45 protein-coding genes (2 of these 45 only partly in view) are annotated in these 57,671 nt (G+C 53.6%); 31 read left to right on the top strand and 14 right to left on the bottom strand.

Translation table 11 applies throughout. The annotated features are described in order from the left end of the window. The 6 genes from ACR0BD_RS07040 to ACR0BD_RS07065 all read left to right on the top strand — a co-directional run. Positions 1 to 701, top strand: the 3' portion of a protein-coding gene (locus ACR0BD_RS07040) for an ABC transporter ATP-binding protein (RefSeq protein WP_480829639.1). The gene continues 106 nt to the left of window position 1, outside the view; only the last 701 of its 807 coding nucleotides appear in the window; the start codon falls outside the window, past its left edge; its stop codon occupies positions 699 to 701. Then, entirely contained in the window at positions 698 to 1,645 is a 948-nt protein-coding gene (locus tag ACR0BD_RS07045) for an ABC transporter substrate-binding protein (protein ID WP_480829641.1), read from the top strand. Before ACR0BD_RS07040 ends, ACR0BD_RS07045 begins: the two co-directional genes overlap by 4 nt. Positions 1,646 to 1,667: 22 nt before the next feature. Then, complete coding sequence (locus tag ACR0BD_RS07050; protein WP_480829867.1) at positions 1,668 to 2,660, top strand: FecCD family ABC transporter permease; 993 nt, start codon at positions 1,668 to 1,670, stop codon at positions 2,658 to 2,660. Positions 2,661 to 2,731: 71 nt separating this feature from the next. Further along, entirely contained in the window at positions 2,732 to 6,265 is a 3,534-nt protein-coding gene (locus ACR0BD_RS07055; protein ID WP_480829642.1) for an adenylate/guanylate cyclase domain-containing protein, read from the top strand. 11 nt (positions 6,266 to 6,276) lie between these two features. Further along, on the top strand, positions 6,277 to 6,552 hold the full coding sequence (locus ACR0BD_RS07060) for a DUF4242 domain-containing protein (RefSeq protein WP_480707171.1): 276 nt from the start codon (positions 6,277 to 6,279) through the stop codon (positions 6,550 to 6,552). A gap of 109 nt (positions 6,553 to 6,661) precedes the next feature. Next, a complete protein-coding gene (locus ACR0BD_RS07065) occupies positions 6,662 to 8,077 on the top strand; it encodes an FAD-binding oxidoreductase (RefSeq protein WP_480829643.1) in 1,416 nt (471 codons plus the stop codon). A 9-nt stretch (positions 8,078 to 8,086) separates the two neighbouring features. Here the strand turns inward: ACR0BD_RS07065 and ACR0BD_RS07070 are convergent, their stop codons facing one another. Further along, positions 8,087 to 8,818 carry a response regulator transcription factor gene (locus ACR0BD_RS07070; protein ID WP_480829644.1) on the bottom strand — a complete coding sequence of 244 codons (732 nt, stop codon included), beginning with the start codon at positions 8,816 to 8,818 and terminating at the stop codon, positions 8,087 to 8,089. Beyond that, positions 8,815 to 10,005, bottom strand: a complete 1,191-nt coding sequence (locus tag ACR0BD_RS07075; RefSeq protein ID WP_480829645.1) for a GAF domain-containing sensor histidine kinase — start codon at positions 10,003 to 10,005, stop codon at positions 8,815 to 8,817. The genes ACR0BD_RS07070 and ACR0BD_RS07075 overlap by 4 nt, the downstream gene beginning before the upstream one ends. Before the next feature lie 224 nt (positions 10,006 to 10,229). On the opposite strand from ACR0BD_RS07075, the gene ACR0BD_RS07080 reads away from it, so the two are divergent. The 8 genes from ACR0BD_RS07080 (at position 10,230) to ACR0BD_RS07115 (ending at position 19,752) form a co-directional block, all read left to right on the top strand. Beyond that, entirely contained in the window at positions 10,230 to 11,243 is a 1,014-nt protein-coding gene (locus ACR0BD_RS07080) for a substrate-binding domain-containing protein (protein WP_480696886.1), read from the top strand. Positions 11,244 to 11,247: 4 nt separating this feature from the next. Next, positions 11,248 to 12,720: a sugar ABC transporter ATP-binding protein gene (locus ACR0BD_RS07085; protein WP_480829646.1), complete on the top strand. Its 1,473-nt coding sequence runs from the start codon at positions 11,248 to 11,250 to the stop codon at positions 12,718 to 12,720. After that, positions 12,717 to 13,643 (top strand): ABC transporter permease, encoded by a 927-nt coding sequence (locus tag ACR0BD_RS07090; protein WP_480696889.1) that lies wholly within the window; start codon positions 12,717 to 12,719, stop codon positions 13,641 to 13,643. The genes ACR0BD_RS07085 and ACR0BD_RS07090 overlap by 4 nt, the downstream gene beginning before the upstream one ends. Continuing rightward, entirely contained in the window at positions 13,640 to 14,617 is a 978-nt protein-coding gene (locus ACR0BD_RS07095; protein WP_480829648.1) for an ABC transporter permease, read from the top strand. The genes ACR0BD_RS07090 and ACR0BD_RS07095 overlap by 4 nt, the downstream gene beginning before the upstream one ends. Beyond that, entirely contained in the window at positions 14,614 to 15,525 is a 912-nt protein-coding gene (locus ACR0BD_RS07100; RefSeq protein ID WP_480829649.1) for an SMP-30/gluconolactonase/LRE family protein, read from the top strand. Before ACR0BD_RS07095 ends, ACR0BD_RS07100 begins: the two co-directional genes overlap by 4 nt. Before the next feature lie 156 nt (positions 15,526 to 15,681). Further along, complete coding sequence (locus ACR0BD_RS07105; protein WP_480829650.1) at positions 15,682 to 16,551, top strand: LysR substrate-binding domain-containing protein; 870 nt, start codon at positions 15,682 to 15,684, stop codon at positions 16,549 to 16,551. 130 nt (positions 16,552 to 16,681) lie between these two features. After that, complete coding sequence (locus ACR0BD_RS07110) at positions 16,682 to 18,448, top strand: type I secretion system permease/ATPase (RefSeq protein WP_480829651.1); 1,767 nt, start codon at positions 16,682 to 16,684, stop codon at positions 18,446 to 18,448. Then, positions 18,448 to 19,752, top strand: a complete 1,305-nt coding sequence (locus ACR0BD_RS07115; RefSeq protein WP_480829652.1) for an HlyD family type I secretion periplasmic adaptor subunit — start codon at positions 18,448 to 18,450, stop codon at positions 19,750 to 19,752. The genes ACR0BD_RS07110 and ACR0BD_RS07115 overlap by 1 nt, the downstream gene beginning before the upstream one ends. Positions 19,753 to 19,765: 13 nt before the next feature. On the opposite strand, the gene ACR0BD_RS07120 is transcribed toward ACR0BD_RS07115, so the two are convergent. Beyond that, positions 19,766 to 21,817, bottom strand: coding sequence for a beta-propeller fold lactonase family protein (locus ACR0BD_RS07120; protein WP_480829653.1), 2,052 nt, complete (start codon positions 21,815 to 21,817; stop codon positions 19,766 to 19,768). Positions 21,818 to 22,249: 432 nt separating this feature from the next. Between ACR0BD_RS07120 and ACR0BD_RS07125 the strand changes: the two genes are divergently transcribed. Next, positions 22,250 to 25,858, top strand: a complete 3,609-nt coding sequence (locus ACR0BD_RS07125) for an Ig-like domain-containing protein (protein ID WP_480829654.1) — start codon at positions 22,250 to 22,252, stop codon at positions 25,856 to 25,858. A gap of 447 nt (positions 25,859 to 26,305) precedes the next feature. On the opposite strand, the gene ACR0BD_RS07130 is transcribed toward ACR0BD_RS07125, so the two are convergent. Further along, complete coding sequence (locus tag ACR0BD_RS07130; protein ID WP_480829655.1) at positions 26,306 to 26,554, bottom strand: hypothetical protein; 249 nt, start codon at positions 26,552 to 26,554, stop codon at positions 26,306 to 26,308. Positions 26,555 to 26,616: 62 nt separating this feature from the next. On the opposite strand from ACR0BD_RS07130, the gene ACR0BD_RS07135 reads away from it, so the two are divergent. The 3 genes from ACR0BD_RS07135 to ACR0BD_RS07145 are packed head-to-tail and all read left to right on the top strand — an operon-like array spanning position 26,617 to position 31,395. Beyond that, a complete protein-coding gene (locus tag ACR0BD_RS07135) occupies positions 26,617 to 27,957 on the top strand; it encodes a TolC family protein (RefSeq protein WP_480829656.1) in 1,341 nt (446 codons plus the stop codon). Next, entirely contained in the window at positions 27,954 to 30,101 is a 2,148-nt protein-coding gene (locus ACR0BD_RS07140) for a type I secretion system permease/ATPase (RefSeq protein WP_480829657.1), read from the top strand. The genes ACR0BD_RS07135 and ACR0BD_RS07140 overlap by 4 nt, the downstream gene beginning before the upstream one ends. Further along, positions 30,085 to 31,395 carry an HlyD family type I secretion periplasmic adaptor subunit gene (locus ACR0BD_RS07145; RefSeq protein ID WP_480829659.1) on the top strand — a complete coding sequence of 437 codons (1,311 nt, stop codon included), beginning with the start codon at positions 30,085 to 30,087 and terminating at the stop codon, positions 31,393 to 31,395. The genes ACR0BD_RS07140 and ACR0BD_RS07145 overlap by 17 nt, the downstream gene beginning before the upstream one ends. 69 nt (positions 31,396 to 31,464) lie before the next feature. Here ACR0BD_RS07145 and ACR0BD_RS07150 read toward each other — a convergent pair whose 3' ends face one another. The 3 genes from ACR0BD_RS07150 to ACR0BD_RS07160 form a co-directional block, all read right to left on the bottom strand. After that, complete coding sequence (locus ACR0BD_RS07150) at positions 31,465 to 32,166, bottom strand: response regulator transcription factor (RefSeq protein ID WP_480829661.1); 702 nt, start codon at positions 32,164 to 32,166, stop codon at positions 31,465 to 31,467. Continuing rightward, positions 32,166 to 34,061, bottom strand: coding sequence for a PAS-domain containing protein (locus ACR0BD_RS07155; RefSeq protein ID WP_480829663.1), 1,896 nt, complete (start codon positions 34,059 to 34,061; stop codon positions 32,166 to 32,168). The genes ACR0BD_RS07150 and ACR0BD_RS07155 overlap by 1 nt, the downstream gene beginning before the upstream one ends. Before the next feature lie 85 nt (positions 34,062 to 34,146). After that, positions 34,147 to 35,679: a sulfatase-like hydrolase/transferase gene (locus tag ACR0BD_RS07160; RefSeq protein WP_480829665.1), complete on the bottom strand. Its 1,533-nt coding sequence runs from the start codon at positions 35,677 to 35,679 to the stop codon at positions 34,147 to 34,149. A 241-nt stretch (positions 35,680 to 35,920) separates the two neighbouring features. Here ACR0BD_RS07160 and ACR0BD_RS07165 point away from each other — a divergent pair, with 241 nt between their 5' ends. Genes ACR0BD_RS07165 through ACR0BD_RS07180 form a run of 4 tightly spaced genes read left to right on the top strand, consistent with a single transcriptional unit; the run spans position 35,921 to position 39,826 of the window. Beyond that, positions 35,921 to 37,045, top strand: a complete 1,125-nt coding sequence (locus tag ACR0BD_RS07165) for an MlaE family lipid ABC transporter permease subunit (protein WP_480829666.1) — start codon at positions 35,921 to 35,923, stop codon at positions 37,043 to 37,045. A gap of 1 nt (position 37,046) precedes the next feature. After that, positions 37,047 to 37,862 (top strand): ABC transporter ATP-binding protein, encoded by an 816-nt coding sequence (locus ACR0BD_RS07170; RefSeq protein WP_480829668.1) that lies wholly within the window; start codon positions 37,047 to 37,049, stop codon positions 37,860 to 37,862. Positions 37,863 to 37,868: 6 nt separating this feature from the next. After that, complete coding sequence (locus ACR0BD_RS07175; RefSeq protein WP_480829669.1) at positions 37,869 to 39,185, top strand: MlaD family protein; 1,317 nt, start codon at positions 37,869 to 37,871, stop codon at positions 39,183 to 39,185. Next, on the top strand, positions 39,182 to 39,826 hold the full coding sequence (locus tag ACR0BD_RS07180) for an ABC-type transport auxiliary lipoprotein family protein (RefSeq protein WP_480696919.1): 645 nt from the start codon (positions 39,182 to 39,184) through the stop codon (positions 39,824 to 39,826). Before ACR0BD_RS07175 ends, ACR0BD_RS07180 begins: the two co-directional genes overlap by 4 nt. A 36-nt stretch (positions 39,827 to 39,862) precedes the next feature. On the opposite strand, the gene ACR0BD_RS07185 is transcribed toward ACR0BD_RS07180, so the two are convergent. The 3 genes from ACR0BD_RS07185 to ACR0BD_RS07195 all read right to left on the bottom strand — a co-directional run bounded on the left by ACR0BD_RS07185 (position 39,863) and on the right by ACR0BD_RS07195 (position 43,970). Next, the gene (locus tag ACR0BD_RS07185; protein WP_480829868.1) at positions 39,863 to 41,758 is read right to left on the bottom strand and encodes a vWA domain-containing protein; all 1,896 of its coding nucleotides are present in this window, start codon (positions 41,756 to 41,758) and stop codon (positions 39,863 to 39,865) included. A gap of 29 nt (positions 41,759 to 41,787) precedes the next feature. Continuing rightward, positions 41,788 to 42,327 (bottom strand): RNA polymerase sigma factor, encoded by a 540-nt coding sequence (locus ACR0BD_RS07190; RefSeq protein WP_480829869.1) that lies wholly within the window; start codon positions 42,325 to 42,327, stop codon positions 41,788 to 41,790. A 62-nt stretch (positions 42,328 to 42,389) separates the two neighbouring features. Further along, a complete protein-coding gene (locus ACR0BD_RS07195; RefSeq protein ID WP_480829671.1) occupies positions 42,390 to 43,970 on the bottom strand; it encodes an FMN-binding glutamate synthase family protein in 1,581 nt (526 codons plus the stop codon). Positions 43,971 to 44,201: 231 nt separating this feature from the next. Between ACR0BD_RS07195 and ACR0BD_RS07200 the strand changes: the two genes are divergently transcribed. Together ACR0BD_RS07200 and ACR0BD_RS07205 are read left to right on the top strand one after the other, a co-directional pair. Beyond that, positions 44,202 to 44,570: a fluoride efflux transporter FluC gene (locus tag ACR0BD_RS07200; protein WP_480829673.1), complete on the top strand. Its 369-nt coding sequence runs from the start codon at positions 44,202 to 44,204 to the stop codon at positions 44,568 to 44,570. Further along, positions 44,567 to 44,929, top strand: a complete 363-nt coding sequence (locus tag ACR0BD_RS07205) for a fluoride efflux transporter FluC (RefSeq protein ID WP_480829674.1) — start codon at positions 44,567 to 44,569, stop codon at positions 44,927 to 44,929. The genes ACR0BD_RS07200 and ACR0BD_RS07205 overlap by 4 nt, the downstream gene beginning before the upstream one ends. A 2-nt stretch (positions 44,930 to 44,931) precedes the next feature. On the opposite strand, the gene ACR0BD_RS07210 is transcribed toward ACR0BD_RS07205, so the two are convergent. Genes ACR0BD_RS07210 through ACR0BD_RS07225 form a run of 4 tightly spaced genes read right to left on the bottom strand, consistent with a single transcriptional unit; the run spans position 44,932 to position 48,929 of the window. Continuing rightward, the gene (locus ACR0BD_RS07210) at positions 44,932 to 45,258 is read right to left on the bottom strand and encodes a cytochrome o ubiquinol oxidase subunit IV (protein WP_480696927.1); all 327 of its coding nucleotides are present in this window, start codon (positions 45,256 to 45,258) and stop codon (positions 44,932 to 44,934) included. Beyond that, entirely contained in the window at positions 45,251 to 45,883 is a 633-nt protein-coding gene (locus ACR0BD_RS07215) for a cytochrome c oxidase subunit 3 (protein ID WP_480829676.1), read from the bottom strand. The genes ACR0BD_RS07210 and ACR0BD_RS07215 overlap by 8 nt, the downstream gene beginning before the upstream one ends. Beyond that, positions 45,880 to 47,970: a cbb3-type cytochrome c oxidase subunit I gene (locus ACR0BD_RS07220; RefSeq protein ID WP_480829678.1), complete on the bottom strand. Its 2,091-nt coding sequence runs from the start codon at positions 47,968 to 47,970 to the stop codon at positions 45,880 to 45,882. The genes ACR0BD_RS07215 and ACR0BD_RS07220 overlap by 4 nt, the downstream gene beginning before the upstream one ends. Further along, entirely contained in the window at positions 47,967 to 48,929 is a 963-nt protein-coding gene (locus ACR0BD_RS07225; RefSeq protein WP_480829679.1) for a cytochrome ubiquinol oxidase subunit II family protein, read from the bottom strand. Before ACR0BD_RS07225 ends, ACR0BD_RS07220 begins: the two co-directional genes overlap by 4 nt. A gap of 181 nt (positions 48,930 to 49,110) precedes the next feature. Between ACR0BD_RS07225 and ACR0BD_RS07230 the strand changes: the two genes are divergently transcribed. From ACR0BD_RS07230 to ACR0BD_RS07260, 7 genes are all read left to right on the top strand, one after another. Next, positions 49,111 to 50,343, top strand: a complete 1,233-nt coding sequence (locus ACR0BD_RS07230; RefSeq protein WP_480829681.1) for a lytic murein transglycosylase — start codon at positions 49,111 to 49,113, stop codon at positions 50,341 to 50,343. Between the two features lie 402 nt (positions 50,344 to 50,745). After that, the gene (locus ACR0BD_RS07235) at positions 50,746 to 52,374 is read left to right on the top strand and encodes a peptide ABC transporter substrate-binding protein (RefSeq protein ID WP_480829683.1); all 1,629 of its coding nucleotides are present in this window, start codon (positions 50,746 to 50,748) and stop codon (positions 52,372 to 52,374) included. A 66-nt stretch (positions 52,375 to 52,440) separates the two neighbouring features. Further along, on the top strand, positions 52,441 to 53,364 hold the full coding sequence (gene oppB / locus ACR0BD_RS07240) for an oligopeptide ABC transporter permease OppB (RefSeq protein WP_480696939.1): 924 nt from the start codon (positions 52,441 to 52,443) through the stop codon (positions 53,362 to 53,364). 10 nt (positions 53,365 to 53,374) lie between these two features. Next, a complete protein-coding gene (locus ACR0BD_RS07245; RefSeq protein WP_480829684.1) occupies positions 53,375 to 54,304 on the top strand; it encodes an ABC transporter permease subunit in 930 nt (309 codons plus the stop codon). 1 nt (position 54,305) lies between these two features. Continuing rightward, on the top strand, positions 54,306 to 56,111 hold the full coding sequence (locus tag ACR0BD_RS07250) for an ABC transporter ATP-binding protein (RefSeq protein WP_480829685.1): 1,806 nt from the start codon (positions 54,306 to 54,308) through the stop codon (positions 56,109 to 56,111). Between the two features lie 300 nt (positions 56,112 to 56,411). Beyond that, positions 56,412 to 57,305 (top strand): UTP--glucose-1-phosphate uridylyltransferase GalU, encoded by an 894-nt coding sequence (gene galU / locus ACR0BD_RS07255; RefSeq protein WP_480829686.1) that lies wholly within the window; start codon positions 56,412 to 56,414, stop codon positions 57,303 to 57,305. Positions 57,306 to 57,532: 227 nt separating this feature from the next. Next, positions 57,533 to 57,671: the 5' portion of a DUF2793 domain-containing protein gene (locus ACR0BD_RS07260; protein ID WP_480829687.1), read on the top strand. It continues 938 nt past the right edge of the window; only the first 139 of its 1,077 coding nucleotides appear in the window; its start codon is at positions 57,533 to 57,535; its stop codon lies off the right edge, out of view.

The following is a 57,671-nucleotide window of genomic DNA, read 5'->3' on the forward strand; positions in this document are numbered from 1 at the left end:
TTGCAATTGCGGGGCCGAATGGCGCGGGCAAAACCACACTTTTGAACCTGCTATGTGGCGCAGAGACGCTGGTTCACGGCGATATAGAAATCAAAGGGCGTAGTCTTCGCGCATTGTCGGCGGTCGAACGGGCAAGGATGATCGCAGTTGTCAGTCAGCAAGAGCTGCCCGACGGCCGCTTGTTCCTTAAAGACTATGTTGCTTTGGGCCAGATACCGATCCAGGCAGACCGCTCTGTCGATCAGCACGCACGGGATTTAGACCGCATTCTCGATCGTACTGGTCTGACCGCGTTGGCGAACAAGCGTATGGCCGTTTTGTCCGGTGGTGAACGCCAACGGGCGCATATTGCGCGTGCGCTGGCACAAAGACCGTCGCTTTTGTTTCTGGACGAGCCGACAAACCATCTGGATCCGGACGCCAAGGGTCGAATGCTTTCCTTGATTGCAGATCTTGGAATCACCGTGGTGATGATCGTTCATGATCTGGTCATGATCCCTGAGTTCGCCACCCATGTGGCATTGATGAAATCTGCGAGGCTGTCCGGGTTTGGTGCAGTGGCCGACGTTCTGACAGCTGAGCGGGTACGTGACACCTTTGGCGTTGAGTACCTGCGCTTTCACCACGAAGGGCGCGAGATCCCGGCGCTCGATATCCGAAAATCCTCTGTTTCAAATTCTAACCGGAGTTCCCCTGAATGAAACTAGTTGTGTCTATGGCTTTGATTGCAGCCATGACAGGCGGTGTTGCAGCGCATGAAATCACCGTCGACAATTGCGGTGAACCGCTTGTGTTCGAAACACAACCCGAACGTCTGGTTGTTCATGATATGAACATGACCGACATGGCTTTTGCCTTGGGTCTGCAAGACAAAATCGTAGGTCTTACAGGTATCACCGGTTGGTATAAGACAAGCCCCGAGTTCGATACCCTGCGAGGTGACATTCCCGAACTTGCTCCGAAATATCCCACCATCGAAAATCTGGTTGCGGCAGAGCCAGACCTGTTTTTTGCCGGATGGTACTATGGCATGCGACCTGGTGGCGAGGTGACGCCGGATACTTTGGCACCGTTCGGGATCAAGACAATGATCCTTACGGAAAGCTGTGTCCACATCAACAAAGACCGTCCGGTGGCCAGCATGGACCTTTTGTTCGACGATGTATTGCGCCTGGGGCAAGTGATGCATGTCGAAGAAAAAGCCGAAACCTTGGTTCGAGATTGGAGAGATGAGCTTGCCAAAATCCAAGCACAAACGGCGGGTCTTACAAAACCTCGCGTCTTTCTTCTGGATGGTCCGGCAGACGCGCCATTTACCGCAGGTAAATTTGCAATACCGGATGCGATGATTGCGGCGGCGGGTGGAGAAAACGTAACCCATAACATGGACACCAGTTGGGGTCGCACGTCATGGGAGACTGTAGCCGCCGCCAACCCAGAATTCCTTGTATTGCTGGACTATCAAACAGGAAACGGTGCCGAAGACACGTTCAGGTTTCTTCAGGAACACCCCGTTATGTCCCTAACCGATGCCGTGAAAAACAAACGCTGGATCGGCTTGCGTTACGAGGAACTGACACCCGGACCCGCAAATATCGAGGCAATCTCGAAAATGGCGCGGGCCATGCATCCTGACCTGAATTAAGTTGGGGCACTTGGGTCTGACATTGCTTGGGGGGGCGGCCATTCTGGCGGCCCTCTTGTTGGTTTCAACAGTCTACGGAACGACCCACATACCTGTGTCGGAGACTTTCGATGCCGTTCTGTTGGGAACCGGTCTGTCAGTTGGCGAAATGTCCCCCCGTCATCGCATCGTGTTCGATCTGCGCTTACCGCGGGCTCTTTTCGCGGCGGTTATTGGCGCAGGCCTCGGCGTCGTCGGCGTAGTGTTGCAGACCACCACGCGAAACGACCTAGCCGATCCGTTTTTGTTCGGGCTGTCTTCCGGTGCGGCGGCAGGGGCTGTGTTTGTCATCACCGTTACCGGCGATATTCTTGGGGTCTGGACTTTGCCTCTGGCCGCCTTTTGCGGAGGGTTGGTGGCCTCGGGCATCGTGCTGGCTTTGGTGCATGGCTTGCGCACCAGTGCACCCGAAAAACTGATATTGGCCGGGCTCGCGGTGTCATTTCTTTTTTCCGCAGTAACCAATTATTTGATTTTTGCCGGAGACAATCGCGCGGCGCATTCTGTGATTTTCTGGATGCTGGGTGGTCTCGGTCTGGCCAGATGGGAGATGTTTCCATTGGTCTGCGCCGGTTTGCTGCTGGTTCTGGCATACGCACTTTACCGAGGGCGTTGGCTGGACGCTTTGCTCACCGGTGATCTGACGGCAACGACGTTGGGTGTTCCGGTTCAGGGGTTGAGGTTCAAAATGTTCTTCGTTGCGGCACTGGCGACGGCTGCATTCGTGTCAGTAGCGGGCGTTATCGGGTTTGTAGGCCTGATGGTGCCGCACATTGCTCGCGGCATCGCCGGCCCGTTGCACCACCATCTGATTCCAACAGCGGCAGTTGTTGGGGCGGTCCTGTTGACCGGGTCCGACATACTCAGCCGCCTCATACTTGCCCCGCAGGAATTACCTGTGGGTATCGTAACGACTTCTTTGGGTTCGGTATTCGTTTTCATTCTGCTTTTGCGCACAGCCAAGCAAAAACGATGACGCGCTCATGTCCCATGTGGGCACAATTCGCTCCGCTTGATCAAAAACGGATTCGACCGCATGATCTCAGAATGAGTTTTGAGGTCGGCCCTTGGCTGAAAGAACTTGGACTGGACCAGTATACTGACGCGTTTTTGGAGAATGACGTCGACGGTCGTGCTTTGCCGCTTCTGACAAATGATGACCTCAAGGAAATCGGTGTCTCTCTCGGGCATCGGAAAATTCTTCTGGCCGCTATCGAAAGCATGAAACAGCTGCCTGAAAGCACAGCTAGTACACCTCAAGTCTCACCCCAGCCTCCCACTCCCGCCACAGCCGAGCGAAGGCATCTGACTGTATTCTTCGCTGACCTTGTTGGTTCGACCGAACTGACAAACCGGCTCGACCCTGAAGACATGCGCCTGTTGTTACAGAACTATCAGGATGCTGTGGCGGGTGCCGTATCCAGATACGGTGGATATGTCGCCAAGTATCTGGGTGATGGGCTTTTGGTTTTTTTCGGCTGGCCCAGAGCGTTTGAAGACCACGCAATCCGCGCCATCAAAGCCGGGTTGGACTCTGTTGCGCGTGTTCAGAACTTGAAGACACCAGACGGCCAACCGCTGGCCGCACGGATCGGGATAGCAAGCGGTGACGTTGTTGTTGGTGATACCATCGGCGAAAACACCCACGAAGAAGGCGCGATGACCGGGCCAATCCTGAATCTTGCAGCACGTTTGCAAGAAAAAGCCCTTCCGAACTCGGTCGTGGTGACACGGGAAGAAACCGAAGCAAGCCTGCACCGGATTTTCGAGTTTTCCTCTTTGGGCGCGACACAATTGAAGGGCTTCGACGAACCGCGTGAGCTGATGCAGGTGGTATCCGAACACCAAGCGGAAAGTCGGTTCAAGGCATCCTATAGCGAGGATACCAGTACCGAACTTGTGGGCCGCAGTTTTGAAAAGGGCATCTTACAACAAACATGGCAGCGTGCGCGAACAGGGCATGGCGAAGTCATCCTGCTGGCAGGCGAACCCGGTATCGGCAAATCTCGGCTGACAGAAGAGTTTCTGAACGATGAAACCATCTTGGACCACGCCGATATCATCCGGCTGAATTGCTCGCCCTACCTGACAAGCAGCCCATTCCACCCTGTGACCGAGCGCATCTCAAGCGATGCAGGCGTAGAGCCCGGGTTTGATGACAATCTGGTTCTAAGTCACGTGCGCGACATGTTGAGTTCTAGGCAGGGATTAGAACTGGATCAGGTCTTACCCGTTTTCGCAGCTTTGGTGGCACCGCGCAGCGATCCTGCTCGGGAAGTTCTGGAACTGTCGCCTAGGGAACAACGGGACCTTACTATCCAGACCTTGATCAACACTGTAAAAGCGCGCTCAAAGGTAAAACCCGTCATTTTATGCGTCGAAGACGCCCATTGGATCGACCCATCCACCAATGCGCTTTTGGAGCGGTTTCGAGCGATCTGCTCGGACTTACCGCTTATGATCCTGATCACGCATCGCCCCGGGTGGGATCTGAAACAAGATGACGGCGATCCCCATGTGCAAACCCTGCACCTACGGCGGTTCGACTACGCGCAGGTTGCCAATCTGATAAAGAACATATCTGGTCGCGATCCGGATGATCAGCTTGTCAAACTAATCGTCGAAAAAACGGATGGCGTACCGTTGTTTGTCGAAGAACTGACCAGCGCCTATCTGGACGCTGGCGAAGACGGAAACATCGCGGTGCCTTCGTCATTAAAAGGCGCGTTGATGGCCCGTTTGGATGCCGTATCACCACAGGCCAAACAAGTTGCACTCGCGGGGGCAGTCATCGGGCGGGAATTCTCGTCCGACGTCCTTTCCGATGCAATGAGCCAAAGCATTGAGTCTGTGAATCCAGGATTGAACGAACTCTGCAAATCCGGCCTGATTTTTGAAAGCGGCAACAGCAAAGGCAACTATGTTTTCCGTCACGCTTTGATAAGGGACACCGCCTACCAATCCATGCTGAGCTCTACCCGCCGACAACAGCACGCAAGTGTTGCGGCCGCGTTGACCCGCCTGCGCGCGGCTGAGATTGCCCGTCGCCCAGAGCTTGTCGCGCACCACCTCACTGAAGCACAAGACTGGACCGCAGCGTTTTCCAACTGGCAGGTGGCTACAGAGATGGCTCTTGCCCGGTCGGCCAGCCAGGAAGCAATGGTCAATGCAAACGAAACGCTGAACGCGGCCAAGAACCTTGGATCGCAGCAAAGCGTTGAGACAATCAAGGCAATGGTCCTTGTAGGGCGCAGCTACGACAGTTTGGGCGAATTGCCTCAGGGAATAGCAACACTCAAGAAAGCTTCGGACGCCGCACGATCGCTTGGCCATGCAGAGCTTTCCGCCGAAATCGCACATCACTTTGCCGACTCGTGCATGATGTCGAGCCAGCGCCACAATGAGGCTATCGAGCTTTGCCTTGATGCGCTTCGCGAACTGCCCGAAGACGACGAAAGGCGGCAATGCCAGTTGATGAGCCAGCTGGCACGCGCGTATCTGTTTGTTGGTCAACTCTCGGAAGGCGCACGATACGGGCATCAATCAATGGAACTTGCCGCTAGGTTGGGGGATCATAAATCACAGTTTTCCGTGATGATGATGCGTTTCGGCGCGCCGTTTGTGGCACGCCAGGACGAAGAGGCGCAAAACTGGCGCCAAAACCTGAAAGCCATGCACACAGTGGCGGAAAAGCTGGGAACTATTGACCAGGGTCGTGACCGTACGCTCAGCCTGTTTGTCGGGATGGAAATGGCCGATCGGGCGTTAGTGGATCGATCCTTGAAACTTTTGACCGAAGTTTCGCAGAAAGATAACCACCTTCAGCTCTATTGGGTTCAAATCCATGCCCGGGCGATGATTGCCATCATGGATGGCGACTGGGCACAGGCTGAGAAATTCGCGAACGAAGCCGTCAAAATAGGGCGCAAAACCCACGGGAAACACATCGAAGGCGTCTATGGCGTCCAGATGTTCACTATTCGGCGCGAACAGAACAGGTTGCACGAAGTCGCTCCGGTCATAAAGAAACTGATGTCGGATGATCCCGAAGACGCAAAGTGGAAACCCGGCTTTGGCCTTATTGCTGCTGAACTTGGTTATCTTGAACCCGCTGAGCGTATCTTGAACGAACTGGCTGAAAACGGCTTCACCTTGCCGGCAGATGCAATGTATTCGACTACCCTGTCCTATCTGGCCGATATCTGCGATGCCGTGGGACGTAAGGATCATGCAGAAACGCTGTTCGACATGCTTCTGCCCTACGAAGACCTAACCATCACTGCTGGCGCAACGACGGTTTGCACAGGTGCTGCCGCGCGCCGCCTTGGTAAGCTGGCCGCCCTTTTGGGAGATTGGGAAACAACTGAACATATGTTCACCAAAGCGATTGAGATAGACACACGCATGGCCAGCCCGCCCTGGATCGCGCATAGCAAAGCTGCGTTCGCCGCTTGTATGCGAAAATTCGGGCATAGGCAGAACATGGAAACGGCATTTCGCCTTGAGGCCGAAGCGTTGGCAACTGCGCAAAATTTAGGTATGGTTGCACTTATGTCTAAGCTTGAAGGTACAGTGAGTTAGTCCCTGAACACATGCCCTGGGGGGTGCATATGCCAAGGTATATTATTGAACGCCATTTCGCCGAACAACTAAGCATCAACGACGACGACAAAGCTAAAATTAAAGAAATAAACGACGAGGAAGGGATCGAATGGATCTTTTCGTTCCTCAGCGCGGACAAACGCAAAACCTATTGCTTGTACGAGGCACCTGACGAGGAAAGCCTGAGAAAGGCCGCCGAGCGCTTAAACATTCCGGCTGATGTAATCACACCTGTGGATCGAATTGATCCGGGCGTGTTTGCCTAAAGGCCTCGTAGTCGACGGGGCATTGCGCCCTTAATCATCGACGACCACCAATGAATTCTGGCTGAGGCAACCGGCAAGAAACCTTCCTTAAGAACGGAAGGTATTATACATGTTCGATTCAAGAACTCTGGATGGCAATTCGACGGAAGTTGATCAGGTTGCGCTGGACGCGCTCAGCGCGTCCCTCCGAGGGGCGGTCTACGGCCCGGGTTGCGAAGAGTACGACACGGCCCGCACGACATGGAACAGCATCGTGGATCGGCATCCCAGTTTTGTCATCCGCGCCTTGGGCGCCAGTGACGTGCAAAAGGCGGTGAATTTCGTCCGCAACGCTGGTCTGGTTTTATCCATACGGTCCGGCGGGCATCAGATCGCCGGTCACGCTGTGGCGGATGATGCAGTTATGCTGGACTTGTCCCACATGCGTTCAGTTCACGTCGACCCGGTCGCGAAAACAGCCCGCGTGGCCCCCGGCGCGGTACTAGGCGACGTGGACAGGGAAACCCAGGCACATGGGCTTGCGGTGCCACTCGGCATTAATTCCACGACAGGAACAGCTGGTTTGACCTTGGGCGGTGGCTTTGGCTGGATTACCCGCAAATTCGGAATGACCATCGACAATCTCATCTCGGCCGAGGTTGTCACGGCAGACGGTTCGATTGTCACTGCATCCGCATCGAACCACCCCGATCTATTCTGGGCGATACGTGGCGGTGGCGGCAATTTCGGGGTCGTAACGTCCTTCGAATTCCAGTTGCACCCGCTGGGCCCCGCAGTCCTTTCAGGGCTGGTCGTGCACCCGATCGAGGCTGCACCTGAACTGCTGGCCAAATACGCCAAAATCGCAGATACCGCACCTGACGAACTGACCGTTTGGAGCGTCATGCGAAAAGCCCCGCCCCTACCGTTTTTGCCCGAAGACTGGCATGGCCGCGAAGTTCTGATCTTTGCCGCCTGCTATACAGGTTCTATGGAAGACGGCGAAAAGGCGATGGCAGAGTTGAGAGGTCTAGGTGATCCGATCGCCGACGTTATCTCGCCCCACAATTTCGTCGACTGGCAGGCTGCATTTGATCCCCTGCTGACGCCTGGCGCGCGGAACTATTGGAAGAGCCATGATTTTAGGTCTCTGACTACAGAGGCAATTTCTGGCCTGCTGGACGCGATATCCAACCTTCCTGATCCGGCCTGCGAAGTTTTCATCGCACATGTTGGCGGCGCAATGGCGCGTGTACCAGCCGATTCAACGGCATATCCCGAAAGATCGGCACATTTCATTATGAATGTGCATACACGCTGGGAAGATCCCGCCAAGGATGACACCTGCATCGCGTGGGCACGAGGTTTGTACGATCGCATGACACCGCACGCCACTGGCAGCGCCTATGTGAACTTCATGCCCGCTGACGAAGCAGACTATATGGCTGGAGCATACGGTGCGAATGCTGCAAGACTGGCGGAGGTCAAAAGAACTTATGATCCGGATAACCTATTTCGGATAAACCACAATATTTTGCCAGCTTGAGCCTGCGCTTTACATCGTAAAAGAGGCTCGGGCCAACCAGGCACTTAGGTCTTTCTCGGCCGCAGCGATGGCTTCGTTGTTCAGGATTTGCGAAGTCATCGCCTTAGACACAGCGCGTACGCGTTTGTTAATCGCGATGTCGTCCGTATCGATGAGCAGATCGTTTACATCGAGCTTCTCATAGATCGAAAGCAATCGGTTTTGGATCGTCCGCAGCGCCAGTTTTCTGCGCGTGGCAATGGCTTTATCCGGAAGGCCAAGCGCCAGGTCAGTCAAAATGGCCAGTTCGACTTCTGTAAGTGCCTCACCAGAACGGCTTTGGTCCCGCTGAATCTGATGAATCTCACGGTCGACCATGATTTGCGCTTCCAGTAAGACAGCACGCAAGGCCAAATGCATCCGCGACGGGCTGGCCGTTTTCAGGACATACCCATAGGCAGCTTCTTTCGGTACGATCCGTGCGATCCCTCGTAAATACGCCTCATCCGAATAGTTTGACCAAAACAGAATACGCGTATCCGGTCGTTCCGACCAAATTGTTCGCGCGGCTTCAATGCCGTTCCGCTCTTTCATCCGAAGGTCCATTACAATCGCTTCGACCGCGTTTTGGCGCGCTTGCACTTCGCCGTCCCGGCCATTCGTCGCAAGGCTGACATCCGTGGCCTCAGGTAAGGCTTCTTGCACCAGTTCCTTGAGGTAATTGGCATGCATGGCGTCATCTTCAACCAACAGAACTTTCATGCGATTACCTCTTTGCTGGGGCATTCCGACGATGGCAGGCGCACGCTGATCTCGGTCCCGTTAGCATACTGAATGTCGAATTTTGCTGCGATCAGATGCGCACGTGTCCGCATATGTGTTAACCCGCCAGACGCTTTTGTCGGCTCCATCGCAGAGTTGGATGCGCCGTTGTCACGAATCCTAAGATGCAACCCATCCTGACACGCAATTTCGACCTCGATCGAGGATGCCTCGGCATGGCGCACGGCGTTGTTGATGGCCTCTTGCGCGATGCGAAACAGCGCAATCCGCTTGGTTTGTGGCAAATCGTCAATCAAACCGTCAGACTGGTCTCGGACATCAATCTCGATTTCCTGATTGGTTCCAACCGCACGCTCAAGATGGGTTCGCACGGCATGCTGAAATCCAAACAACTCCAGCAAGGACGGTATCGACGTATCAATAATTTCACGCAGACCCTGTATGCAATTTTGCATGTTCCCGCGAAGCGTCTCGATATCCTGCCGCGTTTTACAGCGTTCAAGTTCGCGGCTGATCCGGGTCATATCTGCCAGGGTTTGGTCATGAAGATCCATGCCAATGCGCTGCCGTTCCAGCTCTAGGGCGTCGGTCAAGCTGAGCGCGCCAAGGCGCAAACCTTCTTCGCGCGCCTGCAGTTCGGCACGCATGATCGCCTCGCGCTTGGTTTGTTCATTGGCACGTAGAGCGTAGAAGTATGGGGCTAGAATATCGGCAATGTTGCGAACTTGTTCGACGGCCTCTTCATCGTAGAAGTCCTTCTTTTGCGACGAACAATTCAAGGCACCGATCGTGCGCCCCAGAACTTTCATGGCGACGTTAACACGGCTGCGCATCTTATGCTTTATGATCGGCTCGCAGTCGGCTCCTTCGAATACATACCGGGGGTCTTCCAAGGCATTTCCGGTCAACAGACTATCACACTGACCACTCAGGATATCCCGAACCGGCGACACTTCTATGGGTGCCCGGGTGCGGCTCCAACTGGTGCGTAGCCCTACCTCATAGCTGGTGTTCCAGCCGCCTTTGTCATCGATCAGGCAAACATCCAGATGGTCGACCTGCAAAATGCGGTCGATCTCGGATTTGACCGAGCGCAGCGCGGATTTGATATCGAGCTTGCCAGCCAGATGGTTGGAAATCCGCAAGTAGTAGGCAAGATCAGCCATGAGTTCACTTTCAAAAAACCAGACCGCAGCAACTGGCGATCCAGAGTATAGAAGCCCACCGGCACCATGTCATGCGGATTGCCGCAGCAGTTTTGCGGGAACCCGCAAGCTTTGCGCGCATTCTACTCTTACGCTTTCAGCCCCTTCACGGAATCCTTTCGGCGTCGGCCCGCAACAGCGGGCGCGGTATTTGGGCGGCGTTTTGGCCGCCGAGGGAGGAAAGAATGACACTCAAGGCCATAATGCTCGGCGCGGCAGCCGGGATCACGGTATTTGCAGCGACCAACGCCGTGGCGGACACGTCCGACAAACGCATCGCACTGTCCAACAACTATGCTGGGAACTCTTGGCGGCAAGCCATGCTTGAAAGCTGGCAGAAAGTTGGGGAAGCCGCTGTCGCAGACGGTATGGTTGCCGCTGCGGACGCATTCACAACATCCGAAAACCAGGCCACTGAACAGGCCGCCCAAATCCAGAACATGATCCTGCAGGGTTACGACGCGATCGTGATCAACGCAGCGTCGCCAACAGCGATCAATGGCGCGGTCAAGGCTGCCTGTGACGCCGGAATTACTGTCGTTTCGTTTGATGGCATCGTGCAGGAACCCTGCGCATGGCGCATCGCAGTCGACTTTCAGCAAATGGGCCGCGAGCAGGTCAAATACCTTGCTGAACGCTACCCAGATGGTGGCAACCTGCTGGAAATCAGAGGATTGGCAGGCGTTTTCGTAGATGACGAAATCAGCGCCGGTATTCATGACGAAGTAAAGAACACGAACTTTGAAATCGTCGGTTCGGTTCACGGCGACTGGGCGCAGGACGTGGCGCAAAAAGCTGTCGCCGGTATCTTGCCGAGCCTGCCGGAAATTGTCGGTGTCGTGACGCAAGGCGGCGACGGTTATGGTGCTGCACAGGCTATCGGAGCGACCGACCGCTCAATGCCGACAATCGTGATGGGCAACCGGCAGGACGAACTGCAGTGGTGGGCCGATGAAAAGGCGGCAAACGGCTACGAAACAACCTCGCTGTCTATTGCCCCCGGTGTAAGCACCCTTGCATTCTGGGTTGCTCAGCAGGTTCTGGATGGCAATGAAGTCCCGAAGGATTTGACCGTTCCCTTCCTGACCATCACACAAGGCGAATTGGAAGAGTCTCTGAAAACCACGCCCAAAGGGTCCGTGGCCAACGTGGAATATACGTTGGAAGAGGCCAAAGGCGTTATCGCCTCGGCCAAGTAATCCAATGAACGACGCTCAAAAGATACCCGGCGCATCAGATGCGCCGGTTGTCACGCTGGACGCAGCCCATATGTCGTTTGGACCCGTTCAAGCGTTAAAGGCAGCGTCGCTCGAGATTGCAGCTGGCGAATGCGTCGGTTTGGTTGGGCACAACGGTGCGGGTAAATCAACGCTCGCCAATGTGATCAACGGACGCCTTTCGCCGACCCAGGGTGCCGTACGGTATCGCATCAGCGACCCGGCGCTTAAAAACAGTCAGAACGCTCAGGCGTCCGGCGTTCGCAGTGTTTTTCAGGAACTGTCCTTGTGTCCTAATCTGACAGTTCTTGAAAACCTGCGGATCCCCTATCGCAGCATGCCGCGCAAGGGTTGGCGCAAAGTTGCGCAACAAAAGATGGCCGCAGCACTGGATTTGGTCTTCCCGGGCCACGGCATTCGCCCGCGCGCAACGGTCGGTGACCTAAGTATTGCCGAGCGTCAAATGGTTGAGATCGCGATAGCCTTCGCAGATCGCGACCGTGAACCTAGCCTGGTCATACTGGATGAACCCACGTCTTCGCTGGATGCGGCGATCGCCCAGCAGCTTTTGGACCACATAAAACGGTACTGCGCGGCGGGTGGAGCCGTTTTGTTTATCTCGCACATGATGGGTGAAATCTTTGAGGTTTCGACCCGCATCGTCGTCATGAAGGATGGCCAGATCGTAGATGATCAACCGGCGCAAGCCTTCACACGCCAAAGCATCGTGGACGCCATGGGGCACGTGGCACCAGATGAAGACGCCCAAGGTTCCGCACGTTCTGAAAAAACTCTGGGCCCGGAAATCGTAAGCGCCGCCAATGGCCTGAACGCCAAACAGGGTGAGATTGTGGGCCTTGCCGGCCTTGCGGGCCACGGTCAGGCAGAAGCCCTTGCACAAATATTTTTCGACCATTCCTCGGTTTGGAAATCCGGCAAAAAGCCCGAGGTCGTCTTTGTTGCAGGCGATCGTGCACGCGATGGTGTCATGCCCTTGTGGTCGATCCTGAAAAACCTGTCCTTGACGACGTTGCCCGAATTCAGTCGCCGGTTCCTTGTGGAACGCGCAAATGAATCCCAGTTGGTCCAAGGCTGGAAAGAACGTATCGGGATTCGCACCGACAACCTGTTGAACCCCATCCTTTCCCTGTCCGGGGGCAACCAGCAAAAAGTCCTTTTTGCGCGCGCGCTTGCTTCGAGCGCACCGTTGGTTGTGATGGACGATCCGATGCGCGGCGTGGACATCGGAACAAAAAAAGAAGTCTATCAGATGATCCAGAATGAGGCCGCCAAAGGCCGCAGCTTCTTGTGGTATTCGACCGAAACTGACGAAATCCTCGAATGCGATCGGGTCTTCGTGTTCCGGGCCGGGGAGATTTCGGCCGAACTGACCGGCGACGACATTAGTGAAGAGAACATCCTTCACGCATCTTTCGAAATGCAGGACGCCGTGCAATGACCAGTGATCGCCTGCGCCTAGCCCTGCCCGTTTTGTCTCTTGTCGTTTTGCTTGGGGCAGTATTCTACCTGCAGCCACGCGCCATGAGCTATTTTGGCCTTAATCTGCTGTTTAACCTGGCTATTCCCGTTGCGCTGGCAACCATAGCGCAGATGATGATCATCATGGTCAATGATATTGACTTGTCCATCGGAACCTTTGTCAGCTTCTGCGCCTGCGTTACCGCGACCTTCGTGCATGACACGCCACTATTAGGGTACGCTATTCTGGCCGCCGCCATCATGGGCTATGCAATGCTGGGGGCTTTGATCCAGCTACGCGGACTGCCTGCAATCGTTGTCACCTTGGGAATGTCCTTTGTCTGGGGCGGCTTAGCCGTGTTGATCCTGCCCTCACCGGGTGGGGCGTCGCCTGAATGGCTGAAATCTCTGATGAGTCTGAAAACTCCTTTGGTGCCGATTGCCGTAGTCGCCCCCCTCGTCATCGCTTTGGTGGTACACTTGCTGATCAAGAGATCATGGGTCGGGGTTATCCTACAGGGTGTGGGCGGGAACGACCGCGCGCTGGAACGCGCCGGCTGGTCGCTGGTTAGGCTAAGGGCTTCGGCTTATGGGCTGGCTGGGCTTTTTGGCGTCCTCGCCGGGATGTCACTAGTCGGGCTCACTACTGCAGCCGACGCTAACATTGCCTTGCGATACACACTGCTATCCATCGCCGGTGTCATCTTGGGTGGCGGTGAGTTCGTGGGCGGCCGGATCTCTCCGTTCGGTGCGGTGGTTGGTGCGCTTACTTTGACACTCGCAGCAAGTTTCCTGTCCTTTCTCAGACTATCGCCAGACTGGCAAATTGGGGCGCAGGGCGCGATTTTGATACTGGTTCTTGCCGTACGCTTGGTATTCGTTCGCAAGGGGGCTCCGGCATGACTGACAATGCGTCCAACCCTGTCGAACAAAACAACATTGCGCGTGCGATACTGGGAAAACCCTGGATTTGGGCGTATCTTGCGGCGGGGATAACGCTGGCCGCGACGAGTTTGATCGCCGGTTCAGGGGCTGGTTCGCTGGTTTATGCGGCCCTGACCTTTGCTTCTTTCTCAGCAATCGTCGGGATCGGTCAAATGCTGGTCATTACGCTTGGGCCGGGCAACGTTGACCTGTCCATCCCGGCTTCGATGACCTTGTCCGCGACGCTTGCACTCAAGTTCATGAACACCGAAACATCTTTGATTGTGCCGGGGTTGCTTGTTGCGATTGGCGTGGGCATCGGTTGCGGCGTTTTGAACTTTGCGCTCATTCTGCTGCTGCGTATTCCGCCCATTATTGCCACGCTATCTGCATCTTTCCTGTACCAATCCCTCGCGATCTGGTCGAACAGAGGGCTACGCATCAAGCCACCCGAACCTCTTGCGGATTTTGCAACGGGAGGCGCCCTGGGCATTCCCAACGTAGCCGTGGTTGGCATCGCACTGGCTGTCCTTGCCTGGATCGTTCTGGAGCGCGCGATTGCAGGGCGGTGGATATCTGCCATTGGCCAAAACTTGCGCGCCGCACGCCTAAGCGGCGTACCCGTGAGCGCAGTCCGCTTTGGCGTCTACGTAAACTCTGCCGTCTGTGCAGCTTTGGCCGGCTTTTTACTGGCAAGCTTTTCGGGCGGTGCAAACCTGAACATGGGCACCGAATACATGCTGATGTCCATTGCTGTGGTCGTTATCGGAGGGTCGTCGATCGGTGGCGGGAATTCGAACGTGCCGGGGATCTGGGGCGCGGCCCTGTTCATGTTCTTAATCGTTTCAATGCTGAACTCTTACGGGCTTGGGGCCGGAATCCGCTTGATTGCAACCGGTATCGTCATCGTAGGCGTCGTCGCATTGGCCAGCCGCAAAGGATATGACGTATGACGCATACACATCCATATGACATCGTACGGCCAGAGTTTTGCGACCTGATCCACAAGAATGTCAGCTTGTCACGGCTGTCTTCCGGTCACATTTGGACCGAGGGCCCAGTTTGGTTTCCAGCGCATAACCTTCTTCTTTTTTCCGACATCCCAAACGAGCGTCTGTATCAATGGACCGAAAACGGCGGTGTCAGTGTTTATCGTCAGCGATCACATTATGCGAACGGCAATACACGCGACCCTGAAGGCCGTCTTGTAACATGCCAGCATGGAACACGATCTGTCGTGCGGACGGAACATGACGGACGCGCGACCACCATCGCCGAAAACCACGCTGAAAAAACCCTGAATTCGCCGAATGACGTTATTGTTCGCTCGGATGGTTCAATTTGGTTTACTGACCCGACATACGGCATTTTGTCCGATCTCGAAGGATACAAAGCAGAGCCGGAACAAGAGGGGAGTTTCGTCTACCGCGTCGACCCAACATCGTTTGAGATAAAGGCGGTCGCGAAAAATTTTGTGCAACCAAATGGATTGGCATTCACACGCGACGAAGCAAAGCTGTACATCGCAGAGTCCGGCAGCAGCCACGACCCATCGGTTCCTTCGGTTCTGCGCGTGTTTGATGTGCTTCCGACCGGAGACCTCAGCGACGGTAAGGATTTCTGCCAGATCGATAATGGATTGCCCGACGGGCTGCGAGTTGATCGCCATGACAATATATGGTGTTCAGCCGCCGATGGCGTGCACGTGTTCTCTTCAGACGGAGATTTGCTTGGCAAGATCCTGGTCCCAGAGACTGTCGCGAACCTGACATTCGGCGGGCCACGTGGGAATATCCTTTTTATTACGGCTTCAACTTCGGTTTATTCGATTTTCGTGAACTCCGCAGGCGCAATATCCTAAGTCCCGGGTTTTAAAGGTAGAACAACAGATGGCGTAGCTCTCTGAGCCTATCTTTTTGTCGATAGAAACACTTTCAAGCGTCGCATACTTCCCGTTGTGGAACAATTTTGGTATTTGTTTTTTCGATGCTTATTGAAAACTAAATACTCTGGATCAATGCTTAAATCCGAACTCAGGTCGTTTCATGCCGTCGCCACGTTTCGCGGATTTTCCGCTGCTGCAAAAGAACTGAACATCACGCAACCGACCCTTTCCACCCAGGTAAAGGACCTGGAGAACCGATATGGGGTTGAGCTGTTCAATCGGGTGGGCCGCGAAGTTCACCTGACCCATGCCGGCCATGAGCTGCTTGCGATCACGTCTCGCTTGCAACAAGCCGAGTTGGATGCCGAGACATTGCTGGAATCCTTCCGCGGTTTTCATGCCGGGCGCCTCAGTATTGCAGCCGTCGGACCTTTTCATGCAACGGACATGATTGTCGCTTTCAAATCCAAATACCCCGCGATTGATCTGCAGGTTTGGTTCGGCAACTCTCAAAGATGCTTTGACCGCGTCCTGTCCTATGACGCCGATGTTGCGATCCTGGCCGAAGTGCAATCTGACCCCCGAGTGACGACGCAGCTTTACAGCACGCACGAGGTCGTGGCCTTCGTAAACTCGGATCATCCTTTTTTCCACAAAGACGGAATCTCGATCTCTGATCTGCACAGACAAAAAGTCGTTCGCCGTGAGGCTGGGTCCACCACACGATCAGCCATCGAATCCGAGACGAAAAAACGCGGGGTCGAAATGGATACGATACTCGAACTTGGCAGTCGCGAGGCGATCTGGAAAGCCGTTGAACAAGGGATTGGCATCGGTTTCGTCGCGGATTTTGAGTTTGTGTCACATCCCAACCTGCGCGCAATTCCTATACGAGATGCGAAAATTGAAACACGTTACTACTTGGCACACCTGAATGATCGCACGGAGTCACGATTGGTGCGATCATTCTGTAAAACTGCGCTAGAGACCAGTAAGCCGTAAAAACACCAAATGATGTTGTTATTTTGCAGACCAAAGACGGTATTTTCCCGGCCGGAAGGAAACGCTCGTTTTTTCTCGGGACGTGACAGTTTAGGATCCCCCTTATTACATCACACCCAAGGTTTCATGCGTGCATAACAAACTCGAAGCATCTATTCAGCCGCGTGCAGAGCTAAAAAAGGCACGCAACCAAGGGTTAACCTTTCTGGCGCTGGCATTCTTATTCAGTATTTTTGTCAACCTCTTGATGCTGACTGGCCCGCTTTTCATGTTGCAAGTCTATGATCGCGTCTTGGGCTCACGGGCAGTCGAAACATTGACCGCGCTCTTCCTGCTTGTGGCGCTATTGTATGGCCTTATGGCTATGCTGGATTATGCACGGGGTCGGATTGTTGCAAGGTTCGGCGCTCGGTTTCAGTCTCAATTGGACCAGCGCGTTTTTAGGGCCACGATGCGGCAAGCTCTACACCCTCGAGCCCGGTCTGCACCGGCGATGGGTTTGAGAGATTTGGAGTCCATTCAAAACCTTTGTTCTTCACCGGTTTTACTTGCCTTGATGGACATGCCTTGGACCCCGGTTTTCCTAGCAGCTATTTTTTTATTCCACCCTCTACTCGGCTGGTTAGCCGTTTGTGGTGGAGCTCTTCTTATTCTAATCGCCTTGGTGAACCAGAGGCTGACACATGACAAAGTAGCCGCCGCTCAGTTGTCGTCATCCCGTGCCAACGCTTTCTCAGAGCAAGCGCGCCACGCGGCTGAGGTGATAGAATCGCAAGGTATGCAAGCGGATATCACCTCCCGTTGGCAAAGCCAGCGTTCGGACGCTTTGCAACAAACCATATCCGCAAGCGACTGGACCGGAAGCTTTTCATCGCTTACGAAGTCGCTTCGACTGTTTCTACAATCCGCGATGCTGGCGCTGGGGGCATTGTTGGTTCTGAGAAATGAGTTGACACCAGGTGCGATGATCGCGGCGTCAATCCTGTTGGGACGAGCACTAGCACCAGTCGAACAATCGATAGGGCAATGGCCGATGGTACAGCGTGCTCGAAACGCCTGGGTTTCGTTGAACAAGTTTCTGGACGCCAACCCGCCGGTCCAAACAAGAACAAAACTTCCTGTTCCCGAAGCCAGTTTGGTTGCCAAGGGTTTGACACTTGTTCCACCAGGTGGAAAAACGCCGACACTGCGCAATGTGTCTTTTTCCTTAGCTCCCGGTAAGGCGTTAGGGGTAATTGGTAAAAGTGGGTCAGGCAAATCCACCTTAGCACGGGCATTGCTGGGCTTGTGGGTGCCTGTCCAAGGCGAAATCCGCTTGGGCGGAGCAGCTTTGGACCAATACGATCCAAAAGAGTTAGGCCAACATGTAGGATACCTGCCACAGGACGTTACCCTGTTTAGTGGCTCAGTGGCAGAGAACATTGCTCGGATGTCTGAAAGTCCAGAAGCCGAAGCAGTTGTTGATGCGGCCAAGAAAGCGAATGCCCACGATTTAATCCTTTCGCTGCCTAAAGGCTATGACACGTATCTCGACGGTAACGACAGTCAGCTGTCAGGGGGGCAAAAGCAGCGGATTGCCTTGGCTCGTGCTTTGTACGGAAACCCCGTTCTACTGGTCCTTGATGAACCGAATTCTGCCTTGGACGCGGATGGGACCGAGGCATTGAATGCCGCTATTCGTGGGCTTAAGGCCGAAGGAAAATCTGTAATAATTATGACCCACCGCCCGCAAGCCATTTCCGAGTGTGAGGACCTCGTCGTCGTTGAAAGAGGACAAGTCATTAAGTCGGGACCGCGTGATGCTGTTCTAAAAGCTATGGTGCAAAACGCAGGTTCCATTAAACAAGAACTGCGTCCTGTAGATATTCACGCGGCCCAAACAAAGGCAAAGAGCTAATGCAGGGCGAGGCAAGACAACTCTGGCGCATCACTGTTCCAGCAACAGTCGGCTTTATTGCATTGGCGATTTTAGTCGGCGGGCTGGGCATCTGGGCTGTTCAGACGCGACTGGCCGGTGCAATCGTTTCGCAGGGTATCATCGAAGTTGAAAGCAACCGTCAGGTGGTCGAGCATCCGGATGGTGGAGTGGTTGGGGAACTTTATGTCCGCGACGGTGATGCCGTCGACAGCGGCGATCTTATGGTTCGCTTGGACGACACCTTTCTGACGTCCGAGAAAACCATTGTCGAGGCACAGCTGTTTGAACTGTTGGCAAGACGAACGCGACTGGAAGCCGAACGTGATGGAGTAAATGCCGAAGCTCTCCGCAGCAGATTGAACGAACTTCTGCTAAGTGAAGGTATCCCTTCTGATTTGATTGACGGCCAGCAACGCCTGTTCGAAGCACGTTTGGACACGCTCGATCAACAAACAGAGCAGTTGCGCAAGCAATTGGTTCAGATCGAAAGCGAAATCGGTGGAAACGACGCGCAGTTGGCAGCTCTGCGGCGGCAAATGGAGCTTATACAGCAGGAACTGGATGACCAGCAGTCACTTTTCCAACGCGGGCTAACACCTGCAAGTCGGGTTTTGGCATTGCAGAGGGAAGAAGCAAATCTGACTGGCGAAATCGGTAGGCTCGAAGCGTCCGTGGCCCGGTTGCGCGGACAGATATCTTCTACCGAAATAGCGATTGTCGAACTGACAGCTACACGACGGGAAGAAGCGATCGCGACGTTGCGCGACGTGCAGTCCCAAATTCTGGAGCTGGCGGAAAGACGGCTTTCGTTAACAGTACGGCTATCGCGGTTGGACATCCGGGCTCCGGTCGCAGGGACTGTATATGGAAGCCAGGTATTTGCGCTGCAATCCGTGGTGCAGCCGGCAGAACCGATGATGTATGTTGTGCCACAAGACACGCCATTGCTGGTGGCTGCACGCGTCGACGCAATCCACATCGACCAGTTGCATGTTGGACAACCTGTGCTGTTGCGTTTCACGGCATTTAACCAGCGTGAAACGCCTGAGATATCGGGCAAAGTAACCAACGTTTCAGCGGACACATTCACCGATGAAACGACAGGTCAGACATTTTACCGCGCGGAAGTGGCTCCGGACGAAGGCGAAGTTGAACGGCTCAACGGTCAGGAGCTTTTGCCCGGCATGCCGGTCGAGACGATGATCAAGACAGATGAACGTACGCCTTTGTCTTTTCTGCTCAAACCATTGTCTGACTATTTCAACCGGGCGTTTCGTGAGTGAAAAACGCTTTTGGTCAAACCTGTTCGAGGTTGCCCAAAAGTATGGACGTCATGTCCGTTGCGAAAACATTGTCGATCACAGTAAGTTCTGCGCCGACCTCGTAATTGACGTTTGATTTCGTGATGCCAGACAGATCAGCATCTGAATCCAGAAACACCCATTCAGGCTCGTGGGACGACGGCTGCCCAACTGCAGCACGTAACACGGCAAGGGCATCCAACGCGTTAACAGTTCCGTCCCGCGTTATGTCAGCCGCGATCAGATTCTCTGCAGATGCTGCGCCCCATGTCGGATCAAGACCGACCGAAATTCGCAATACCTGCAAGGCATCCAGTGCGGTGATTTCGGAACTGGCGGTCGAATAGGATTTGACGATTTCCAGTGTTCCGTCGAACGTCCCGGAAGGTAGCTCAAGATCGAACCGGCCGTCATCATCAGCTTGGACGCTGATCGTGCCACCACCATCCGGTGTAAAACGGATTTCAGCATCGCTAAGCGCAGCGTTCTCCGTTTCCGAATCTATGTTTACGTCGCCTTGAACCCCGTCCGAGCTGTTTGGCCGCAAACCTCCGAAGTTTCCAAAATCAACGGGGATGTGGTCAGGCCCTTCAAATCCCGCTCCAAAGATCTGCTCGATCGAAAGTGGCCCGCCTGAGGACGAGAATACCTCAATCTCTTCATTTAAGTATTGGATCAGAGCCCCCATAGATGTCGGGGTGAAATCAAGCTGCGAAGGTGTCCTCAGCAGCGGATAGTCAAACAAATCCAAACGATCTATCCCGGCCTGAAAATCGGTGATGGTCATGGGATCGCTTCCAAATTGAGCGACAAAAATGTCGGCCCCTGTTCCACCTGTCATCGTCGTAGAGCCAATACCCGAGATCAGGATATCATCGCCTGCCCCGCCAACGAGCGTGGTCTCTAGAATGCTACCACTCAGGATGTCATTCTGCGCCGTCCCGGAAACGGTACCAAAACCGGTCTGCACAGTACCGAGTTGGGACACATCCACCGTCAGTTGCGTCAAGCCTGCATCCTGCTGAGATGACGCAAAGATTTGCAACTCGTCACCAACATGCGCGACACTCAGCGTCTCCACATTCTGCAGACCAGTTTGCAATGTATCTTCAAAACTGTGCTGGTGCACCAACTGCCCGCCCGGCGTCATGGTGAACAATGAAACGCCATCATCCCCACCACCTGCGACGACAAAAACATGGCCATCCACCTCAATGATTTCCAGATCCTGGACACCACCGAAACGCGTGTGAAGTGAATCCAACACGTGGTCCGTCGGGCTTAAACTCCCGTCATTTCCGAGCTTCATCACGCTCAAAGAGCTGCTTTGAGCACCGGCTACGATGACCCAAGACTGACCGTAGGCCTGTACAACTTCAACAGCAGTTGGCACCGCGATACCCAAGGTCCCAAGGGTCTCTTGGTTATCAACCGGGTTCATGACGCCGGTATTACTGTCGACAGAATAGGTTTCGATTGAGTCCGACGTAGCATTGGCAGCGATGACGACCGGGCCGGATGCTGTTTGCAAAACCTGCATCGAGTCTGCGTGCCCTGCGTTCACCCCTACAAAACCCAGCGTCCCGTCGTTGTTGACGGTGTATGTCGTGATTTGATCTGAAGATCCGTTTGCGATCGCTAAGAAATCTCCGGCACCGGTCGACCATTGAACCACGGACGAAACGTCACCACCACCAGTAAGCGACCCGGTTTCAGTCAGCACACCGATTGTACCATCCGGGTTCAACTCATAGCCTATCAGACCCGTTGCAATATCAACGTCCAGAATCAGCTGATCCTCGTCAGCCAGAGAAACTGGAGTCGCTGTTCGACCGACCTGAAACGCAATAGTACCGCTAAAATATTCGGTATCCTGGACCTGCGGCACCGAACCCTCGTCCAGCTTCCAGACCACGATCCCGCCACCCGGTCCTGTCACGCTGTAGAGATACGTATCGCCGTTAAACGTTTTTAAAGCCGTATCGCCGATACCTGAATCAAGCGCTGCGCTGCTTGTTGCAACCACACTTTTGAACTGAAGCATCATAACCAATCATCCCACGCCGTTACCTGGCCCCATCAACAGGATGATCTGATGCCCAGGCCGAAACCAAAGCGGGATTGTGGTGAAAACGAGAAGTTCAGTTTGAGTTTAAATCAATTTTTGCCATCCGCTCGCATGAGTTTCGGACGGGTAAGACAAATGAACGGCAACCGACCCCCTCGGGCGGACACGAACACCACATGTGAGGGTATGATGACCAAAGAAACAAGATCCCAAGTAAATGACTCTGAAAGCAACAAGGCCTCTCAGTCACGGTTGCAAAAATGGATGGATGCTAAAATGCGTCGTTGGGCGGGTCGCGGGTTGGGTGGAGGTCTCGCATCAACTTTGCTTGCACTTCCGGCATTTGCACAAGCCACCATTGAAGAACTCTATGCGTTTCAGTTTGCCGACACCATAACTGGGGTTCGCTCCGTGAAACTTCTGGAGAACGGTGACGTTCTTTTGAAAATGACGGATGGTCGAAAAATAGTTGTGGAAGCAGAAAACGTTCAGGTTCTGGACAGCGGTGCGATCATGATTGCAGAAAGCGCAGTGGCTGAAATTGCCCAGTTCAGTCTTGCTGCCGAAGCGGGCGGCGCAGCGGCAGCAACCGGCGGCATTAGTGGCGCAGGGCTTGCACTTGGCGGTTTGGGGCTGGCTGGAGCTGCCGCCGCGGGAGGCGGCGGTGGCGGTGGAGGTGGTGACGAAGATACGACACCCACGCCCCCCCCTACTCCAACGTATCCGCACTTGAATCTTGCTGGCGCACAGGCCGACGCAATCAGTAGCGCTGCGCTGAAAATAGCGGCTCCTGCAGACACCGCCGCTGTCGAGGTTGTCATTGGCTCATTTACGGCTCCGGCAATCCTGAATGATGACGGAAGCTGGAGTTTGTCACTCACACAAGATCAAGCTGAGAACCTGCCTCAAGGCGTCACAGACATCACGGTGCGAAGCCTGGACTCGGAAGGCAATGAGTTGTCAGTCGATAGTGTAAAACTCGATGTCGATACGGTGCCACCAACAATATCCATCACTGGGTTTTCCAGTGGCGTTACACTGAACGCGGCCGAACAGGCCTCGAACCTCGCTATCACGGGTGCGACAAATGCAGAAAACGGACAAACTGTGACTGTCACCGTCGACGGTCAAACCTACAAGGGCAGCGCGGAAGGCGGAAAGTGGAAAATCGAGGTACCTGCTGCCGATGTCGCCCAATTAGCAGATTCGTCGACAATCGTGGTGACAGCCGACGTCTTGGATGAAGCTGGCAATCCTGCAACTCAGGCAAGTTCCAGTTTCCTGACGGATTTCACTGCGCCGACCGTCTCGATAGATCAGGTTGCTGGCGGTTCGATTGATCTGATTGACGTAATCGGCGACCTGACCGTGTCTGGGTCAACTTCCGCAAGTGACGGACAGAACGTTGCCCTGACATTCAACGACCAAACTTATACCGCGACCGTTTCAGGTGGGAGCTGGAGCGTTGACATACCAGTAGCTGACCTATCTGAACTATCGACAGGGATACCAGCGTCCTTCAGCGCCGTTGTAAATGATGCCGCAGGTAATGTGTCTCTTCCAGCGACGGCTTTCGTGCCAGTTGATCTTACTGGACCATCAATCAGCATTTCTCCAGTGTCGAGCGACGGCGTACTAAATGCTGCGGAAATTGGATCTGACCTGTTGATTTCCGGTTCTACAGGCAACGTGCCGGACGGGCAGCAGGTCACCGTCATGCTGGATGGCCAGTCTTATACCGGAATGGTGTCCGGTGACAGCTGGAGCGTGACTATACCATCCATGGATCTCGTCAACTTGGCGGACGGCGGATCGTTTACGATTACTGCTGATGTCTCTGACACTGACGGCCTTCCGGCACCTCAGGCAAGCGTCCCCGTCGAGAAAGACGTATCCGGCCCAAGCCTGAGCATTGATACCCTCTCCGCTGGTTCGGTATTGAATTCTGCAGAGGCCGCTGTAGACCTCGTAATTTCCGGTTCGACAGACGCCGAAGATGGCCAAATCGTCACTGTTGCCCTGAATGGCAGTAGCTATTCGGCCACGGTCTCGGGAGGGAATTGGAGCGCTACAGTCCCATCCGCCGACTTAGTCGCAATGCCCGACGGAGCAACAATAGCTATAACTGCTGATGTATCCGACGCTGCCGGAAACCCCGCACTTCAAGCAACTGATAGCTTCGCGACCGATTTTACAGCTCCGATGATTTCAATCGCCAGTGTTCTAGATGACGGCATTATGAATGCTGTGGAACAAGGCACAGACCTAACAATAACCGGAACGTCTGACGCTGTGGACGGAACGGTTATCGCGGTAGAAATCGTTCAACCCGATGGCACGGTGGACATTTCTGGAACAGCCACAGTCGCTAGCGGCAACTGGAGCTATACAGCCACAGTCGCAGAACTCGGCGGTTTACAAGACGGTATAGCCTACCAGGTCAGTGCCAGCGTCGAGGATGCCGCCGGAAATACCGCCAGCGACACTGAAAGCTTTTCCACTGATTTCACCGCCCCATCGATTACTATGAATGCGTTGCCCGTCGGCGCAACATTGGACATCACCGAAACCAGCAATGATCTGACTGTCTCGGGAACAACAAATGCCGGGGACGGACAGACTGTCACAGTTACTCTCAACGGTCAGACTTATACCGGGGTCATCTCAGGAGGAACCTGGTCAGCAACACTACCTGCAGCTGACTTGGCAGCGCTGCCCGACAGCAGCAATTTTGTGGTTTCCGCGACTGTAAACGATGGTGCTGGCAACGTGTCAACACCGGCCACGGCAAGTCTGGCAACCGATCTGCGACCTATTCTCAATATCGACCCAGTGGGCACCAATGGCGCTATCTCTTTGAGCGATGCACAAAATGATGGTCTGACCATTTCAGGCACGTCGGTCGGCCTCGCGTCCGGACAAGTTGTCAACGTAACTCTGAACAACGGATCTGTCGGCAGCACCACTGTTGCGCCCGACGGCAGTTGGTCATTGGCGGTAGGGTCTGCCGCGTTTTCCGGGATCAACGTCGGCGACAGCATGGATTTTCAAGTACAAGCCACAGTTGCCGCGGGACCGGATCCTCTACCTGCATCCGAGCAGAACACGGCCTACGAACCAGCGGCTTATACGATCGTGGAGGCTGGAAACAACGGCACGACCATAACGTTCGAAATCTATGCCGACCCCGACCGTGATATTTCCAGTGGGTTGGCCGTTACTGCTGAGTTAGGTTTCGATCCCACGGTCGTTACCTTCGACAACGGATCAGATGTCGAAAACAGCGCATTTGATCTGTTCCTGACCAACCCTGTGAACGGTTCTACAATCAGTTTCGGGGGTGCGGCCGCCGTCTTTACTGACCTTTCCCAACCGCTGGTCACCTTTACGATGACGGTTCAAGACGCCACTCAACCAGTTGAGCTGTCCATTACAACCCCCGATGGCGGTCCAACTATGTACGTCTTAGGCACCGGCGCAAACGATACGCTAGTCGCTTCGGATTTGGACACAGTGATCCGCGGTCAGGAAGGCAACGACTCGATAGATGTCTCCGATGCAGGGCGAGACGTGGTCGTCTTTGAAGCAGACCCTTCCACAAACGGTTTGGATACCATTACAGGATTCACACTAGGCCCTGCTGCAGATGTCTCGGACGCTTTGATGTTCAGCGGGTTGGACGTTAGTTCTCTCAGAGGCAACGGAACAGAAGTGGAAACCCTGGCAACGGGTGGCACCTTGGGAACGAACACGGGCGTTGTCGGGCTGACTACAGTACTTGATGATCTTTCTTCCGCAACAGTTGAAGCCGCGGTTGAGAGCTTCATCGGCACCCAAGCAGGAGATGAGATCTTCGTTTTGGCAACTGACGGCAATGACAGTGTATTGGTCAAGGTTGACTATTCCAACCCAACCACTGCCTCAATTGACACTATGGCCCACTTCGACGGGTTGGATGATCTAAGCGGTCTGACATCTGACAATATTCTGCACACCGACCCAACTGGCGCGACGGCCTGATCCTATTTGCCCTGCTGGCCTCAAATGCCGGCAGGGTTACTCAATTAAAACAGGCTGCCAGGGGAAATAAATTTCGTTCCAATAACTTATGTCAGTTGCAGAAACCGAAGTTGGTCGCGATTTACCAACTACTTTTTCGCGAACGAACAATTTGAATCCGAGATCGTCCATATCGAAGCCGTGCAGGTAGCAGCGGCGTTTCCGATTAAATTCCAAAAGATGGTTATCGCATTGTACCGAGAGCGTTGTTCTCTTTAACGCAAGAGGGCAAATCTGCCTTCGTCTCGCCAGGTGGGCGTTGGCTTTCGGGTTACGTGCTATTGGCTCTTAGCTGTCTCCAGTTTCAACTTGGCTATTACGCTCCACGCGCAGTAAGCAGAAAACTCCATTTGTTTGTAGACTAAGCTTCGGGACTGGTCGGGGATTGCCCGACAAAAGAAGCATTCCTCAGTGATAGCGACAATCTGTCCAGTGAGTTGGAAAAAGGTTCAAACTTTTCTCCCAACCCTTAGAGATTTTGCTGATGAGATGAATGTCATGCGCTAAAGCCTCTCGTTGACCATGGTGCGATGCAGTTGACTTACGCGCATCTTGTTTCGCTGTCTCACTGCGCGTGGTGGGCCAACGCACAAAATGATTTGCCAACAACACCACCTCAAAAAAATTTACTGATAATTCAGGTGTTTCCGATTTCATGAAGGCCTTCGCAAACGCCCACAGCGGAGACCTATTGGAATTCAGTGAGGTGTGAAACACCAATGCTCAATCGAAACAACGCAACAAAAGCGCTTTTCTTAACGCTGGCCAGTTGGATGTCGGCCTGTGTTGCAACCCCCGATATTACCGGACTGCAAGTTCCGTTGGAAACTGGTTCAGTCGATGCAGATTCTCAAACGAAATTTCCTGAACTGTTAGAAAGTGAATTTGGACAACGCGTCAAATTCGCCGTCGAAAACAACCCAGCAAAAGCGCAAAGCGATGCGAGATACCAATCAGCGACCGCAAATCAGGTTGCCGCAAGAGGTGCATTTCTTCCCCGCGTATCCTTGGGGATGAACGCCAGAACAGAGCGTATCGACACTGATATTGCAGATGTCACTCCCTTTTTACGCGTATCGCAACTTCTCTATGACGGCGGAGCCGCGTCTGGGGACTTGGCTGCTGCAAAAGCCAGAGTTGTCGAAACGCGTGGCGAGCAACTCCAGACCGCGTCTGCCATCGCGCTGAAAGCGATCGAGGCTTATGTGGCTGTTCGGGATCATCGTGAGATTCAGAAAATCCTGGTTCGAAACGTGGAGACTCATCAGGAATTTGTCAGGCAAACGAAGGAAAGGTTTGACCAAGGGGCTGGGTCAAACGCAGACGTTTTGGCCGCAGAGTCCAGATTGGCAGATGCCCAGACACGCTTGGCTGATGCAAACGCGCGAACTGACCGTGCCGAAGCCAACTTTCGCGAAGTCTTCGGCCAAACGCCAGGTCCCTTGGATCCACCAGTTTCTGCACCACGCCTTGCGCTTTCCGATGTTCAGATCATAGAGAACAGCCCTCTGGTCCGTCGTGCAGATGCTGCACTGATCGCCGCGCGTGCTGAACAAACGGCCGCGATCGCAAGACGCAAGCCAAGTGTTGAGGTCGCCGCCTTTGCAGATCGAGATGATAACAACGACGCAAATTTCGGGATCGATATGTCTTTCAACTATGAGTTGGACAGCACAGGTCGACGGCGCGCCGCAATCTCAAACGCGGAGGCGAACGTGCGCGAAGCAGAGTTTGCACGCGAGAATGTTGTTCGGTCCATTAGACGCGAGTTAGAGTTCATTCGTTCAGACCAGCAAGCCGGAGCGGAAAGACTGCGGGCTGCCCGTATTGCGGCACAGACTAACGCCGATAACGTAACGGCCACTCGTGCCCAATTTACAATCGGGCGCCGCAGTCTGATCGAAATCTTGGACGCACAACGTGACTTTGTGAACGCTCAGGAAAGGCAGATTTTGGCAGAACAAAGCTTTTTTCTGACAGAGTATTCAATCCTCAGTTTGACTGGGGACATACTGGACTTGCTCGGGGTATCTTCTGAACAACAGGGCCAATCCCGATGAGTATCGTTCAACCTTTCCCGAACAGCCCCAGATTGACAGAGATTGAAGCTTGCCTGTTGCATGTCGCCGATCACTTGGAGTGCGCACTTACACAAACAGCTCTTTTTGCCAATCAATCTGGAAGAACCGAGGAAGCCAACATTCGAGATGTAGTTGACGCAGCGCAAACTGCGGGGCTTCAGACCGGGTACGGCAACAGGAAACTAAACGACTTCGATGACAGTTTGACGCCTGCAATCCTTCTGTTGGAGAACCAACGCGCTGTAGTATTTCACGGGCGTTCAAAATCAGGCAAAATTCTAATTTTCGATCCGAGTCTTGGTGATGAAATTGGCCAGATTGCAGAAAGCAAACTAGACAATTCGTATACCGGGTATGCCATTTTATTTCGAAGGGCCCATGAGCGAGACCCGGGCCTAAACGGAGCAAACGCTCAAGGGCACTGGTTCTGGGCAGCAATGCTGGCTAACCGTTGGTCGTATACTCAGGTCATTTTGGCTGCTGCGTTGGCTAACCTGCTTGGTTTGTCGACATCGGTTTTCATTATGGTGGTCTATGACCGTGTATTGCCTAACGAAGCAACAGAATCTCTGATCGCACTTACAATGGGCGTTGGTTTGGCGCTGGTATTCGACTTCCTCCTTAAACTATTGCGTGCCGGATTCATCGACCGCGCAGGACAAAAGGCAGATATGCTGATGGGCCGCCGGATATTTGCGCAGTTGTTGAACATCAAAATGCGCTCCCGGACGGGATCTACCGGCGCAATGACCAGCACGATCCGAGAATTCGAAACTCTGCGTGAGTTCTTTACTTCGGCAACACTGGTGGCATTGGTCGATCTGCCCTTCATTGCACTGTTCATCTTGGTAATACATATGATCGGGGGTCCGCTCGCCTTGGTTCCCGCCTTAGCAGTCCCAATCGTCTTGGTGACGGGCCTCCTGATACAACCGTTTCTCTCAAGATTGGCAGATGATAGCTTCAAAGACGGTCAGTCGAAACAGTCCGTCTTAGTTGAAACGGTGTCAGGACTTGAGACAATCAAGACAACGACAGCGGCGCTGCAAATGCGGTCACGCTGGGAAGCCGCGATTGAGCGGCAATCATCACACGGCACGCGCAGTCGAGCAATAACTCAATTCGCCCTGAACTTGACGGGTTTCACTCAACAAGCCGCGCAAGTGCTGATCGTGTTTTTTGGTGTATTTCTAATCTCTGATGGCCAAGGAAGCATGGGCGCGTTGGTCGCATCTGTCATGTTGACCGGCCGTGCCCTCGCACCGCTTGGGCAGCTTGCTCAAACTCTGACGCGCGTAAATCAGGCCAAAAGCGCTTATCGAAATCTGAACGCTCTTATGAGCGCCGAGAACGAAAGGCCGCAAGGACGCAAATGGATCAGTCGCCCAACTTTCACAGGCCAAATTTCGTTTAAGAACGTGTGCTTTAGCTATCCCGACCAAACCGACAACACCCTTTCAGACGTATCGTTTGAGATCAAACCCGGCGAAAAAGTTGCGATTTTGGGCCCGATTGGATCCGGGAAAAGTACGATCGCGCGCCTGCTTCTTGGTCTCTACGAACCGCATTCAGGCTCAATCGCAATGGATGGCATTGATGTTCGCCAGTTGGATCCAGGTGATCTGAGGCAAAGTATTGGTTCTGTTTTGCAGGATGTCTGGCTGTTTTCAGGCTCTATCCGCGACAACATCGCCAGCGGCAGTTTTCGCGCGCGCGACGAGGATATCCTTCAAGCAGGGCGGATTGCAGGCGTTGATGCGTTCGCAGCACATACCTCAAACGGATATGAGATGATCTTATCTGAGAGAGGAGAAGGACTGTCCGGAGGGCAACGACAATCCATCGCCCTCGCAAGGGCTTTGGTCGGTCAACCTCCGATCCTGCTGATGGATGAGCCGACAAGTGCCATGGACATAAAGACAGAAACGGAAGTCATCCAACGCCTCAAACAATCAACTGCTGAGACAACGACAATAATTATCACACACAAGCCAAGCCTATTGGCCCTTGTTGACCGTGTGATTGTTGTCGAAGCCGGTCGGATAAAGGTGGATGGACCCAAGAGTTCGATAGTGAAATACGCTGAGAAAAGCAGAGGGCACCTAAATGTCGCGACATCATGACTTGGCCAATCTGGCTCGCGAGATGCGCGGAAAGTCACCGTTGCGAGGTTCGTTACTGCTGCTTGCCATTTTTGGCTGCCTTGTGAGTGCGGGGGGGTGGGCCTATCTGACAGAGCTGGACGATGTAACGCGCGTTGACGGCAGGGTCGTACCCTCTGCCGATGTTCAGGTTATTGAAGCGACAGAAGCCGGGGTTCTTCAATCTCTGTATGTCAGCGAAGGTGAAATCGTCGAAAAGGGTGCGTTGTTGATGGAATTTGATGCCACCCAGATCGATAGCCAATTCAGTCAGGAACAACAACGCGCGTTTGGATTGATGGCCCGCGCTGAGAGGCTACAGGCAGAAATCGAAAGAAACGCTCTGGTTTTTTCCCCAGAGCTCATAGACGGAGCACCAGACGTAATCCGATCGGAAACGGCACTGTACCAAGGACGCCAGGCTGAACTACGCGCTGAAATCGCAATCCTCGAGCGGCAAAGACAACAACGACAGCGAGAATATGAAGAAGGGCTGGTTGATAAGGTTACAGCTGATGAAACACTCAGGATACTCGCTGAGGAACGCGCAATCATGACGCCGTTGGTGGAACAAAGGATGGAACCTGCCACCACATTGCTTTCGTTACGACGCAGTGAGGCGGAATGGATGGGTAGAAAGACCAGAGCCACAGCAGTAACTAACAGGTTGCAAACCGGGCTCGACGAAATTGACGATCGCATCAACGCAGCACACAGCCGGTTCAGAAGTGCCGCGCTAACAGACCTGGCAATAACAACCGCGGAGCTTGCAGCCCTGAAACCTGTATTGCCAGCTCTGCAGGATCGGGCAAACCGCGCTTTGGTCAAAGCCCCGGTACGTGGCATCGTCAATCGGATTCACCGAACCACGATCGGGGGGTTAGCGCGCAGTGGTGAAGAGCTTGTTGAATTGGTCCCTTTGGATGACAGACTAATGGTGGAAGCCTACGTCAGACCCGAAGACATTGCATTTTTGCACGCCGGGCAACCTGTCAAAGTGAAACTGACAGCGTATGATTTTGCCCGTTACGGCGCACTTGATGGTGAAATCACACGAATAGGGGCCAACACAATTACCCGATCTGAACGCAATGATGAGCAAGTCTATGTCGTGGAAATTGAAACCCGTCAGTCCATCTTGGATGCCAATGGTGTAGCTGTCGAGATCATTCCCGGAATGATTGCCGAGGTAGACATTCTTTCTGGTCGAAAAACCGTATTGGAATACCTGATGCAACCGGTCGTCAAAGTTAAGGAGCGGGCACTACGAGAATGATTTGCCCGCTCTAGTTTCCGCTCAAACCTTTTTAATTTCAAAATTAATTGGGTTTCTAGGTTTCTTTGTTCAGCGCCACTCGACGTCGCCTAAGAAAATGTAACCCGCACCGTAAATGGTTTTGATCAACCGTGGATTCTTGGGATCCTCACCCAATTTGGTACGCAAACGCGATATGCGCACATCCATTGCCCGATCAAAACTGTCACCGGCTGCACCACCTAACGCTTCTTGCATCTGAGCCCTGCTGATCAAACGCTTTGGGCTTTCGAGAAACAAACGCAGCACCTCGCCTTCGGCATGACTAAACGGTGTTTCAGCGCCGGAGACGTCTTCCAGCACATAACGATCAAAATGCGCCGTCCATCCGTTAAAGCGGGCCAGATCTGAATGGGTCATCTGGGTTCTTGGCGATCGCAACCGAGCGCGAATTCTGGCTACAACCTCGGCCGGGTCGAAAGGCTTTGTGATATAGTCGTCGGCACCCAACTCCAACCCGGTTACCCGGTCCTGGACTTGCGCACGCCCCGAGATGATTATCACCGCTGCACCTTGCTCGAGCGCAAGACGATGTACCAGCGCCAACCCATCCGTGTCGGGCAAAGATAAGTCCACAAGGCAAACATCGGGGGTTACGCGCTTCAGCGACGCTTCGAACTCGCGCGCACGAGAAAAGCTTTGGGTACGAAACCCGGCATCCTGAAGCGCATCCGTCAAAATCCGCCTGATCTCGGGTTCATCGTCAACAATGGTAACCAAAGGCTGAGTCATCAGGCGGCCTTGCTTCTGATCAAGGTAGACAATTGAGCACGCGTAAAGGGCTTTCGCAAGACCGGGGCAAGTGTCAGCGCTTGTCGGTGCAAAGGGTCGGTGTACGGGAGTGATGTCATCAAAATACTAGGCAAAGATGGCGGCAGTTCATCTAGCAAGTCCAAGCCGGTCTCCGCCCCTTCCAACCGAATGTCGGAAAGGACAAGGGCAATATCATCGATATTGGCCGCCAGTCCCAAGGCCTCATCTTTTGTTGTCGCTTCGATCACCGAGAATCCAAGATCCACCAGCATCTCACGGAACTGGCTGCGAAGATCGTCATTGTCTTCCACCAACAGAACCAGCCCATCTTGTACAGGTGGAGCCGGTCGATACGGCAATCGCAAGACAACAGACGCCCCCGACGGTGTATTGCGCAGGTTTAAATCACCGCCCGCAAGTTTCACCGTGTCGTAGACCATAGGCAGCCCTAACCCCGACCCTTTGCTGCCCTTTGTCGTGAAAAATGGGTTCAGGGCCTTATCCAATGCCTCGGAAGAAAACCCGGGGCCGGTGTCGGAAACCGCTATTTCGATCCAAATATTGTCGATGGAATGCGAACTGACAGTGACCTGACCCGATCCCCCACAAGCGTCACGTGCGTTTAGAACAAGGTTTAACAAAGCATCCTGAACCATTCCGGGATCCAGCATCAGGACCTCATCCGGCAACGTGTTAACCACCGACAACCCAACGCCGCGCGGCAGCGAAGGCGACGCCAAGATGCGAAGGTCTTCGAGCAGGCTTCTCATGTCCGTAGGTTTTGGCTGCAGCGTTCGGCTGCCAGTCATATCCGCAATCCGGTTCAACAATTGCCCACCCCGCCGGGCAGTTTGCTGGGTCGCCTCGACCAATTCGCGCGCGTATTCTGGCAAATCCATTTTTTCCAAACGCGATTGCATGCCCAGAATTATCGTCAGCAGGTTAGAGAAATCATGCGCCAAACCGTTCGTCATCTGCGCCGCCATCGCGCGCCGGCGCGTCTGCTGCAATGCAACCCGGGCCTGCGTTTCTTCGGTAATATCCACCGACATAATGTAAACGCCGCCATCGCCATCAGGAGAAAAAGAAACGCGAATGCGTCTTGAACCTTGATCCTCGGTGAACTCGAACACGGAAGTTTCGCCCGCATATGCTTTTTGCAAATGAGGTTCGACCCGGACATAGGCCACTGATCCAAGAGCCTGAGAGATATGCATCCCCACGATATCAGACGGCCTACCCGGCATGACAGAGTTGAGGCGGCGGTTGGAATAGTCATAACACCCATCGGCGTTCAGATGAGCGATATGCGCCGGCATCATTTCGGTCGTCATACGCGTGCGCGCCTCAATCTCTGTCAACTGGCGCTTGGCTTCTTCCAGCGCCGAGTTGGTCGCCGCCAGTTTCCGGTTCGCTGCAGAAAGCTCCTCTGCCCTGTTCAAAAGCTGACCTGACAACTCAACGGACCGTGCTCGCAAGAGAGACTCGGCCTGTTTGGTATTGGTGATGTCAGTATAGACGGCGACCCACCCGCCTTTGGGCAGGGGTGCCCCCTCGACTGAAATCACCTGACCGTTGGAGCGAATACGTTCCAGATAGTGAGGTTCAAACGTCAAAGCCTGCTTCACGCGCCGCTCGACGATCTCATCCACTTCGGACTTGTTCCCATACTCTCCGTTTTCCGCGAGGTATCGAATTGTGTCCCGAAACAGCGCGCCCGGTTGGACCAATTCGTTCGGCAAATTGAACATGTCCTGAAAGGGTCGGTTACTGACAACCAGCCGCAACTGGCTATCGTAAATCGACAGACCTTGACCGATCAGGTTCAAACCGGCAGTTGTCATTGCCTTGATCTGGTCTTCGGTGATGTCCAATTCCAACCTCCCTAAGGTTACATGGGTAGCATTGGAACAATCACAGGTGTAGGGGGGTCGGGCGCGACAGATTGGGTTGGGCGTTTCAGTAGCGGGGTTTCAGTTTGGGCCCCTCTGGCGTGATAGAATGCAGCGAAAGTGTGTGATCCATATTGCGCATCCTGTGCCGTAACATCTGACGGCTCAGTCGCGCCAAGTCCGCCGCATAGTCAGGATTTTGCGCTACATTTTCAAGTTCACCGCGACCTTGTTGGTCAAATAGAAGCGGTGGCAAATCAGCAGCAAACTCGACAAGTGTAAACCGTTCATCGCGCAGAATGGCCAGACAAGAGTCGCTGTCACCTGTTCCAAGATGTTGCTGCCAAAGCGTCTGTTTTTGTGGATCGCCAAATTCCAACTCGCTGTAGGAATACTTTCGCCAGTTTTCCGGGGCCTCTCCTTGAAGCACTGGTATCAGCGAACGCCCGTCCATTGAGTTGGGGATCGGCTGGCCGACCCATTCGAGAATTGTTGGCGTGATATCAATGGATTCCGTTGGAGCAGACACGGTTGCGCCCGCCCTATCTTGGTTACCCGGCAGACGGATCAAAAGAGGGGTTTGGTAGGCCGCGTCATAAACCGTCATCTTGCCCCAACTGTGCCGGTCACCCAGCATTTCACCGTGGTCTGCAGTGATGATCAGCAACGTATCGTCATATTGCCCAGTGTCCTTCAGGAACTGAACAACCCGTCCAATGTGATGGTCCACTTCGCTTGCTAGACCCAGGTAGACGGATCGCAAGGTCTGGACGTTCTCAATCGTCGGTTCAATATCGTCAAAACCCAACACAAAATCCGCAGCTTTCTGTTTTTGCATCGTCGGGCGGAAGAACGGATGCATACCAGCCTCGTCTTCCCATTCCGGATGCCCAGCGGGATGCGGCAGTGCTGTTGGATCGTACATATTGTTGTAGGGTGCCGGCGCCACCAGCGGCGGATGCGGTCTGATATATGTCAGGTGCGCGAACCAATTTTGGTCGGTTAACGGAGCCAGACTGTCTAGGAAGCGATCGGTCAGAAACGCAGTATCGCTGTCTTGAGACGTGTACATGGCAGGGTCATTCAATCGGCGGTCGCTATCTTTTTCGGGGGCCGGGGTGTGCACATCCCAATAGTCGTCGAACTCATACCCTTGTTTCATGAGGTGCGAGCGCCAGGGAAAGGACTCTTCCAGCCGCATCTCAACAACTTCTTCAAAACCCGTCATTGGCTGTTCATATGACCGCAAAATTGGGTCATTGACATCATGAACCCTTGGGTCAGCCGACGTATCGGTATAGCCAAAAAGCATGGGTAAATACCCAGCTTTTCTCATTTCAGTTGCGATATTCGGCGTGTCGTGACGCAGCGGGGTTCCGTTGCGAACCGAACGATGGTTCATCGCGTATTGACCGGTCAGGATCGAGGCACGAGATGGTCCGCAGGGATTGGTTACTGAAAAATGTCGCTCAAAGGTCACCGCATCTGACATGAAAGCACGCAGATTGGGCAGATCGACATGGTCCGCCAATGCACCGGCGAGACAGTCAGCCCGGAGTTGATCGATGATAATAAACAGAACGTTTCCGGCTTGCCGCATTCCGACTTCCCTGATTCCAAAGAATTGGTTTCCGTGCGGACTTTGGCTTGGTTCCAACATAGCGGCAACAGGGCAAGTTACACAGAAAATCATATTTGTTCAGACATGAGACAAGTATGCTGTGCCCAACGCTCAAAGGCTGTTCTTTCATTGCCACACAGGCCTACCCGCCGGCAGGCAAATAGCAAGTATGTGACAAATATTCATTGCAGCCCAAGGCCGTTTCAACTCACATACGCCTATGACTGAACCTGCACTTCAACTGGACCGGGACGCCGATGGCGTTCGTATTCGGGTGTCGGGTGAATTGTTGACTCAGTCCCTCAGCGGCGTGGAAAACGCCTTTGCTGTTTTTCGTCCAGAGGGTGATCGCGTGGTTGTCGACTTGTCTGACGTTCAGGCGATGGACACGGGCGGAGCCTGGCTTGTGGCTGACCTTGCACATCGCGTCAGAAAAGCAGGCATCAATTTGCAGTTGCAGGGCGCTTTACCCGCTTATTCCGATCTCATCGACACGGTTTCCAAGAATATCCCAGATGAGGCGACCCCAGACATCCAAAAACGCAGCTTTACGGATTGGGTGGAAGGCGTCGGCAAAGGCACAATGGGCGCGTGGCAAGATACCCTTTCAATACTTGGGTTTCTGGGCTTGACCCTGCATCGCCTTGTGCGGACTTTGTTGCAGCCAAGTAGGCTAAGAGGCGCAGCGCTTGTTTCCCAAATGGAAGAGACAGGTTTCAAGGCCATCCCCATCGTTGCCTTGATGGGTTTTCTGATTGGCGTCGTCCTGGCGTTTCAGGGTGCAACTCAGCTGAAACAGTTCGGCGCTGAGATTTTTGTGGTCGAGTTGATCTCTATCTCGGTCCTTCGGGAACTGGGTGTTTTGCTGACTGCCATCATCGTCGCCGGTCGGTCCGGGTCGGCATTCACCGCCTCGATCGGGTCCATGAAGGTTCAGGAAGAAATAGACGCCATGCGGACACTGGGCCTGGACCCCATCGAAGTTCTGGTTATCCCGCGGGTTGTTGCACTGTTGATCATGTTACCGATCCTTGGGTTCATCGCTGATATCTCGGCCCTGATTGGCGGCGGATTGATGAGCTGGATTGATCTGAACGTCAGCCCGGGCATGTTCGCGACGCGGTTGAAAGAGAATACCGGCATTTGGCAATTCGCTATCGGTATGATCAAAGCCCCATTCTTTGCTTTGGTCATCGGCGTGATTGCCTGCTGGCAAGCCCTGCAAGTCAAAGGATCTGCCCAAAGCGTCGGGCAGCGCACCACAGCATCTGTTGTTCAGTCCATTTTCATGGTCATTGCCTTGGACGCGCTGTTTTCGATCTTCTTCTCAGTGATTGGGGTGTGACATGGACGGAACCGTTCTGCAACAAACCAACAAAGCGGATACTCAACGCGAGGCTGTCATCCGGGTGCGCAACCTGACAAATCAATTTGGTCCGCAAGTCGTGCATCAGAACCTTGATCTGGATGTTTGGCGCGGAGAAGTTTTGGGCATTGTTGGCGGATCAGGCACGGGCAAATCCGTTTTGCTTCGGACAATCGTCGGGCTCAACAAACCAGCGGCCGGTAATATCGAGGTTCTGGGCGTCGACGTTTTAAACGGCCCGGAACAAGAACGCCGCCGCATTGAACAACGCTGGGGCGTCGCCTTTCAGGACGGCGCTTTGTTTTCATCTTTGACAGTGCTGCAAAACGTTATGGCACCACTACGAGAACATACCGGCCTAAGCGAAAGCCTAATGTCAGCGCTTGGAAGCTTGAAGATCAGTCTTGTCGGTTTACCGCAACTCAGTTGTGACAAATTCCCTTCGGAATTGTCTGGCGGGATGCGCAAACGCGCTGCGCTGGCTCGCGCACTGGCTTTGGATCCCGAAATTGTGTTTCTTGACGAACCCACCGCCGGTCTGGATCCGATTGGGGCTGCAGCCTATGACGATCTGATAGGTGAGTTGCAGGATGCACTTGGATTGACCGTTTTCATGGTCACGCACGATCTCGACAGCCTCTATGCCATTTGCGATCGGGTCGCAGTGCTTGCCGAAAAACGCGTACTGGTCGAGGGACCGATTGAAGAAATGACCAAAGTCGATCATCCTTGGGTACAAGAATACTTCACCGGCCCTCGGGCGCGTGCGGCGCAAGAGAAAGGGCAAGACAGGTAACAAGCCATGGAAACCCGAGCAAATTATATCCTGATCGGCGCGTTCACCCTTGCGGCTATTCTAGGCGCATTCGGGTTTTTCCTGTGGCTGGCAAAATTCGAAGTATCACGCCAATACGCCTATTATGACGTGTTGTTCGAGAACGTCTCAGGCCTGTCTGCGGCCGGTGGTGTCAGTTATAACGGATTGCCTGTTGGTCAGGTCATATCGTTGGAATTGGATGAGAACGACCCGTCGAAAGTCCGCGTGCGGCTTGAAGTTGACGCTGATATTCCCGTTACCTCAGAAACCGTAGCCCAACTCCAGTCTCTGGGGGTTACTGGAGTAAGCTTTGTCGAACTGACCGGAGGGTCAGCCAATGCTGAACGGCTGCCTCAGAACAGTTTGATCCAAAGCAAACGCAGCGCGATTCAATCTTTGTTCGAAGGCGCCCCGCTGCTGATGGAAAAAGCCATCACATTGTTGGAAGACATCAACCAGGTCGTTGACGACGAGAACCGACAGGCGGTATCGCAAATCCTCGAAAACGTGGCCTCAGCAACAGGCCGTCTGGACAAAACCCTATCAGATTTTGAATCCCTTTCGGCTGATTTGGGTGGCGCGGCCAGAGAGATTTCGGCCTTCTCCAGACGGTTGGACCAACTGGCCGATACGGCAGAAACCACGCTGGAAACCGGTACAGACACCCTTAAAAGCGTGAAAACAGCGTCCGAGTCAGCCGCAAATGCACTGGATAGCGCCCAAGTTACTTTTGAGACGGCGGACCGCGTCATCCAACAGGACCTGAAGCCGTTCATCGACCGCGCATCTTCACTGGCAGACAACCTTTCTCGGTTGTCAGGCGAAGGCAGCGTGGCGATCGCGACGGTTTCTGAAACCTTCCTAAATGCGAATGAAACACTGGGCTCGATCACAGGTGCGATGGAAACCGCCGAAGGAACCCTTGTGTCGGCTCAAAAGGCATTCGACTCGGCCAACCGGGTGATTAACGAGGACGTCGGGGCCGTAGTCGACGACATACGCAATGCTGCCAATCAAGTTGCTACAACTGTTACAAGGGTCACGGATCGGATCGACGAAATATCCGCAGACATCCTGAGCGCCTCTAGATCGGCATCTGACCTATTGGCGACAATCGATGGCGTTGTGCAGGAAAACCGGCGGCAATTGTCCGACTTCCTACGCGTGGGTCTGCCCCAATTCACGCGCTTCATCGAAGAATCCCAGCGGCTCGTCATTAGTCTGGATCGCTTGGTGGATAAGGTTGAACGGGACCCAGCGCGCTTTTTGCTGGGAACCCAAGCATCGGAGTTTCGTCAATGATTAGGACGATCCTGGCGGCATTTGCCGTTTCGGCGGTAACCGGCTGTACCGGATTGGGTACGCTTCAACAGGCTTCAAAGCCAAATGACTTGTACCTGCTGACGCCCAAAAGCACGTTTTCCACCTCGTTGCCGAAGATACAAAAACAGATCGTTGTCGAAGAACCGACAGCCACTGCCGCAGTCAATACCGACCAGATCGCCGTGCAACCCTCGCCCCTACAGGTGCAATACCTGTCCAGAGCCCGCTGGGTTGATCGCGCCCCACTTATTGTTCAGGCGCTCATGGTGGAGAGTTATGAAAACAGCGGAAAAGTGGCCGCCGTCGGTCGGTCGACCGTGGGTCTACGTGCTGATTACGTAATCGTTCCCGACCTGCGTGAATTTCAGGGCATCGTCGTAAGCGAGTCTGAGGACGCGAGCTTGGTTCGTGTCGAAGTTCGAATGAACATCAAGATCATCGACGAATTTGAAGACAAAATCATCGCGTCCGACTCTTTCAGCGAATTCGTGATAGCGGAAAGCGATCAAACCCCTGATCTGGTGACAGCCTTTGATGTTGCTCTTGGAAAAACGATGCGGGATGCAGTCGAATGGAGCATTCGCAGAATCCACACCCACGCAACGAACAATCCAAGGTAAGACTGGTCACCGCGTGGGCTGAGAAAGTAAACAAGGCTATTTGGTTAGAGACTGCGCAAGGCGCATCAGAGTGACCGCCTCAGAGCGGTAACCAAACGGATCATCGCCACGGGATGTATTTGCCAAAGCGATCGCGTCTTCATAAGTCCACTCGCCCAAATACGGACTATCGCGCAACAACTGGCCAAAACCTGCAATTGCATAGGCGAACCGAACGTCTTCGGATTCGTCCCCCTGCCCAAAATAAATAGGTTGTTCCAGCAATTGGCTTTGGGATGCACCCGGCGTTTTATACCGCAATTTGAAATACCCAATTTCATCCGTCTTGTCCGCAGAGGTTTGGGTGCCGTAACGCAAAGGGCTGTAACGAACAGCATCAGATCCAATGGGCGTCACTTCATAGATCGCAGTGACCGAGTGACCTGCGCCGATGTCACCAGCATCTACTTTGTCATTGGAAAAGTCTTCGCGCCTTAATGCACGCGTTTCATATCCGATCAAACGATATTCGGCGATTTGCGCCGGGTTGAACTCAATCTGGATTTTCACATCATTGGCAATCGGAAATAACGCACCTTCCAATTGGTCAACCAGAACTTTGCGCGCTTCTCCCAACGTATCGATATAGGCGGCCTGCCCGTTTCCATTCTGAGCCAAAGCCTGCATGGTTGCGTCATCCAAGTTTCCGCGACCAAACCCCAGAACACTTAGAAAAGTACCGCTGGCGCGTTTACGCGAAATGAATTCCTTAAGTTCATCTGGATCGGCGAGCCCGACATTAAAATCGCCATCCGTTGCTAACACGACGCGCGTTACTTCACCGTCAGACGATATAGCTTCTGCCACCTGGTACGCCTGTTGCAAACCTGCCTGACCGGCGGTCGACCCACCAGCTTCGAGCCTGTCGAGCGCCGCTAATATCTTGCTTTTTTCTGATGCGGCAGTCGGTTCCAGAACCTGACCTGCGCTGCCTGCGTAGGTTACTATCGCCACCTGATCTTCCGATCGCAGCTCGGACAGCAGCAATCGGAAGGACTGTTTCAGAAGGGGCAGTTTGTTGGCATCCTGCATGGATCCAGACGTATCAATCAGAAAAACAAGATTCAGGGGCGGACGGTTCTGAACCTCTGGCACTGCACCTTGAATCGCAACATGCACCAACTGAGTGCCTTCGTTCCAGGGCGTAGGACTTACCGTAATAGAGGGGCGAAATGGAACCTGACCATCTGGCACCGGATAGTCATAGGGAAAATAGTTCACCATCTCTTCGATACGAACGGCATCCCGGGGTGGAAGATTACCACCCATCAAAGAAGATCGGACAATTGCGTATGACGCCGTGTCGACATCGATCGAGAATGTCGAAACTGGTTCGTCGGCTGTCACCTTCAATGCGTTGCTTTCCGCATTCGCAAAGGTTTCAGTGTTTGTTTCGACGGCAATCGGTTCAGATCGCGTTCTTTCAACCCGCGTTTCATTAGCGAAGCCGTCTGAAACAGACAACTCTTCGACGACCTTAGAACGACTTAAGGCTCGAAGTTCTGCAGGTGCAGGTGTTTGTGGCTCAGCTGCCAGGTCGTGCAAAGCAACCGGCGCTTCTACCAACGCATTCTCCGCCTCTGGCGATTGAGCTATCGATTGCACGGCATGGTCTTCGGACCATTGGTCTGGCTGCCGCCAAAATCCTTGGGTTTGGGGTAAAAAAACAAACAACGCGACTGCTGCAATTGCTGTCGTTGCGGTCAATGCGCTGCGGCTTGAAAGCGTATTTAACATGGATTGCGCTCCTTCTGTCATGCGGGCCAGTGGGCCTCGCCTGACAGTGGGACGGCTCTCAGGCCGCAATCCTTGGGCTTTAATGAATTTTTCGCGGGCCAAGGTTGTATTGCTCACCCGGCGCGCTGCATCCGCAGTTGGGGTCACCGCATCCATAGCCTGCTTTAGCTGTTCAAGATCATCTGTCACGGGGCCAGTTCCTCCTGTCGCAGCGCACGAAGACGTTTTCGGATTTCCGACAACCGCCACGACACCGTTCCTTCAGACACACCAAGGACCTCGGCCGTCTGAGCATGAGTCATCTCGTCTTCCAGGATCAGCGCCAGTGTATCTTGCAAGTCCTGAGGCAGGGTGCGCATGGCTTTTTGCAACCATTCGACTGCTTCTGCTGTTTCAGCGGCCTCTGCACGGCGCATATGTTCCACATCACCCCAACCGACCGAAGCGCGCGCATGACTTGCCCGCCGCCTTCGCGCGTCTTCGGCGGCATTGACAACCACACGGTATAACCACGTCGTAAACTTGGATCGGCCCCGAAAACTCAAAAGCTTTCCTGGTAAACTCACACAGATTTCCTGCGTTAGGTCTTCTGCAAGGTCTGGCACTCCGGTCAGCCGGAAAGCCAAACGGAAAACGCGATCGTAATGCCGCTGCAAAAGGGTTTCAAACGCATCCGCGTCCCCTTCTATTGCGGCTTGTGCCAAGTCCTCATCCGACGTTTTCATGCGCATCACGATGAGTAAGACGGACCACAAAGGTCAATCCTTGGCGAAACTCGATAAAAAAGTCAGAACTGTTCCGCAGATGCCATCTTCCAGTCGGCTGCGAACTCATCCGGGACAGTGTCTTTCAGCAACGCGCCGTCTTCGAGCAGAGTATATAGGTCCGCATAGCTATGCTCTCGTTCATCGGCCGTGCGGCGGCGTATGTCCGAAGGGTGCAGGTCGGAGACCTTCTCTTTGCCCATCGCCCCAAGGATTTCGCGAAAGCTTTCCAATGTTGCATCATGGTATCGATGAACACGCTGGCGTTTTTGCGGGACATTAACCGCCCTGCCCCTTATTGGATCCTGCGTCGCAACACCTGATGGGCAGCGGTTCGTGTTACAGTGCAACGCCTGAATGCATCCAACCGCGAACATCATGGCGCGAGCCGCATTGCACATATCAGCGCCAAGCGCGAACTTCTCAACAAGATCGTAACCCGTTGCAACCTTGCCTGCGCAGATGATCGTAATCTGGTCGCGCAGCCCGACGCCCCGAAGGCAGTTGTTGACGAATATCAACGCCTCGTTCAACGGCATTCCCAGACGGTTCGTAAACTCAACAGGTGCCGCACCTGTTCCACCCTCTGAGCCATCAATCGTGATGAAATCGGGTAGAATACCTGTTTCCAACATTGCCTTGCAAATGGCCATGAATTCGCAGGGCCGACCTATGCAAAGCTTGAAACCAATCGGTTTGCCATCAGACATTTCGCGAAGATGTTGCACAAAATGCAACAGCCCTGTTGGCCCTTCGAACGCCGAGTGAACCGGTGGGGATATGACATCCTGATTTACCGGCACGCCGCGAATTTCAGCAATCTCTTCATCGACTTTCGCCGCCGGCAAGACACCACCATGCGAAGGTTTCGCCCCTTGTGAAAGCTTGATTTCAATGGCTTTGACCACGTCCTTCTTAGCTTTCTCGGCGAATTTGTCCTTGTCGAATTCACCGTCGATGGTTCGGCAGCCAAAATAACCCGTGCCGATCTGCCAGATGATATCGCCGCCTTCTGCCAAATGGTGAGGCGACAGCCCCCCCTCGCCCGTGTTATGCGCGAAACCACCGTCTTTGGCACCACCATTCAGCGCCCTGATGGCATTCGCACTAAGGGCACCGAAACTCATGGCGGAAACATTCAGTCGCGAGGCGTTGTAAGGCTGCGTGCACTGCGGCCCGCCAAGGGTTACGCGTTCTTCGCTTTCGCTCACGTGTTTTGGGGCAAGAGAATGATTGGCCCTGTGGTATCCCACCGAAAGAATATCATACTGTGTGCCAAACGCCTGTGTATCCACCTGACCTTTCGCGCGCGAATAAACCAAGGCGCGAATGATCCGGTTATAGGGGCGCCCGCTTTCGTTTGTTTCCACAAAATACTGGCGTATCTCGGGGCTAACAAACTCAAGCATGTACCGAAAATGCCCCAAGACCGGGTAGTTATTCAGAACGTTGTGTTTTGTGGTCAGAATATCATAGAGACCAATCACCGCGTACGGGACCAAAAACAAAAGCAGCCAGTGCACAGGCGACCAGAAAAACCCAAACACCAAGGTCAGCGGCAGACACACGCAACTCAGGAAATAATAGAGTTTGCGAACAATCATCGGGCTCTCCTAATCTAGCAAAGACAATTATGGACCGTGAAACCAATTGGCCCCTATTTGCAAGCGTTTGTACCATGTATCACGGGAACGGGTGGTTTTGTGAAATACATGGAATACCCGGGCCGCTGGTTGATACAAAACGCACCTAATTGTATGCCGGTCAAAGTATAAACTTGGGCGCTTGTGTTGGACGATAACAAGACAAAATTGGCGGCATCAAATGCGACCTTAATGTTTGTCGCAGTGTTCGTGGGCGGTGCCGTTGGGTCCTTGCTGCGCGAGAGTTTTTCTTTGCCGATCCTGGGTGCTCCGTTTCTGACCACTACGTTTGGCATTAATGTTGTTGCCTGTTTTGTTCTTGGTTGGCTTTACTCCATTCGCAACCGAGTGCACGCACATGTTCTGCATTTCGGCGCGGTCGGGTTCTGTGGTGGGCTTTCGACGTTTTCATCCTTTGTGGCTGACCTGGTTATTATGGCGTCTCAGAACATCTGGCACGCCGTCACTGCAGCGGCTCTTGAGATTTTCGTTGGCCTCTGTGCCGCAGTGCTGGGCGAAATGTTTGGCAGGCGGGTTCTGGAAGGGAGGCAATCAGATTGACCGACTTGTTCCTGCATTTGATGTTCGGACTTGGCGGTGGGCTTGGTGCCGTTTTGCGCCATTGGATCGCCTTGGTGATCAAACACGAGCTGCCAGTCTCGACTTTGATCGTGAATGTATTGGGCAGCCTTTTGCTTGGAATTTGGGTTGGCTACCTTGGAGGTGCAGTCGAAATGGCAGAGGAACAAAAACGGCTGGTCTTCGGTTTTTGCGGTGGCTTCACCACTTTCTCAAGCTTTGCCTATCAGTCGCTCGAGCTGCGAAAAGAACGCACCATCGTTTTCGCTGCAGGCAATATTCTTCTTAGCGTTGCATTATGTTTGGGCGCGCTTTGGATTGGTCTGGCGATAATGCGATGAGGTCACATCGGATAAGTGTGCATGCGCACTGCGAGATTGCCCATGATCCAAATTGTGCCCACGATAATGATCAACAGCACCAATGTTGAAAACAGCACAAGATCCAAATCTTCGCGGCTGCTGCGTCGGCGGTCGATGTGCAGGAAATACACAAGCTGAATGATCAACTGGGCCAAACCCAGCAAACCGATCACAAGAAACACACCTTTCGTTTCGATACCAAAGACATAAGCAGTGACAAACACCAGCACTGTCATAATCAGGGAACCGCCATATCCTATGATATAGCGCCGCCTCTCACGGCGGTGCATTTCGCTCCGGTTATCCATAAGCAAGCCCCCCGAAATATACGATCGTGATGATGCCGATCCAGATCAGATCCAGAAAATGCCAGAACAGAGCCAAACGCACGACACGAGACATCAGTAAATCCGTCAGCCCAAAAATCCTGAGTTGCACGCCCAAGACAACCAACCAAATGCAGCCCGCGGCTACGTGCAAACCATGCAGAGGTACTAGCCCATAGAAAGCAGACAAAAAGCCACTCCGCTGCGGGACGCCTCCTTTATCGGCCATCGCCATAAAGTCGCTGATCTCAAGGACCAGAAAGCTGAGGCCCAGAACGAGCGTTACGCCGAACCACATCACGATACGCGAACGAGGCAGATTGTATTTCAGCGCCAGCATCGCGAGACCCACTGTCAAACTGCTGGTCAGAAGTATGAGTGTTTGGGCGAAAATGCTGTGGAGGTTAAATAACTCATGCGGCCCCGGCCCACCGGCCTGCGCATCGATCATGGTGATATAGATCGCAAACATCAGGCCGAAATAAACCAGGTCGCTCATCAGAAAGACCCAAAAGCCAAAAGTCACAACCTGACTGGCCTTGTCGGCACCCGGGTGCCTGCGACCAAGATTCAAGCCCGGATAGCTGTGCGTCGGCGCGGGCTTCATATCGCAGCCTCCATGTCGGGACAGGCCAAACCACGGTTTTCAGCAGCGGTTTCAAAATCTCGATCGACCGGAGCTGCGTTTCGAACCTCATCCAGCCACGCTTCGTGTTGCCGGCGGACTTCATCGGCTGGAATGACTTGTTCAGTGTCGGTTCTGAAGGTCCATGCGATAAACGAAAGGATGATCAAAGCCGTCATCAATGCAGCCAGCCACCAAATCCACCAGACCAGCGCAAACATCAAAACACCGCTAAGCACGCAGAGCACAAAACCAATGGCCGTGTTTCGCGGTATCACAATGTCTTCGTATGCGTCTGGTGTTGGGTAAGCACGACCAGCTTCTTTTTCTGCCGCGAAATTATCGCGATCCGTGACGTTCGGGATGACGGCAAAGTTATATGCCGGTGGGGGCGCTGGAATCGACCACTCCAACGTACGCGCATCCCATGGGTCGCCGACTGGGACACGGGTCTTTTCCCTGTCACGAATACTGACCCAAAGCTGCACCACAACCGACAGCAACGCCGCGAGGATGACCAGCGAGCCAACAGCCGCGACAATCATATAGGGATGAAAACTGGGATCTTCCCAACTGTAGGATCGACGCGGCATTCCCATCAGACCCACGAAATAAAGAGGCAAAAATGTCAGCATAAAGCCGACCGTCCAAAGAAAAACGCTGATGCGGCCCCAGCTTTCATTCAGACGAAATCCAAACGCTTTTGGAAACCAGTAATTGTACCCGGCCAACAAGCCAAACAGCACGCCCGGAAGCAGGACATTGTGGAAATGGGCCACCAGGAACAATGTGTTATGCACTTGGTAATCCAAAGTCGGGTTTGCCAGAATAACACCGCTCAGACCGCCGATTACGAACAACATCAGGAACGCCAGACCATACAGCATGGGTACAGAAAACCGGATGCGGCCCCGAAACAGGGTCGCCATCCAGTCATAGACTTTCACCCCCGTTGGGATTGCGATCAGCATGGTTGCGATGCCAAACACTGCATTGATCAACGCGCTTTGACCCATGGTAAAAAAATGATGCAGCCAGACGGTGAATGACAGTACTGCGATCGACATCGTCGCGATTACCAACGAGTTGTATCCGTACAGCCGTTTGGCAGAGAACGTCGCGAAAATCTCGGAATAAATGCCATACGCAGGCAACACCAAAAGATAGACTTCCGGATGACCAAACAGCCAGAACAAGTTCGCATAGTTCATCATGTTTCCACCCAAGTCGTTGGTGAAAAAATGGAAGTCCAGATACCTGTCGGCCGCCAGCATCAACGCCGCAACACCAAGTGGAGGCATGGCGAATATAATAAGGATTGAGCTGCAAATGATCGTCCAGCAATACATGGGCAGCCGCATGAACTTCATCCCCGGTGCCCGCAATTTATAGATCGTCACTGCAAAGTTGATACCGGTCAGGGTCGTACCAATACCCGAAATAACGATGGCCCAGATCCAGTAATCCGGCCCTACACCGGGGTTAAACGCCGCGCCGGTATAGGGTGGGTATGCTGTCCAACCTCCGGTCGAAAATTCGCCCACGACCAACGAAACCATCAACATCATTCCGGCGGAAACCGTTAGACCAAGACTGATCTGGTTCATAACCGGAAAAGCAACATCCCGCGCCCCGATCATCAGCGGCACTAAGTAATTCGCCAGCCCGAACACAAAGGGGACGGCAACAAAGAACACCATGATGGTTCCGTGCGTGCTGAAAAGCTCGGCAAAATGTTCAGCCTCCAGGAACCCATCGCCGGGGCCAGCCGCCTGCTGCGCGCGCATGACAACGCCTTCCAACACGCCCCGAGCCAGCATCACAATCGCGAAGACAATATACATGATGCCAATCTTTTTGTGGTCGGCACTGGTCAGCCAATCGCGCCAAAGCGGACCCCAAAGGCGGTAGTATGTCAGAATGGCGATAACGGCTACGGCGCCAACGATCACGACACCCGCAGCAGCATTGGCTACGATCTCGTTGGCATCGGGCGTCTGTATCAAGCCCGCCAATGGGAATGAGTCCCAGCTTAGGCGGCCAAAGAACCCCACACCCTCAGATCTCATTGGTCAACCTCCTGAGAATATGCCGCCGTGCCAGGTTGCTGATGCGGCTGCAAAGCCTGGCCACCGTGATACCTGTGCAGAATGGATTGAAATAAATCACCCTGATCCAACACGAAATACAGCGCGTCTTCCGGCATATCCTGCGTTCCCAAAGCTGCCTGCACTTCATCACGATCCGTGCGCATGGCCAATACCCCATAGGTGTCCGCATCCAACAAAACACCATTGTCGCGAACGCCCTCAACCCATGAGTTAAAGTCCTCTGTTTCCATCGCTCGTGCTTGGAATTTCTGCTTTGTGAACCCACGCCCGTTATACTGCGTGTTCTCTCCCTGCATCATTCTGGGAGCATCGGCGGAAACGTGCAGCTTGGTGGTCATGCCCGGCATCGCATAGATTTGACCGGCAATAGCAGGGATCATGAACGACTGCATCACCGTATCTGTCGTAAGCGTCATGGACACTTGTTGCCCTACCGGAATTCCCATTTCGCCAACGCTTGCAATGCCAAGATCGGGGTAGATGAACAGCCATTTCCAATCCAGGCCAACAACCTGAACGTTGAGCGCGGGGGTCTGCCCGAAATCGGCTGTGTAGGGATCCAGCCGGTGCGTGGACTTCCACAAGTAATAAGAAAGTACGGCCACTATCAGCACAGGAACGCCCCACATGACAAACTCAAGCGGACCTGAGAAGTCCCATTTGGGTCGGTAGGCCGCGGCACTGTTGCTGCGGCGGCGGTACCTGACGGCAATAAACGGCACCAAAAGAAGTACTGGGACAACGGCAATCAAGATCAAAAGCGTCGCCCGAACCAGATGCGTTTTCTGTATTGCCGCGATGGGGCCCTGCGGGTCCAGGAAACTGTCGCTGGCTAAGCCTGCTTGGGATAAAAACCCGGTTGCAAGCAACGTGGCAAACACCAGCAAAACCGCGGATGACACTTTGAACTGGGCCAAGCGAGATCATCCTCCTGCGTCGCTGGTTTCCAACAACTATCGGCAGAGTCGCCTCATTTCTCAAGCCTTTTCAAGCACGCATGCATGTTGAAGTTTTCGTCAAAACACTGTTGGGCTTTTTTTGACCTTTAATCAGCAAGCCGCAGTTGACTTAACGCGCGTCAGGGCGAATTTTTTAACTATGCGTTATTTGGTTTTCGCCATCTTCTTCATCCTGTGCTCTGGTGCCCACGCGCAAAATCGGGCTGCAATAGAACAACAGTTCCAGCGATGGATCGAAAACACTATCTGGCCAATGGCCAGATCAAAGGGCGTTTCACAAAAGACCCTGAAAAAGGCCTTTGATGGCGTAACGTTGAATTGGACATTGCCAGACCTTGTTCCACCCGGTGAAGCAACCAAAACCCCCAAACGGCAAAGTCAGGCAGAATTCAGGTCGCCAGCCCGTTACTTCAATGCAAATTCAGTTAGGAACGCCACATCGGTTGGTAAAAAGATGGCACGTCGCCATGCAACGGTTCTGAACCGCGTTGAAGCTGAAACCGGCGTGCCTGCCCGCATCATCCTTGCGATATGGGGACGAGAAAGCGGTTACGGTCAGGTCGCTATCCCGCATGACGCGATCGAAGTTCTGGCGACCAAAGGCTTTATGAGCACACGACGCACGCTCTTTACACAGGAACTGATTGCAGCACTGCAGATTTCTGAAACAGGAGTCGCACCACCCGGTCGACTGAAAAGCAGTTGGGCCGGGGCCTTGGGACAGCCGCAGTTCATGCCATCGAACTTTTTAGCCTACGCAAAAGACGGGAGCGGAGACGGCCGTGCCGACATCTGGACTTCGCCAGACGACACTATTGCGTCGATTGGGCATTACCTCTCGCAGCATGGATGGGTTGCCGGTCGGGACTGGGGTTTCGAAATCGACCTTCCCCAAAACCTATCATGTGCTCTTGAGGGGCCCGACCAAGGAAAACTCATCAGCGAATGGCAAAAGCTCGGCGTTACGCGGGTTTCCGGCAAGCCCTTCCCCGATCATGAACTATCGGGCGAAGGCTTTTTGATGTTGCCAGCGGGCCGAAAAGGGCCTGCGTTTCTGGTCACCCCAAACTTTTACGCTCTGAAAGAGTACAACAAAAGTGACCTGTACGCTTTGTTTGTCGGCCATGTCGGCGATCGTATCCAATTCAACATGAATGACTTTTCCGGCCGTTGGGATGATGTTGGAAAACTGTATCGTTCCGAAATCGCCATCATGCAGCAGGCGTTGGAAAACAAGGGGCATGATGTGGGTGGCGTCGATGGCTTGCCCGGCTTCAAAACCCGCCGCTCAATCGGACGTTGGCAAGAAGCTACACGTCAGGATCCAACCTGCTTTCCTGAGAAACACATGAAGGCCGCTTTGACCAAATAGCGATTCGTCCACGGTGACCTAAAATGCCCAACGGCTTACGCCGGGTTAACCGTCAACCCGTGGCGCAGGACCTTCACTAAAATGTCAAGAACCCTCCAAACAGCGGCATAAAATTTCCAAGACTAAGCCGTTATCTTCACAATCCGCTCTTCCGAGCCCAATTTTTCTGCAAAGCCTTTAACCTTTTTTGAAATAATGCCACCTTCGGCCTCAGTGAGAGGCGACTTTCGCAACTACGTTTCCGACTGCAAACCGAAAGACTGCGACGCGGTGTTCATTGCGATCTGACAAAGCAAAATTTGAACCTGTTCCGGGTGCTTTCCCGGTCGGACAAACATGGTGGCAAAGCGCCACCCTGAACGGGTGCGCGTGCCTTACCCTAGATAACGGGAGTAGAAAAATATGAACAAATACATTCGTACATCGCTGGCGGGGCTACTGACCTCGACCATGATCACAAGTGCTGCCATGGCGGCTGGAACTCATCCCGAAACCGGCGAAGCGCTCGCCGAAGACCAGACATTTACCTACAGGATTTTGGACGAACACAGCTCAGTTGACCCTCAGGTGGTTGAAGACGTGACAGGCGCTGAAATTGTGCGCGACCTTTTCGAAGGGCTGATGAATCAGGATGAGGACGGCAATCTGGTTCCCGGTGTAGCTACTGGCTTTACCACCAATGACACCAAAGATGTCTATACCTTCACACTGCGCGACAATGCCAAATGGTCAAACGGCGATCCGGTAACCGCCGGTGATTTTGTCTATGCGTGGAAACGCGCCGTCGATCCCGCTCTGTCCTCGCCTTACGCGTGGTTCATGGAACTGATGTCGATCGAGAACGCATCGGAAATCATTGCGGGCAACAAACCCGTTGAAGAACTTGGCGTCAAAGCGATCGACGATCACACGCTGGAAGTAAAGCTGAGCGCTCCCCTACCCTATTTCCCGCAGATGACGACACACTCGACCACCTTCCCTGCGCCACAGAAAGTGATCGAAGAGTTTGGCGACGCATGGACCAAACCCGAAAACATCGTGTCAAACGGGGCCTATGTCCTGACCGAACATCTGCCGCAAGAACGTTCCGTTCGTGAGCGTAACGAGATGTACTGGGACAATGACAACACCATCATCGAAAAGGTTGTGGCGCTGGTCATCAACGATGAAAACGTCGCCCTGACCCGCTATCTGGCTGGCGAGTTGGATCGTACCGAAGTGCCCGCCGGCCAATTCCCAAGGCTGCAGAAAGAGAACCCAGAAGAAGCCATCAGCTTCCCGCGCCTCTGCAATTACTACTATACGTTCAACTTGTCGGATGGCGGACCAGAAGCCTTCAAAGACCCCAACGTTCGTCAGGCTCTGTCGCTGGCAGTAGATCGCAAAATCATCACGGAAAACATCATGGCGGGCGGTCAGCCACAGGCATACACCTTCGCGCCTGAAGCCACTGCCGGGTTCACTGTTCCGGATGTAGAAATGGCTTCGATGTCGCAACAGGAACGTGATGAACTTGCAAAAGAGTTGCTGGCAGAAGCTGGATATGGCCCTGACAATCCGCTGAGTTTTGAGATGGTATACAACACCTCAGAAGCGCACAAAAAAGTCGCCGTGGCCCTCAGCCAAATGTGGAAGCAAAAGTTGGGTGTTCAAGCCAAGCTGGCCAATATGGAATGGAAAATCTTCCTGGAAGAACGTGGCAATCAGAACTTCGATCTGGCCCGCGGTGCTTGGTGTGGCGATTACAACGAAGCATCGACCTTCCTTGACCTGCTGCAATCGGATTCCGGTTACAACGATGGCAAGTACAACAACGCCAAAGTTGACGAACTTCTCGCTCAGGCCAAAACCGCAGATGACGCCGCACCTTTGTATACCGAGGTTGAACGCATTATCGCGCAAGAAACCCCGGTTATCCCGATTTATCACTATGCTGGCGTTTACATGATGGACAGTGACGTGGGGAACTGGCCGGTCAATAACGTAGAGCAGAACTGGTATTCCAAGAACCTCTACAAAATCGCCGAATAATCATCTTTAGATCACGCTTTGCCCCGAAGAGGTCTTTGGGGCAAAGCCAATAATTGGGGGCATGAAATGCTTGCCTATGTCATCCGGCGGCTATTGGCTGCCGTTCCGACGATCCTATTGCTCATCGTCGCCAGCTTTTTTCTGATGCACTTCGCACCCGGCGGGCCTTTCACATCCGAACGGCCATTACCACCAGCCGTGCTGGCAAATATCGAGGCGCGGTACGGGTTGGACCAACCTTTGTGGAAACAGCTTTGGGACTATCTGTACAACATCGTCGTGCATTTCGACTTTGGCCCGTCGTTCAAGTTTAAAGACCGCGATGTGAACGACATCATCGCGCAAGGCTTTCCGATTTCGCTGACTTACGGTTCGCTGTCGTTTCTTGTGGCCACCACGATTGGGGTCGGCTTGGGAATTGCCGCTGCGATCAAACACAACAGCTGGATTGACTATTTTGCCGTGGGCCTGGGCATCGCGGCACAAGCCCTGCCGAATTTCATCATGGGCCCCATCCTGATCCTGACATTCACGCTGTGGCTGGGTTGGTTGCCGGGCGGTGGTTGGAACGGCGGGCAATGGCCGTACCTGATCATGCCTGTCATCGCATTGGCCACGTCTTACATGGGATCCATTGCGCGGATCACACGGTCATCCATGCTGGAAGTGTTGAACTCAAACTTTATCCGCACCGCGCGGGCCAAGGGCCTGCCAACAAGAACCGTGATCTGGCGCCACGCTTTGAAGCCAACTCTGCTGCCGGTCGTCTCTTACTTGGGGCCGGTATTTGTTTACGTACTGACCGGGTCAGTTTTCGTGGACATCTACTTTTCGACAGGCGGGTTGGGTCAGGCTTATGTGGGCTCTGCCTTATCCCGAGACTACGCCGTGCTTTTGGGCGTAACAATCTTGTATGGCGTCCTGACTGTACTGGTGAACCTACTGACGGATCTGGCCTATGCCTGGTTCGATCCGAAAATTCGTTACTAAGGGGCCGGCAATGCTTGGAAAATCACAAAAGGCCGCCCATCTGGCCGAGGACATTACTGATTACACGGTTATTCAGGGTCGTTCACTCTGGCAGGACGCGCGCATGCGCTTTGTCCGCAATAAGGCGGCTATGGCCAGCCTGTTCATTCTGACCCTGATCGTTCTGTTCACCATAATAGGCCCCTTTTTCGCCGTTTGGGACAACGAAGAGATCGACTGGAATGTCATGGGCGATGTTCGCGGGATGGGAATGCCCTCGATTGAAACTGGCCACTTTTTTGGCGTCGATGATTTGGGACGCGATCTTTACAGCCGGGTCATTCAGGCGACGACAACCTCCCTTTTGGTTGGATTGATCGGAGCAGCAACAGCCCTGATCGTCGGCACCTGCTATGGCATCGCCGCAGGTTACATCGGCGGCCGCACAGACAGTGTGATGATGCGGTTTGTCGATGTCCTTTTGGCCATTCCGGCAACCTTGGTTATCATCCTGCTTTTGGTTGTCGCCGGGCGATCATTCGTCATGCTTTTCATAGCTTTGGGTGCCGTTGGCTGGCTCACAATGGCTCGCATCGTTCGAGGGCAGACATTAACCCTGAAAAACCGCGAGTTCATAGAGGCGGCCCGTGCAGCGGGGGTAAGCGAATTCACCATCATGTATCGGCACATCTTACCGAACCTGCTGGGAGTGGTGATCGTATACGCCTCATTGCTTGTACCCGAGATGATCCTGACAGAAAGTTTCATCTCGTTTCTGGGGCTGGGTATATCCGAGCCTTATACATCGCTGGGCCGTCTGATCGCCGAAGGTGCCGGAACAATGGCCTATGGAACACTGTGGCAATTGCTGTTTCCCCTGACTTTCTACGTCGCCATCATCATCACCATGTTCTTCATCGGGGATGGTTTGCGTGATGCTCTGGACCCAAAGGATCGCTGAGATGAGCTTGTTTTCTGTAAAAGATCTGAGCGTCCAGTTCGACACTCCGGATGGCGTGGTCGAAGCTGTCAAAGGTATCAGCTTCGACATCAACCCCGGCGAATGCCTCGGTATTGTGGGCGAAAGCGGGTCCGGAAAAAGCCAGACATTCATGGCTGCAATGGGGCTTTTGCCACCGGCTGGACGGGCGTCCGGGTCAGCCACGCTGAACGGCAGTGAAATCCTGAATCTGCCTGTTAACCGGTTGAACAAAATTCGCGGATCGGATGTCGGAATGATCTTTCAGGATCCATTAACGGCGCTTACCCCGCATCTTCGGATCGGACAGCAGATGCGTGAGGTTTTGCAAGTTCATGAAGGGTTGCAAGGATCAGCCGCGCGGGCGCGCTGTTTGGAATGGTTAAACCGCGTTCGCATCCCCGAGGCCAAGCGGCGTCTGGATCAGTATCCGCATGAATTGTCTGGCGGTATGCGACAACGCGTAATGATCGCAATGTCGATGTTATGTAACCCCAAACTCCTTATTGCGGACGAACCGACGACGGCTTTGGATGTAACGGTTCAGGCCGACATTCTGGATTTGATGGTCAGGCTTCAAAAGGATGAAGGCACAGCAATAGCGCTGATCACCCATGACATGGGCGTTGTGGCACGGATGTGTGATCGAATTCAGGTTATGCGTTTGGGGCAGTTTGTCGAAGCGGGCGAGACACGTGCAATTTTCCACGCACCCCAGCACGACTATACCCGAACGCTTCTGGCGGCGATGCCTCGGATCGACGCCGGGGATGCACCGAAGGCACTGGCCAAGACTGATGAGCCATTGCTGAAAGTCGATGATGTCAAAGTTCATTTCCCCATTCAGGTATCTGGTGGGCTTTTTGGCAAAAAGATTCCTCTCAAAGCTGTGGATGGTGTGAGTTTTGATATTCGGAAGGGCGAAACACTGGGCGTCGTTGGTGAGTCCGGCTGCGGAAAGTCGACACTTGCGCGTGCCGTTCTGCAACTGATCGAACCAAGCGGCGGAAATGTCAGCTGGTTGGGCCACCCCATCGTGGGTCTGAAACGGGCCGAATTGAACAAGTACCGCAAGGACCTGCAGATTGTGTTCCAGGATCCACTGGCCAGCCTCGATCCGCGCATGACCATTTCGGCGTCGATTGCAGAACCTCTCAAGACTTATCGCCCTGACCTGACGGATCGGGAACGTAAGGAAATGGTAGCAGAGATGATGGAGCGGGTCGGTCTGAATGCAAACATGATCAATCGCTATCCACACGAGTTGTCAGGCGGCCAAAACCAACGTGTCGGTATTGCGCGGGCGATGATCAACAAGCCTAAACTCATCATCTGCGATGAAGCGGTTTCGGCCTTGGACGTTTCAATTCAGGCGCAAATCGTCGAATTGCTGCGCGAGTTGCAACAGGAATTTGGCTTGTCGATGATCTTTATCAGCCACGACCTGTCAGTCGTTCGGGCCGTGTCCAACAGGATCATGGTTTTGTATCTGGGGCGGATCGTCGAACTCGGCGATGGTGAGGTCATTTGTTCGGATCCAATCCACCCCTACACCAAATCGCTCATTTCTGCCGTTCCCATCCCGGACCCGGATATTGAGCGTAGTCGCCACCGTCTGAAACTACCTGGAGAGTTGCCCTCACCCATGGATCCAAAGGCTGCTCTGCGTTTTCTGCCAAGCAGATTATCTCAGGGGCAAACAGACTATGTTCCCCGCCTCAACGAGGTGAAACCCGATCATTTCGTGGCCGAGCATGACCCGCTTGAGGCTATCATGGCCAATGGCTGAGAATGACCTTGGTTTAGTAAGATCATGGGTTTTTGCAAGCACTCAATCCTGACGCAGCTCACCGGTTACCGAAAACAATACACTAAAAATTGGAAAGATTGTTTCAGGTGATGGGGGCGACCCAGTATGTACATAGGCATGTGACAATGGATCGTTTTGACTTCCTGTCTCTCGAATGGCACGATCTATCTTGTTTAAAGGCTTGGCTCATGGGGGCGTTGAACATTACGGCCTTACAGCATATGCAAAGTCCCCGGAACCGATCTGTTTTCGGTTAAAAAATTAAAATTGAGAGGTAATATGGCACGCAAGGTCACCAAAGCGATTTTCCCGGTTGCGGGACTGGGTACCCGCTTTCTACCTGCGACAAAGTCTGTCCCGAAAGAGATCATGACATTGGTCGACCGGCCGTTGGTACAATATGCCATCGACGAAGCGCGTGCCGCCGGGATCAAGGAATTCATTTTTGTCACTTCGCGCGGCAAGTCGGCGCTTGAGGACTATTTTGACCACAACCACATCCTCGAGCAGGAACTGAAAGCCAAAGGCAAAGACGATTTGCTCGAAGCGCTGAATGCAACGAATATGGAAAGTGGTGCGATTGCCTATATCCGGCAGCACAAGGCTTTGGGACTGGGACACGCTGTTTGGTGCGCACGCCGCCTGATCGGTGACGAGCCCTTTGCAGTTATGCTACCGGATGATGTGATCGCCGCAGACAAGCCGTGCCTGCAACAAATGGTTGAAGCCTACGAAGAGACCGGCGGAAACATGGTTGCGGCGATGGAGGTCCCTCAGGAAAAAACCAGCGCTTACGGGGTTCTCGATGTCGGTGAAAACATCGGCTCGGTCGTTCGCGCCCGCGGAATGGTAGAAAAGCCCAAACCAGAAGATGCACCGTCGAATTTGGCCGTAATCGGTCGGTACATCCTCGGCCCTTCCGTTCTGTACAACCTCAATCAGAAGAAAAAAGGAAGCGGCGGAGAAATCCAGCTTACCGACGCGATCGCCGAAGACATCGGAAACGGAGTCCCTGTTTTTGGCCACAAATTCGAAGGCCAACGCTTTGACTGTGGATCCAAGTCTGGCTTCCTGCAAGCCACGGTCGCATTTGCCCTTGCACGCGAGGACCTGCGCGACGATCTGCGTGAATACCTTCACGACACAATCGCCACGGATCAGGCCGCGCAATAAAATCTGACCCTCGTTCTTAGTTAAGAGGCATCCTAATCAGGGTGCCTTTTTCTTTTTCGGGCCTTTGCGGAACATTCCTCTTGCGACTTTTGGTGTGGTTCCCATGACCAGCAATATCTTTCTAAATTCTTGACCGAACGTTCTAGCAACTGGCCAAGGGTTAACTAAATTAGGAGCAGTTTGGCGCGCATCTCAATCAGTGGGATAGAATTGCAGGAGGGCGCCAATTGTCACAAAACTCACCCAACTTAGACCTACCGTTTATTCAACCGTCGCAAGCGCAAAAGCACGTCACTCATAACGAAGCTCTACGCCAACTGGATCTTATTGTTCAGCTCACAGTTGTTACGACTGATGCAACTTCAC

The sequence above is a fragment of the Ruegeria sp. G5 genome (assembly GCF_056533365.1).

Coding starts and splice junctions, on each gene's coding strand:
- ACR0BD_RS07060 (WP_480707171.1), top strand. CDS start 6,277: ATGCCCTGGGGGGTGCATATGCCAAGGTATATTATTGAACGCCATTTC.
- ACR0BD_RS07105 (WP_480829650.1), top strand. CDS start 15,682: ATGCTTAAATCCGAACTCAGGTCGTTTCATGCCGTCGCCACGTTTCGC.
- ACR0BD_RS07085 (WP_480829646.1), top strand. CDS start 11,248: ATGAACGACGCTCAAAAGATACCCGGCGCATCAGATGCGCCGGTTGTC.
- ACR0BD_RS07195 (WP_480829671.1), bottom strand. CDS start 43,970: ATGATTGTTCGCAAACTCTATTATTTCCTGAGTTGCGTGTGTCTGCCG.
- ACR0BD_RS07165 (WP_480829666.1), top strand. CDS start 35,921: ATGACTGAACCTGCACTTCAACTGGACCGGGACGCCGATGGCGTTCGT.
- ACR0BD_RS07150 (WP_480829661.1), bottom strand. CDS start 32,166: ATGACTCAGCCTTTGGTTACCATTGTTGACGATGAACCCGAGATCAGG.
- ACR0BD_RS07250 (WP_480829685.1), top strand. CDS start 54,306: ATGAGCTTGTTTTCTGTAAAAGATCTGAGCGTCCAGTTCGACACTCCG.
- ACR0BD_RS07135 (WP_480829656.1), top strand. CDS start 26,617: ATGCTCAATCGAAACAACGCAACAAAAGCGCTTTTCTTAACGCTGGCC.
- ACR0BD_RS07100 (WP_480829649.1), top strand. CDS start 14,614: ATGACGCATACACATCCATATGACATCGTACGGCCAGAGTTTTGCGAC.
- ACR0BD_RS07215 (WP_480829676.1), bottom strand. CDS start 45,883: ATGAAGCCCGCGCCGACGCACAGCTATCCGGGCTTGAATCTTGGTCGC.
- ACR0BD_RS07055 (WP_480829642.1), top strand. CDS start 2,732: ATGAGTTTTGAGGTCGGCCCTTGGCTGAAAGAACTTGGACTGGACCAG.
- ACR0BD_RS07210 (WP_480696927.1), bottom strand. CDS start 45,258: ATGGATAACCGGAGCGAAATGCACCGCCGTGAGAGGCGGCGCTATATC.
- ACR0BD_RS07200 (WP_480829673.1), top strand. CDS start 44,202: ATGTTTGTCGCAGTGTTCGTGGGCGGTGCCGTTGGGTCCTTGCTGCGC.
- ACR0BD_RS07170 (WP_480829668.1), top strand. CDS start 37,047: ATGGACGGAACCGTTCTGCAACAAACCAACAAAGCGGATACTCAACGC.
- ACR0BD_RS07095 (WP_480829648.1), top strand. CDS start 13,640: ATGACTGACAATGCGTCCAACCCTGTCGAACAAAACAACATTGCGCGT.
- ACR0BD_RS07190 (WP_480829869.1), bottom strand. CDS start 42,327: ATGAAAACGTCGGATGAGGACTTGGCACAAGCCGCAATAGAAGGGGAC.
- oppB (WP_480696939.1), top strand. CDS start 52,441: ATGCTTGCCTATGTCATCCGGCGGCTATTGGCTGCCGTTCCGACGATC.
- ACR0BD_RS07070 (WP_480829644.1), bottom strand. CDS start 8,818: ATGAAAGTTCTGTTGGTTGAAGATGACGCCATGCATGCCAATTACCTC.
- ACR0BD_RS07185 (WP_480829868.1), bottom strand. CDS start 41,758: ATGGATGCGGTGACCCCAACTGCGGATGCAGCGCGCCGGGTGAGCAAT.
- ACR0BD_RS07220 (WP_480829678.1), bottom strand. CDS start 47,970: ATGAGATCTGAGGGTGTGGGGTTCTTTGGCCGCCTAAGCTGGGACTCA.
- ACR0BD_RS07175 (WP_480829669.1), top strand. CDS start 37,869: ATGGAAACCCGAGCAAATTATATCCTGATCGGCGCGTTCACCCTTGCG.
- ACR0BD_RS07145 (WP_480829659.1), top strand. CDS start 30,085: ATGTCGCGACATCATGACTTGGCCAATCTGGCTCGCGAGATGCGCGGA.
- ACR0BD_RS07245 (WP_480829684.1), top strand. CDS start 53,375: ATGCTTGGAAAATCACAAAAGGCCGCCCATCTGGCCGAGGACATTACT.
- ACR0BD_RS07120 (WP_480829653.1), bottom strand. CDS start 21,817: ATGATGCTTCAGTTCAAAAGTGTGGTTGCAACAAGCAGCGCAGCGCTT.
- ACR0BD_RS07130 (WP_480829655.1), bottom strand. CDS start 26,554: ATGAAATCGGAAACACCTGAATTATCAGTAAATTTTTTTGAGGTGGTG.
- ACR0BD_RS07115 (WP_480829652.1), top strand. CDS start 18,448: ATGCAGGGCGAGGCAAGACAACTCTGGCGCATCACTGTTCCAGCAACA.
- ACR0BD_RS07080 (WP_480696886.1), top strand. CDS start 10,230: ATGACACTCAAGGCCATAATGCTCGGCGCGGCAGCCGGGATCACGGTA.
- ACR0BD_RS07140 (WP_480829657.1), top strand. CDS start 27,954: ATGAGTATCGTTCAACCTTTCCCGAACAGCCCCAGATTGACAGAGATT.
- ACR0BD_RS07235 (WP_480829683.1), top strand. CDS start 50,746: ATGAACAAATACATTCGTACATCGCTGGCGGGGCTACTGACCTCGACC.
- ACR0BD_RS07230 (WP_480829681.1), top strand. CDS start 49,111: ATGCGTTATTTGGTTTTCGCCATCTTCTTCATCCTGTGCTCTGGTGCC.
- ACR0BD_RS07065 (WP_480829643.1), top strand. CDS start 6,662: ATGTTCGATTCAAGAACTCTGGATGGCAATTCGACGGAAGTTGATCAG.
- ACR0BD_RS07075 (WP_480829645.1), bottom strand. CDS start 10,005: ATGGCTGATCTTGCCTACTACTTGCGGATTTCCAACCATCTGGCTGGC.
- ACR0BD_RS07045 (WP_480829641.1), top strand. CDS start 698: ATGAAACTAGTTGTGTCTATGGCTTTGATTGCAGCCATGACAGGCGGT.
- ACR0BD_RS07160 (WP_480829665.1), bottom strand. CDS start 35,679: ATGCGGCAAGCCGGAAACGTTCTGTTTATTATCATCGATCAACTCCGG.
- ACR0BD_RS07090 (WP_480696889.1), top strand. CDS start 12,717: ATGACCAGTGATCGCCTGCGCCTAGCCCTGCCCGTTTTGTCTCTTGTC.
- ACR0BD_RS07180 (WP_480696919.1), top strand. CDS start 39,182: ATGATTAGGACGATCCTGGCGGCATTTGCCGTTTCGGCGGTAACCGGC.
- galU (WP_480829686.1), top strand. CDS start 56,412: ATGGCACGCAAGGTCACCAAAGCGATTTTCCCGGTTGCGGGACTGGGT.